A 57,671-nucleotide genomic window follows, 5' to 3' on the forward strand; every position below is an offset into this window, starting at 1 on the left:
CACCCGCGCCGCTCCGCGCCCTCCCACCCGCGCCGCTCCGCGCCCTCCCACCCGCGCCGCTCCGCGCCCTCCCACTCGGGCGGCTCCGCGCCGAGCATCCGGACGGTCGCCTGCATCGTGCGCAGCGCTTGCGAGGCCTCGTCGCGGAGGGCCAGGAGGCGGTCGCGGGTCGTGGCCTGTTCGACCAGCGCGGGGAGCGCTTCGACGACCGGGGCGATCCGCTGCTCGACCTCGCGCCACATGCGCAGCTGTTCGGCGGTCGCGGCTTCGCCGGGGTCGTCGGCGAGGGCCGCGCGGAGGCGGTCGCGTTCGCCGTGCAGCGCGGCGAGGCGGCGGTGACGGTGCCGCAGCAGCGCGCCCGCGAGCACCGCGGCGGCGAGCAGGGCGGAGGTGACGACGATCGTCGCGACGTCGCCGCTGGGGAGCGTCGCGCGCCAGGCGACGTGGGCGGCGAGCAGGGCGAGGATGGCGTCCGGGCGGGCCAGCGCGGCGGCGGCGAACGCGGCGAACGGCGTCATCAGCGCGAGCGACACGCTGACCATGCCGTTCAGGCGCAGCTCCTTCACGAGGAAGATCTCGAGCAGCAGCAGCGCGAGCACCGCGAGCGGGCGGCGCGGCAACAGCAGCAGCGTGCCGAGGACGACCACGTGCACGGCGACATGCGCCGCGATCGGCGAGGTGCGCGGCAACAGCACGAGCTCCGCCAGCGCCAGGCACGCCAGTGCCGCCGCGACGGCGCGAATCGGAAGAGCGAGCGGCACCGGGCGCGAGTCTCCCAACGCGCCCCGCCCGCGTCGTCCATCTTTCGATGTATCTAGGTGTTCAGGCGGGCGGCGAGCTCGGCGTCGTCGGCGACGAACCACAGCGAGCGGCCGCGGTTGCATTCGCGCACGAAGTCGCGCAGCGCGGTGCTCTCCGCGACCCACTCGGAGATGTCGCCGACGATCGCGAGCCGGCGGCCGTAGTTGACGAACTTCTGCGCGAGCTCGCCGGCGACGCCCGAGCGCAGGTCGAAGAACGCCGGATCCAGGCGGGCGACGGGGAGCGCGATCCAGTCGGCGCGCTCGTCGGCGTACATCAGCTCGATCGCGTCGCCGCCGGTCCGCAGCAGCGGGCCGTCGGCCGGGACGCGAGCTATCCGATGATCACCCAATTCGTGAAGAGCCCCATGGCCCGGGCCTCTTCCCACGTGGCCTTCTCATTGGCTCCGGTATAGCGGCCCGGGTCGTCCTTGGTGACGAACTCGTCGCTGAGGGCCTGCAGGCGCACGAAGTGGTTGTACTGGCCGACGACGACCTGCTTGCCCGCGTCCAGTTGCGGGCGGACCTGGGCGAGCGCCGCCTGCTTGTAGCGCTCGAGCGGGACGTCGCGCTCGATCTGGCGGTCGGAGAGCTTGCCCGCGTTGCGCGTGCGCGCGTCGGCGGTGCCGTCCTTGGTCTCGGCGATCGCCTGCGTGTCGGCGGCCTTCCAGTGGTCCTTGCCGTAGCTGGAGAGGTTGCCGGAGGTGGCATCGGCGCGGCCGGAGGCGTCCAGGGTGAGCGCGCCCTCGGTCGCATTGACCCCGAAGTCCTTCGCGAGCTTCTTGATCGCCCCCGTCGAAGGGACGGCGGCGAACGCCGCGTTGGAGGCATCGAGGATCGCCTGCTTGTCGCCGGCCTTGTAGCCCATCTGCCAGATGACGGCGGCCATCGCGACGTAGTCCGGGAGGCGCAGGCCGGTCAGCTCGGTGCCGACCTTGTCCCGCGCCCGGTTCTTGACGTCCTTGTCGTGGACGCCGGCGACCGCCGGGATCAGGTGGTTGTACTTGTAGTCGGCGGGCGACTTGCCGAGCGCCTCCAGCGTCATCGACAACGACGTGATGTTGCACGTGTTGTAGATGTGCTTGAGGAACTTGCCGGTCTCTTTGTCGTACTTGTCGAACTCGAGGATGATGTTGTCGCCCTGGTAGTAGTACGGCGAGATCGCGTTGATCGCGCGGTAGAAGGGCGCGTGCAGGGCGGCGTCGAGCGCCGCGACCTTCGTCCGCAACGAGGCGAAGCCCGCCACGAGGTCATCCCGCCCCTGGCCGGTCTCCTGGTTGTGGTCGTCGCGGTGGAGCGTCTTGAACGCGGCCTCGAGCCCGGCGAGCTGAGCGGCGGCGGCCTCGGCGGCGGGCGAGTGGGACGCGGCGACGAGCGCGTCGAGCTCGGTGTCGGCGAGGGCGGGACGCGGGCCGCGCGGGACCGGCGGCGCGGCGGTGGGCGGCGCCGCGGCGGTCGGCGGCGCGGCTGCGGGAACGGGCGCGGCCGTGTCGTGTGTTGCGGCGCCGTTGGCGGCGGCGGGCCCGGCGTGGGCGCCGGCACCGTTCGTGGCAGCCGGGCCGGCGTGGCTGGGCGTGTTATATGCGGCGTCGGCGTGCCCCGCCGGGCCCGCGTGGACGGGCGGCGCCGCGGGAGCGACCGGCGCGGGTAGCGTGGCGGGTGCTGACCCGACGCCGCCGTCGTGCGCACCCGCGCCGGCCGGGGCCTGCGCGCCCGAACGCAGCGCGCCGATCGTGCGGCCGCCCGGGTCGATGCGCCCGTCGGCGCGGCGCATCCCGACGACCTCCGTCTGGTAGCGGGCGATCGCGTCGCCGAGCGAGGAGAGGCTCGAGCCCGGCGCGAACCCGACCCCGAGCATCCGGACGGCCACGGCCGCGACGTCGGTCGCGAGGTTCTTGCCGCCACGTCCCACGGATCCGCCGATCCGCAGCTCCTTCAAGCCCGTTCCGGTCGCGGCGAGCGCGAGCATGGTCGTCGCGTCCTCGATCAGGTGGCCGATGCTCTCGGAGGCCGCCTCCATCAACCCGGGCCCGGAGGATGCCGCGGCGGGCCCGGCAGCGGACTCGGAGAACGCCCCCGCCGGCACGTCCGGCTCCACGTCCGTGCGCGCGAGCGCCTTCTCGATGTCGCCCTTGGTCTTCTCGTACCGGCTGACCCGCGCCTCCATCGCGTCGCGATGCTTCTTCCAGCGCTCGACCTTCCAGGTGGCGTCGCCGCCCGCCTCGATCGCCGCGTCCGCCTGATCCAGCGCCCGCTTGCGCCCACCTTCGCCCCAGAACGCGATCACGTGGTGCTTGGCGTTGTCGAACGCGACCACGGAGCTGTTCTTGAAGAGCTCGCCGATCGCCTCGGAGGCCTTCACCTTCTGCTCGGCCGAGACCTCGCCTTCCTTGCCGATCCCGGCCTGTTTGCACGCCTCGGCGAAGTTCGCCCGCGCCCCCGCCGGCAGGTTCTTGTCCATCGAGTAGAAGTACGCCTGCCCGCGTGTGTCGAGGATCGACTCCGGGGTGCGCCCGCCGATGTTCTTGTCGAGCGTCGCCTGCACCTCACCGCGCAGGTACTCGCGCTGCAGTCGCTGGATCTGCGGGTCCATCCCCGCCTGGCCGAAGCGGTTCGCCCACGCCGTGATCGTCTCCGCGTTGGGGCGGAAGAGCTTCATCATGTCGGCCTTGGCCGACGTCCAGCGCTTGCCGTCGTGGACGAAGTCCTTGCCGTCGACGTCGAGGTCGGCGCTGCCCCAGTACTTGTCGAAGAGGTCGCGCCGGCGCTCCTTGATGAACGCGAGCACCTTCTGCAACTCGCCCGCGGTGACGGTCCACTGGCCTTGTCCCCACGTGAGCACGCCGGCGTCCGTGCCCTCGACGGACGCGAAGCCCCCTTCGGCGGAGGCGATCGAGCCCATGATCTTGTCGGTCGCGCTGGAGCCTTCGTGCGCCTGCACGTTCTCGGCGCCGTGGACGTTCGCGCTGTTGGCGCCGGTCTGCTTGGCGGCCTCGGTGCTCTTGACCGTCAGCTCCTCGGCGGTCTGCGGCTGCATGCGGACCGTGATCCGCACCCCGTCGACCTCGCGCGCGGCGAATGCGGCCTTGACGTCCGCGGCGGCCGGGTCGTAGCGGACGTTGACGACGGCCTCGGCGCCGCTGACGACGTCCTCGAGGTAGACCGGCAGGCGGTTGATCGGGGTGTCGCCCTTGGGTGTGTAGGAGACGATCGGCACCGACTCCTCCCCGAACTGCAGGGCCGCGGAGTAGCCACCCGCGGCGGGCGTCACGACGAGCTTGGAGTCCAGCGCGGTGCGCAGCTTGGGCGAAGCGTCGGCCCGCGCGAGCTTGGCCGTGACGGCCTGGTTGCCGGCGCTGCGCTGGAGAGAAAGAACCGCCGCGGTCGGAAGCAGGGGCAGCGCTTCCGACCGCGACGGGGCCGTGACGGGTGTCGCGACGGGCGGGGACTCAGTGAGCTCATACGTCGCGGCCACGGCTGGGCAGGACCCTACGAGTGCGTCTGCCCCCTGAAAATCCGGGGACCACCCTGAACTTTTCTCGCGGCCCGGATGCGCCGCTCGCGAGCGGCGTCATCAAGGCGAACGCGCGTCTGGGTGGTGACGAAGACGGTGTGGTGTGTGGGAAACATGGGGCGCATGCTCCGCCCGCACCCGCCGCCCCGATAGAGCCCCTAGGGGGCGGGGATCACACCCAGCACGTGATCGACGACGGCGGCGACGTCGTCGCGCGTCGGATCGGGCGCCGCCGCGTCGACCCGGTGCGCGAGCGCCTTCGCCACCGGTGTCGCGTCGTCCAGCCGCGTGCTCGCCCACGACGCGGCCTCGCCCTTGGAGAGGAACCGGCCCTCGCTCATCCACGCCCACGCGCGGCAGGCCGCCAGGATCGCCTGCGCGGCGTCGTGCTCGCGCCACCACGCGAGCGACTCCCGGTGCGCGGCCAACAGCTCGCCGCGGGGCTGCTCGGGCAGGACCTCGCGCGGGTGCGGGCCGAACAACGGAACCGCGTTCGTGCGCGCGATCGCGCAGTCGAGCACGAACCAGAAGCGCTCCTCGGCGTTCGGGTCGTAGCCCTCGTGGTGCGTCATCCCTGGCCCGGTATTGAGGTTGAGCGCGAAGCGCGGCGGCTCGGCGTAGAGCACGAACTCGAGCCCGCGCACCGGGCACGGCACCTCGGTCAACAGCGCCGCGAGCGTCTCCAGCTCGCCGCGCCCGACCGGCTCCGCCGTCAGCGCCTGCACGTCGATGTCGCTGCGCAGCTGGTCGAAGTCCCCGAGCGCGCCGGAGCCGACCTGCCAGACCGCCACCAGGCGGTCGCCCATCAGCGCGCGCAGCCGCCGGGTCAGCTCGTCGAGGTACGAGCGGATCATCGCCCCATACAGTGAACCCCATGGACCGCAAGCCCATCGGCTACTGGCTCAAGGAACTCGACCGGCTGATCGAGGGCACGCTCGACCGCGCGCTCGCGGACGAGGACGTGACCCGGCGCGACTGGCAACTGCTCAACGCGCTCGAGCCCGCCCCGGCGCCGCGCGACGAGGTCGTCGAGAAGCTGCGCCCGTTCTGGGGCGTCGAGGCCGCCGAGCCGGACGCCGTCCTGGACGGCCTGATCACCCGCGGCTGGGCGCTCCGCGGCCCCGACGACCGCCTCTCGCTCTCCCCTGAGGGCGACGCCGCGCGCACCGCGCTGCTCGAGAAGGTCAAGGAGCTGCGCACCGCGATCGCCGACGGCGTGACCCCGGAGCAGTACACCACGACGATCGAGACCCTCGCCCGGATGGCGGAGAACCTCCGCGAACTTAAAGGGGCCTGACCCCTTTAGGTTCACGCGGCGTCAGGTGAGCGAGCAGAACAGCGCGAGCGCGTCGTCCAGGCGCGGGTTGCCGGCGCCGGCCAGCGGCCGCCCGGCGTAGCTCGACGCCTGGGCGCGAGCGGCGAACGCGCGCGTGGGCGCGGCCTTCGCGGTGCGCGCCTTGGTCATCGCGGCGCGCAAGGCCGTGCGGTGGAACGAGAACGCGCGCGACGTGACCGCGACCTCGCGCACGCGGCCGCCGCGCACCGCGTAGACCCACGCGTAGCCGCTGTGGCGCTTGACCTGCAGCCCGTCGCTCATCCGCGCGCCGACCTTCACGCCGCCCGCCGACCGGCCGCGCGCGTTGGTCGCGACCAGCTGCACGCGGCCCGCGGCCGACAACACGGCGGTGTCGGCGCCGCCGCCCGCCGCGCACCAGCTCCAGCTGTCACCGGCGCGCACGGCCGGTTGACCCGCCGAGCGCAGGACCGCGGTCCAATCCGCGCCCAGGCGAGCGCCGCTGAGGCCGCGAGCGACGAGAGACCGCCGCCCGCACCCCGGCGCCGGCACGCCGTCGGCCCGCTCCCACATCTCCAGGTACGCCTCCGCGCCCTCCCAGAGATCCTGAGCCAGCTGCGGGCCGCCGACGTCGCGCAGGTCGGCGAACCAGTCGGCGTACTGCCCATACGTGGCGACGCCCTCGGTGGTGTAGTCGAAGGTGCGGTTGCCGGTCTTCTGGCGGTTGAAGGTCACGCTGCCGTCGATGCTCTTGAACGGGTACGTCAACCCCGCCCGCGCAGCGGGCTGATCCGACAGTCCGCCGAGGTCGGCGCCGTAGCCCCAGCCGAAGTCGTACGGCGTGGACTTCGGCCGCAGCGCCTTCCACTCGGCGACGTACTCGTCGGCCTTCGAGTGCCCCGGCCACGCGAGCCCGCCGAGCTTGAAGATCCGCGGCCAGTTACCCGGGTCCATCCAGCCGTGCGGCGAGATCACGCCCGAGTACCGACGCGCCTCGAGCAGCTTCAAAGTGGCATCGACACCCGCCTGGCTCATGTGGTCGGGGTTGACGATCATGTGCTTGTCCATCATCCGGTTCACGACGTGGGCGCCGAGGTCGGTCAGGCCGCGCGTGTTGCAGTGCGGCGGCGGCGGATACAGCGGCAGCACCGGGTTGGTGATCCCGATCGTCGCCAGCAGCCCGACGAGCCCAGGGTCGAGCGCGCCCGTGATCGGGTTGTCGTGCAGCGGCCCGGTGCACGTCTTGGCGCTCCAGAACGAGCCCGCCGAGAGCAGGTTCGCGCCGTTGATCAGCACGCCGGTCGAGCCCGAGTCGAAGCGCACGCCGGTCAGCGGGTTGTCGAACTTGTTCAGCAGCAGCGCCGAGCGGACGCCGCGCTTGTAGAGGTCGTCGAGCTCACGGTCGACCTGCGCCTGGTCGCACGTCGGCGTCTTGATGTTGCGGCACCCGAACGGCTCGGAGACCTCGATCTCCAGCACCACCGCCATCTTCCCCGCGTTGATCACGCGCCGCGCCTCGTACGGGTCGGTGACGATCTGGAAGAAGCCCTTGCCCGGACCGCCCGCCTGCGCGTCGACGTAGTCCTGCAGCTGGCGGATGTCGTCGAGCCCGCGGCGCACGGTGTCCATCTCGTCGCACGAGGTCTTCTTGACCGGCTGCAGCGAGCACAGCACGCGGTTCTCGTTGACGCTCATGACCATCAGCCGCAACCCCGCGAGCCACGCCCGCTCGATCCAGCGCCAGTACGTCCCCTCGTACGTCAGGTTCGTCGCGCTCCACGACGTCAGGTCCGGGTAGCCGCGGGTGTCGTGCGGCTGCGCCGGGTTGCCGTAGTTGAGGAAGTTCTGGAAGACCGCGCCGACGCCGGCCGGGCCCTCGATCGAGGAGCAGTCGGGCAGCGCCGACGGGATGCCGTACGGCGACCACGGCCGCCCGCAGTGGAAGTTGCCGCCGAAGTACTCGAACGTCATCCAGTGCATGTGGCCGTCGACCAGTCCCCCGACGCGGCCGTACGGCAACGCGCCCTTCGCCGGCGTGCCGGTCGCGTTCAGGTCGGCCTCGGGGAACGTCGCGCAGCCGGCCGCCGGAGCGAACCGCACGCCGGTGATCGGCGCCCCGGCGCCCGGCGTCAACGTGAACGTGTCGCCGGTCTCCTCGACCTTCCAGTCCGCCGCCGGACTCGGCGACGAGACGACGCCGGCCGAGGACACGAACCTCCCGTCCGGCCGGTACAGCAGGTAGCGCCCGAGCGCGGTCGCCTGCATCCGCACCGCCTCCGCTCCCGGCACCCCGCTCGCGGTGAAGCACCCGCCCGCCAGCGAGTAGCGCGTCTCGGCCGCCGACGCGGGCGCGGCGAGGACCAACAGCGCGAACACGACGGACGCGACCCTCCGCATGAGAGCGGACGCTACCGCGCGGGGTGCCGGCACGCGCCGACACCCCGCGCAGCCACTTCGGCGTCGTCGTCGACCGCGTGAACGCCACCGGGATGTGATCGGCGCGTGTTCGTCAGGCGCCGTCTTCAGCCGCGCCGCCGGGACCCGTCAAGGCCCACAGCAGGTCGCGCGGCACCGACTTGCTGAACGGCTGGCGCTTGGACGCGAGCTCGTAGGCACGCGACAGCTGGATGCCCGCCTGCACCGCGTCGTCGTCGTCGGCGACCTTCGCCCGTCTGGCCTTCGCGGTCCGCGCGGCCGCCTCGTCGAATGACGCGTTGTCTTGGACCGGCGTGCGCGATGGTCTGGACTGAACGTGCCCGGGAAGCCCCGGACGACTTGAAACCGAGTTGATCATGGGGCCCCCGAAGTGGACGAATCTGCGACCCCATCGACCGCCCCACCGCACAGCTTGAGGCGGCGTGTTCGCATTCTGACATTCCGCTTTTTACGAACTCGTGAAGGGCATCGGCGGGCCGACCGGCGCCGTTGAGGGCGCGGGTCCGCCAGATGACCTCCGCCCATGCACGCGGCGTGCGGAGTAGCGTTCGTCGCATGGCCGTCGTCGAGGAGCGGACGCGCCGGGCCGTTCCGCGCAGCGCGCACGCGGAGTGGACGCCCGCGCCGGATCGAGGCGATCCGGTCGACGTGCTGCGCGCGCAGGCGCGCGACCGGCTCCCGGAGCTCGTACCGCTGCGCTACGGACGCATGCTCGCGTCCCCGTTCGCGTTCTTCCGCGGCGGCGCCGCGATCATGGCGGCCGACCTGGCGCCGACGCCCGTCAGCGGCGTCCACGTCCAGTTGTGCGGCGACGCGCACCTCTCGAACTTCGGCGGCTTCGCCGCGCCCGATCGCACCCTGGTGTTCGACGTCAACGACTTCGACGAGACCCTTCCCGGGCCGTGGGAGTGGGACCTCAAGCGGTTGGCGGCGAGCGTCGCGATCGCAGGACGCGACCTCGGCTTCGACCGCTCCGCGCGGCGCACCGCGCTGGACGCGACCACCGGCAGCTACCGGCGGGCGATGGCCGACTTCGCCACGATGCGCACGCTCGACCTCTGGTACGCCCGGCTCGAGATCGAGCCGACCCTCAAGAGCTGGGCCGCCGACGCCAAGGACGTCAACCGCAAGCGTCTGGACCGTACGCTCGACAAGGTCCGGCACAAGGACAGCCTGCGCGCACTGGCGAAGCTCACCCACGAGGTCGACGGCGCGCTGCGGATCAAGAGCGACCCGCCGTTGATCGTCCCCTATGACGAGATCGATCCGGCGCGCCGCCGCGGCCAGGGCCCGCAGCCGTTGTTCGAGGCCTACCGCGCCTCGCTGCCGGACGACCGCCGCCACCTGATCGACCGGTTCCGCCCGATCGACTACGCGCGCAAGGTCGTCGGCGTCGGCAGCGTCGGCACCGACGCCTGGATCGTGCTGCTCATCGGCAACGACACCACCGACCCGCTGTTCCTGCAGGTCAAGGAGGCGGGCCCGTCCGTGCTCGAGCCCTACCTGCGCCCCAGCGGCTACGCGACCAGCGGCCAGCGAGTCGTCGAGGGCCAGCGGCTGATGCAGGCGGCCTCCGACGTGCTGCTCGGCTGGCTGCCCCCGTCCGTGGGCATCGACGGCCGCCGCCGCGCGTATTACGTCCGCCAGCTCTGGGACGCCAAGGGCTCGGTCGAGCTCGCCCGCCTCTCGGCGACCACCTTCGCCGACTACGGCCGCGTGTGCGGCTGGACGCTCGCCCGCGCGCACGCCCGTTCCGGCGACCGCGCCGCGATCGCCGCCTACATCGGCACGAGCGACCGGCTCGACCGCGCCCTCGCCCGCTTCGCCGAGACCTATGCCGACCAGAACGAGCGCGACTACGAGCGCTTGGTCGCAGCGGTGGACCGGGGCGAGATCGAGGCCGCGCCGGACCCGCGCTAACCCGCGCGCTCGCGCAGCTCAGCGGCGAGCGGCGCCGGGTCGGCGACGATCCAGCGATCGCCGTGCCAGAGCGCGACCCCTTCGCCGCGGCCGGCGACAAAGTCCAGCAGCTCCGGCAGGTCGGCGACCGCGATCGGCGGGAACACCCTGCCGCGCTCGCGGTGACGCTCGGCGTCCGCGCGGGAGCTGAACAACACGTTCAGGTCACGATCCTCGTTCGGATCCTCGATGACCGTGTTCCGGTCGCCTTCGCCGATGATCCAGACCGCACCGCGAAAGACCACCTCGTCCACCCAGGACTGATAGCGCTCTTCGAGCTCCATCCCCCGGGTGCTACCCGCGGGTGAGATCCCAGATTCCTCCGGCCTCGGCCGGGACGGTCTCGAGCGCCAGTTGCAAGCGCGTGGGGTCGCCGTCGGCGAGGAACAGCAGGCAGCCGCGCCGGCTGCGGCCCACGTCGAGGTAGAAGTCGCCGTCGAACCCGTTCGAGCACGCTGCGCTCGCCTTCGCGACGCCGCTGGTCTTCCCGTCCGCACGGGTCAGGACGACGTTCTGCAGGACGCCCTGGTAGACGGTGATCCCGTCGTTCTTCAGCCGCACGTCGACCGCGGTGTAGGGCTTGCCGCCCGCGCGTACCGTGCGAACGCCGCTGACGGTGACCCGCAGGCGCACGCCGATGTTCGAGCCGGTCAGCGTGATCGCGTCGCCGGCGGTCGTCTCGGCCGGCATCGGCGGCTGGAAGTACTTCACCTCGGCGTCGGCGTTGGGGTCATCGGCAGCGTCGAGCTGTGCGCCGACGTAGTACTTGCGGACGCCCTCGGAGTACGCGGCCAGCGGGTCCGCCGTCGGCGTGGCGGTCGCCTTCGCGGCGGCCGAGGAGGAAGGGCGGGCGTCGTGCCCGCAGCCCGCCATGGCGAGCAGTGGGATGAGGAGAAGCAGCTTGCGCATCGTTGAGACTCACCGGGAGCGCCGGCTCAGAGCCGGCGCTCCCGAGGGTACGAACTACGGAGTGGTGGTGCTCAGCGTGAACGTGAGCGTCTTGCTGTAGCTACCGGCACGCAGGGTGTCGGTGGCGCCGATCGCCTGACGGAAGTTCAGGGTCACGGTGTCGGCGCCGGCCGTCGGGCCGGCGTAGGTGAGCAGCGACGTCGGGAGCGCCGTCGTGCCCGGCAGCGCCTTGTACGTCACGGTCGGGTTGGCCGCGTTGGTCGCGGCGATCTGCAGCGCCGCCGGCAGAGCGAAGGTGCCGTTGACCAGGTGGCCCGGAGCGGTGCTGTTGTTGTCGGCCACGCTCAGTGTGGCGTCGCCGGCGGTGCTGACGACGCTCGCCGAGGTGGCGGTGTCGTAGTTCTTGGCGAACGCCGGCGTGAACGAGCCGAAGCTCGCGGTGCCGCCGAGCGTCAGCGCCAGCGCCGACGGGACGTCGCCGCCGATGCCGCCGAGGGCGTCACCGGTGCTCTTGCCGACCAGCAGGATCTGCTCGGTCCCGTTGTCCGCGCTGGACGTGATCTGCAGGCGAGCGGTGGACGTGGTGTTGCTCGCCGTCGGCTTGAAGCCGACGTTGACGATGCAGGAGCTGCGGGTGCCGCCCGGGTTACCGGCCGACGGCGGGACGACGGCGGCCACCGGGGTGCCGACGCACGTGTTCGACAGGATCGAGAAGTCGGCGTTGCGCTCGCCCTCGCGGGCGGTGGCCAGGCCGACCGCGGTGATCGTCAGCGGCGCGTCACCCGTGTTCTGGATCTTGATGCCGACCGCGTTCGCCGACGCGGCGGTGCCGGCGGCGACGGTCGGGAACGTCGTCGGGTAGCCGAGGACGGTGCCCTTGACGTTGGTGTTGATGCCCTTCAGGTTCGTCAGCGAGACGTCGGCGTCGTTGAGCGAGCCGCCGTCCTGCTCCTGGTGGTAGTACTCGACGCGGTCCTTGGCGGCGGTGAAGATCGGCCGGTAGTCGATCTCGCCGGTGCCGAACGCGACGGGGGAGGCGTTGCTCGTGCCGTCGAGCGGATCGCCGGACGCGGGCGGCGTCGCCGGGGCGACGTTGCGGACGTCCTTGATGTGGAGCATCTTGACCTTGGTCGGGTTCGCGTTGATCAGCCCGGCCGTGATCGTGCCCGTCGGGTCGTCGTACGCGTCGGACGACCAGCCGGCGTCGATCTCGGCGAACGCGTACCGCGTGTCCATGCGGTCGACCACGATCTGCCACGCCGTCTTGCGGACGCCGTTGTCGACGTAGCGGCTACGGAACTCGCCCTGGTGGTTGTGGAAGTACGTCGGGCCGACGCCGCCCTCGATCGCCTGCTTGCCGAGACGGTTGAGCGCCTCGATCGTGCGCAGCGTGTTGTCGTAGGAGCCGATGCCCGGGTTCGGGAAGCCGCCCGAGCCCATCGAGTCGCAGCCGAGGATCTTGGCCGCGGCGATGCGGGCCTGCCAGGCCGACTCGGTCATGTCGCCGTGCCAGCCGGCGCAGTGGATGTTGCTCTTGTCCATCAGCGCGCGGAGGGTGTTCAGGCCCGCCGTGTCGCCGTTGGCCGGGAACCCGGACCAACCGAACAGCTCGATGTTGGTGATGCCCTTCGCCGCGAGGAACTGGAGCAGGCCGTCGAGGCGGCTATTACGGCACTCCTGCGAGGTCGCGGTGGCGCAGCTGGAACCATCGGCCGCGTTGGCGATGGTGATGCCGAGCTGGGCGGCCGTCTTGGTGCCGCCGGTGGAACCGCCGGTGACACCGGAGCCGGAGCCGATGAAGCCACCGTAGTTGAACATCTGGACGCTGCCCTGACCGGTCGGCGTGCCGTCGCCGGCCGACGCCGGACGCTGGGCGTTCGCGGCCGGAGCCGCCGCCAGCGCGGCGAGCCCCACCGCAGCGACCACGGCGCTCGCGCGCCGGGAGATTCCCTTCATTCGCTCTCCTTCGTTGATGAGAAACCGCGGGCCGCGGCGGCCGAGGCCGCCGCGGCCCGAAGCGACGCTTACGGAGTCGTGGTCGACAGCGTGAACGTCAGGGTCTTGCTGTAGGCGCCGGTGCGCAGCGCGTCGTTGGCTCCGATCGCCTGCTTGAACGTGACCGGGACGGACTCGTTCGACGTCGGGGCGGACCAGGTCTTGACGACGCCCAGACCCTGCAGCGGCTGCGGCAGGGAGAAGGTGCCGTTGACCAGATGGCCCGGAGCGTTCGTGCTCGGGTCGGCGACCGAGAGGGTCGCGTCACCGGCCGAGGAGATCACGGTCGCGGTGGTGGAGGCCGTGTACTCCTTGGCCACACCGGGCGTGAACGCCCCGAAGGACGCCGGCGCGCCGAGCGTCAGCGAGAGCGTCGCGGGGACACTGCCGCCGACCGTGCCGGGCACGTCGGTGTGCTGGACCGTGACGCCGTTGCCGCCGAACTCCGCCCAGTTGAGGTTGATCAGGCTGCCGCCGGTGGCGCCACCCGTGATCCCACGGAACGTGAGGAACAGCTCGTGCTTGCCGGTCGAGGCGATCGGCACGGTGGCCGTGGCCCAGGTGCCGACGCCGCCCGTCGAGGCCAGGTCCACGGTCGCGATGACCGGGCCGGTGATCGAGTCCTGGCGGACGTCGATCCCCGCCAGCGGCGTGCCCGCCGTGCGGCCGGCCGCGCCGTCCGCGTAGCGGAACGCGATCGTGTTGATCCCGAACAGGTTGTACGGGCCGTTGAGCTGCAGCCAGTCGGTCGCGGCGATGCTGTTGCGCCACACGATCGGCGTGGTGCCCTCGGTGCCGCTGGCCGTCGTCGTGCCGGACTGCGTGACGACGTTCTCGACCTCCTGGTGCTTCTGGCGGATCTGGACCTGCGACGTGGTGGTCAGCGACGGGACGCCACCCGGGCCGCCCTTGTCGGTGTACGTCGCGCTGATGACGCCGAACACGTTGCCGCCGTGCGAGACGTCCTCGGCGAGCGTCTGCAGGAAGCCCGTGCAGCCGGTCGCGCTCTGCTCGGCGTGGCCGTGCGTGTCATGGCCGAGCACGAACGTCGTCGTGATGTCGCCGCAGTTGATCGTCCCGTCCTCGGGATCGGTGACCGTGACCTTGTACTGGATCAGGTCGCCGAAGGAGAACAGGCCGCCGTCGATCGGCGCCGTGACCGTCACGGTCGGGCTGGTGTTGCCGACGGTGATGATCGTCGACAGCGACGAGCTCTGGCCCGAGGAGTCCGTCACCTTCAGGATGGCCGTGTAGCGGCCGGCCTTCGTGTAGACGTGCGTCGGGTCGGCCTCCTCGGAGATCGGCGAGCCGTCGCCGAAGTCCCAGGAGAACTTGATCGAGTCGCCCGGGTCCGGATCGGAGGAGCCGGAGCCCTTGAAGTTGACCGTCAGCGGCACCGCGCCGTCGGTCTTGTCCGTGACGAGGGAGGCCTTCGGGGCACGCTGGCCCTTGACGTACTCCCACTTGTACATGCCGGCGTCCGGGTTGATGTTGAAGAACCCGTCGCCGTAGGTCAGCAGGTAGAAGTCGCCGTCGGCGCCCCACTGCATGTCCATCGGGTTGTCGCACTCGAACTGGAACGGCGTGCTCACCAGCGCCTGGCCGCAGTCCAGGAAGCCGTTGATCTTGAACACGCGGTTCTGCGCGTCGAGCTTGACCTCGCGCATGGTGTCCTGGCCGAACTCGCCGAAGATCACCGAGTTGTCGTAGTACGGCGGGAACTTCTTGGTGTTCGGGTTCGCCGGGTCGTAGTGGTACTTCGCGGCGCCGTGCGGAGCCACGCCACCCGTGAACAGCTCGGGGAACAGACGTGCGCACTCGGTCGTCGAGCCCGGCGCGATCGGCCCCGGAGTGGGGTCGTAGTAGCCGGCGCACGGGGTGCCGAGGGCGCCCGTCGCGAGGTTGTCGCGGTAGGAGTACCAGATGTCCGGATCGCTGACCGGCGGGGTCAGGCCGAGACCGGCCTCGAAGCCCGGGCCGCCGTCCTTCACCCAGCGAGACTCGTTCGGGAGCGCATCGGTGCGACCGCAGTCGTTCGACGGCGGGTTCGTCGACGGGATGCCGACCGTGGTCGTGCCCGGAGCGAACTCGAGGAACTCCCACTTGTTGTACCCGAGCTTGCTCGAGTAGCAGAGCGGATAGCCGTAGTTGGACGGCTTGCGGACGATCTCCACACGGCCGACGCCCGACGGACCGCGACCGCGCTGCGGCGTGTTGGAGTCCGGCGAGTAGTCGGTGACGTACGCGACGTCGTTCTCGTCCACCTGGATGCGGAACGGGTTGCGGAAGCCCATGCCGTAGATCTCAGGACGGAACTTCGCGTTGAAGTCCGCTTGCGCGGCCACGGCCGGGTAGTGCGAGGCCGTGTACTCCTTGAGGTTGCCGGCCGGGATCGTGTAGGCGCCGCTGCCGGAGCCCGTGTCGGCCTTGTTGAAGTCGGCCGGCGTCACGGTGTCCTTGACCTTGATGCGCAAGACCTTGCCGCGGAGGTCGTTGGTGTTGGTCGTCGAGCGACGATCGTCACCGGTCGGGCGCTGGTACATGCCACCGTCGAGCGGCTGGGTGCCCAGCGCACCGTTGGCCGCGGTGGCCATCGCGGCGGTCGCCGCCGCCCCCGTGCCCGTCAGGCCGGAGCCGTTGGCGGTGATCAGCGGCTGGTCCTTGCCCTTCAGCGCGCGGCGGAAGAACACGTTGATGACGCCCGTGCTCGCATCGGCGGTCGCCGGCGTCGCGCTCGTCTGGATGTTGTTGGCGCCGATGTTCGACAGCGCCTCGAGGGCGGTGTCGACCTGCGCCGTCGTCGCGTTGTAGGGCAGCGGAGCCGTGGTCTGGCCGTTCCACGTCAGCGTGAACGTGCCACCGGTCGCGCCGGTGGTGCGAACGGTCTGCTGCTCATCGGTCAGCTGGTCCTCGAACGGGCCGAAGCCGTTGGCGTGGATGCCGCCGGCCGGGGTGTCGTCGCCCGTGACCATCCACAGGTTTCCGGCCTTGTCGAAGTCGATGTCGCCAGCGACGTGGCAGCACTCCTGGCGGTTGTTGTTGACCCGCAGGATCTGCTGCTCGGTGGTGAGGTCCAGGTGCGGACCGCTGGCGTCCTCGACGAACTTGAAGCGCGAGAGCTGGAAGTAGCCCACGTACGGATCCCACGCCGTCGGCGACGACGCGAAGTTCGGCACCGCCGTGTTCGGCGTCACCTGGTCGACGACCTGGCCCGTCGAGAGCTTGACGTTCGTGACCTTCGTCGGGGCGTAGTAGAGGTACACCCACTTGTCGGTCGCGAAGTTCGGATCGATGGCCGGGCCATAGAGGCCGTCCTCGGAGTTCGTGTACACGCGCAGCGTGTCCGGCAGCGAGGCAGCGCCGAGGTCGGCGATCGTCGTCGTCGTCCCCGTCTTGGGGTCGTGCAGGCGCACGCCGCCGCGACGGTCGGTCTGGATGATGCGTCCGTCCGGGAGCTGATCGAAGCCGATCGGCTCGTTGATGTTCGGCTGCTGCGTGACCTTGACCTGTTGGTAGTTCGCCAGCACGGTCGCGCCGCAGTCGGAGTAGTTCGGATCGCTCTGGCCCGCGGCCCACGCGATCGCGCCCTTCAGGTGCTTCTGCAGGTCGGCGTCGAACGCGGCCGCCGTGGTGCCGAGGCCGGTGTAGAACGAGCGCCCGCCCTGGTAGTCCTTGCAGAACGAGATCGGGTGATTGGCGCCCATCGTGCCGTTGTTGATGCCCTTGAGCGTGTTGCCCTGCGGCTGGGCCTCGAACGGCTGCTCGACGACCGACGCGAGGACGTGCGAGGCGCCACGCACGTTGGTCGAGAAGTTGTAGAACCGCTCCGTGCGGTCCCAATACTCCGGCAGGGTCTTCGTCGCGTCATGGACGCGGTCGAAGACCTTCACGGTCGCGGTCTGCTCGGTCGTCTGGCCCGACGAGCGGGTGCCGAGCGCGTTGGTCAGGAACGACCAGGCCGGATCGGTCTCGACCGCGGAGCCGATGCCGACGAAGCCGCCGCCCTTCTTGTAGTAGTTCTCGAAATTCGTGCGCTGGGCGTCGGTGAGCGGCGACGCCATGCCCGTGTTGAGAAAGACGACTGCGCGGTAGGAATCCAGATTGGCGGGCGTGAACTGCCCGCCGACGTCAGCGGGCGCGGGCGCGGTGACGACACCGGCGCTCCCGACGGCCTGCGTGATCGCGTTGATCCCTGCCGTGCTCAACGCGTCAGAGGTGCTGGTGACGACCAGCACCTTGTATGGGTCCGCAGCGGCGGCCTTCGGCCGTGCCGAAGCGGTCGCCGGCAATGCCAGAGCAAGGCTCAATGCAGCCAAGCCCAGGGTTCTCCCCCTCATGCCTCTCCTCTGTTGTTAGACCCAGCGATCGGCGATTGATCGCTTCCCGTCGCTCGAGGCTATAGCCACTTACGTGCGGATGTCAACAATCTTTGGCGTGTCAAAGGGTGAAAGCTGAAGAGTCAGGAACATTACTTTCGACAACTTAGGCACAGCCAGCGGCGCAAATGAGTTACAGGGCTCACGCGTTCTCGTCGCAAAACCGTGAGCGTTCGCATATCTCCACGTGAGTTCCGTGGACTTCTGCACAGATCAGGACGTTTCAATCATCAGCCGGTGTCATGCCTGCCAGCAGTAGCGCGTGTTCGACTTCTGAATGCTCCGCTGCGACCATCGTTCGATGGAGCTCCGACACCTGCGCACGATCGTCGCCGTCGCCCGGCACCGCTCCCTCACCAAGGCGGGGGACGAGCTCTTCCTCACGCAGTCCGCGGTCTCGCAGCAGATCCGGCGGCTCGAGGACGAGTTGGACGTCGAGATCTTCCGGCGCACCAGCCGCCGGGTGGAGCCGACGCACGCCGGCCGGGTCATCCTCGCCCACGCCGAGCGCGTGCTGGCCGAGGTCGACGCACTGCACGGTGAGCTCGAGGAGCTGACCGGCCTCTTGACCGGCCAGCTCCGTATCGGCGGTATGTACCCCACCGGGCGGTTCGACCTCTTCGACGTCCTCGCGGAGTTCCGCGGCGCGTACCCGGGCGTCGCGATCCACATGGTCGAGGGGACGCAGGACGACACCCTCGACGCCCTGCGCGCCGACGACCTCGACTGCGCGTTCATCGCCCTGGACCCCGATTCGCTCGACCGCGAGTTCGGCGCGACGATGATCTGGACCGACGAGCTCGTGGTCGCGCTGCCGGTCGGACACCCGCTGGCCGCCTCCGACAGCGTCAGCTTCGAGCAGCTCGCGTCGGAGGATCTGATCTCCTACCGCGAGAACTCGGCGATGCGCCGCCGGCTCGAACGCAAGATGGCCGAGGCGGGCGTCGAGCCGCGCAACGCCTTCGTCTGCACCGAGATGGCCGCCGTCCGGGCGCTGGCGAGCAAGGGCCTGGGCGTCGCGGTGATCCCGCGCTCGACCGCCGAGGAGGCCGGGCCTCCGATCGAGCTGCGCCCGATGGCGCCGGAGCCGCTCACGTGGCCGGTCGCGCTCGTCTGGCGCGCCGACCGCCGCCAGAGCGCGGCGGGCAAGGCGTTCCTCCAGGTCGCGCGCGAGTACGCGCAGCAGTCGAACCGCCCGCACCTGCGCGCGGCGGCCTGACATCCCGCGGGATCGCGCGCGCATGCGGGCGCGCGGATCTGGCATAGGATCGCCTCACCATGGAACTGAACCTCGATGTGTTCAGCCAGTTCACCCGGCTCGTCCGCGAGCTCATCGCGATCGTGCAGGAGCCGGCCGACCGCCGGCGCGAGCGGCGCAAGGAGTTCCTGAACAACGAGATCGCCCCGGCACATGCGGCGATGCAGGCGATCCACCGCGACTACACGGAGACGTTCACGGAGTTGTTGGGTCTCCTGCAGTCTGGCGACGATTGGCAGCGGACGATCGAGCTGCTTAAGACGCGGCGCCTCGTCTTCGTCACGCAGCGCGCGGACATCAGGGGGTTCGCGGCCGCGCTCGCTGACGTCAAGAAGCGCGGCGGCTACGTCAAGGAACGCGAACTGAACGCGTTCGAGAAGTACGTCAACGCGATTCTCGAGTACCTCCGCCAGGCCAGCCCGGCGGACGCACGGGTCAGCTGGTACAGCCACTTCATCGAGCATTTCGAGTTCCTCGTGGAGCACGAGAAGACCCCGTACGGCTTTTACGAGGGCATCTCGACCTCGAAGCCTCCGGCGGAGATCGTCAAGAGCGCGTACGCGGACGCGGTGCACAGGGACATCCCGGAGGCGTGGGCGGAGTATTCGACCGCGTACCACAACTTGGAGCTGGAACTCACGCGCTGACAATCCGTGCACGCGGGTTCGTGAGCAATTAGGGTCGGCTGACAGGGACGATCGACCCAGGCGGTGCGTGATGGCGAACTTCAACTTCAGCAACTTCTCCGTCGGACGAGATCAGTTCAACGTCGCCGGCGATCTGACCTTGCATTCCGGCAGCTCGCCCGCCGAGGTGGTGCAGGCGATCCACGCGGCCCAGGCGGAGCTCGACAAGGAGAGCGAGATCGGGGACGCCGAGAAGGCCGCGATCCGGCAGGACCTCGCCGAAGCCGAGCAGCTCGCGCACGACCCCCAGGCCAATCGCGACGAGTTGAAGGAGAAGCTCGGCCGAGCGCAAGGACGGCTCGATGCCCTCAAGGGCGTGGCGGGCAGTGCGCTCGCTGTCGGCAAGGCGGTCGCGGCGATCGCCGCGTGGGCTGGACTCGCGCTGTAGGCGCCGGGCATGGCCCTCGATTGGGAGCAGATCGCGGAGCGGCTCGCCGAGCTCGCCGGCACCGTCGACGACACGATGCGCCCAAACGTCGAGCTCTTGCAGCGCGCCATGAGCGCCCGCGCGTACGACGTCGACGCGATGAACGTCCTTCTCGTCCAGCTGGAGTCGCGGCTGGCGCCGCCCGGCCAGGCCCCGGTCACGTTCGACTTCGGGAACTTCTCGACCGAACAGCAGATCAACATCGGCAACGCGGTCTTCAACACCGTCCCGAAAGCGCCGGACGAGCCGCAGCCGGTCGTCGCACCCGTGGTCGTCGTGGCGATGGATCGCGGCGAGGCCGAGGCCCTCGTCGCCGGGAGCGCGTTCGACAGCCTCCCCGACCAGCTGCGCGAGCACTTCGACCAGTTCCAGCAACTGCTGGTCGACGAAGGCCTCGACGACTGGCTGGACCGCTACGGCGACGCCGCGACGGACTGGCGCCCGTTCGCCGCCGCCGGGCCGACCGTGGATGAGCTGGTCCGGGCCACGTTCGAGGTCGTCAACACGATTGAGCGCTACGCGCCCGCGATCGAGCCGGACATCCTCGACATCCGGTCGGTCGTCGATGACCGGCTGCGACTGCGGCGGCTGCGGCGACAGTGCCTCGTGATCATCGACAGCCTGTCGATGCGCCACCCCCAGGTGCAGGCGCGCTTCCACCGGTCTTTGCTGGACGCGTACCCGACGACCGCGGTCGTGGCGATCGCGCCGGTGCCGGCGGCGTTCGTCGCCGGCCGCGAGCTATCGGTCTACGTGCCGGCCATGCGCCTCGCCGACCTCGAGTACGCGCGCCGGCAAGCCGACCCGGACGAGGACTACGGGACGTGCTCGGAGACCGCTGACAGCAACCAGTTCGAGCAGTGGTTGCGGAGCCGGATCAGGACGATGTCCGTCGACCTCGACGTGCGGAGCGGAATCGTCCGCCACATGCGGGTCGGCCGGCAGTGATCTACACGTTCTACTCGTTCAAGGGCGGCGTCGGCCGCTCGATGGCGCTCGCCAACGTCGCAGAGCTCCTGGTCAGGCGTGGGCTGCACGTGCTGATGGTCGACATGGACCTCGAGGCGCCCGGGCTCGAGCGGTTCTTCGACGGGAAGGACTACCTCGTCACGCCGGAGGAGGTGCAGGAGCGTCGCGGGATCGTCGACCTGCTCCACTCATACAAGGAACTGCGCTCACTGCCGCGGATCGGAGAACCGCCGCCCGCCGAACCCGGCCAACCGCCGTTCCCGGTGGAGCCGCTGAAGGAGTTCATCGTCCCGCTCACGCTTCCCCGCAGCGGCAGCCTGCAGCTGCTGCCGTCCGGCCGCCGGGCGAGCGGCGCGTACGCCACGTACGCGGAGCGGGTCCAGCGCTTCGACTGGAACGAGTTCTACCTGCGCTGGGACGGCGAGGTCTTCTTCGACTGGTTCAGGAACGAGGCGCTCAGCAGCGTCGACGTCGTGCTGATCGACAGCCGAACAGGAGTCACCGAGCTTAGCGGCGTCTGCACGTTCCACCTCGCCGACGCCGTGGTCATGTGCGTCGCGCCGAACCGCCAGAACCTCGACGGATGCGTGCTGATCGCCGAGAGTCTTCGGGCCCCCGGACTGGTCAGCGAAGGGCGGCGCGGGCGGCCGCTCGACGTGGTCGCGGTGCCGTGCCGGATCGACAACAGCGAGAGCGAGCTGCTGGACGAGTTCGCCCGCCAGTTCGCGACTCGCCTCGAGCCTCACGTCACCCGCGGGTTGACCTTCGAGAACTCGCTGTTCATCGACCTGAAGATCCCGTACGTCCCGGCGTATGCGTTCCGGGAGTCACTGTCGGTCCTCGAGCCCGACCGCGCGGTCGCCGCGGACATGTCCGCCGCCTATGGCCGCCTCGCCGCGACGCTCGTCGCGCTCGCGCCCAGCACGAGCCGGATCTCCCGGCAGTTCCACCAGGCAGATAGCGGACTTTCGCGGGAGGGCGCCGCCACGGTCGAGGGGTTCGTCCCGCGCGACTGGGCGCTCGATCAGGTCGCCGGCTGGTTGGCGACGACGGCGGACCCCGTGCTCCTGGTGACGGGCGAGCCGGGGTCCGGCAAGACGACGCTTGCGCGCTGGATCGCCGATGAGGCGCGCACCGGCGAGCGCCTCGACGCCCGCCTCGCCTACTTCCACAGCTGCGGACCCGACGACCTCGGCAGCCTCGACGCGCGCCAGTTCGTGCAGCGACTCGCCGGCGCGCTGGGCGCGGCCGACCCCACCTACGCACAAGCGATCCGCTACCAGCAGGGTCCCGACATCCGCGTGGTCGCCAGCGAGCAGATCAGCGCCACGAGCACGGGAGACGTGCGGGTCGTCGACATCGCGATCGGCGACATCCCGGCCGAGGTCGCGTTCCACGAGCTCATCTGGAAGCCGCTGCAGCTGGTCCACCTCCAGCAGCCGCTGCTGATCGTCGTCGACGGTCTGGAGTCCGCGACCGGCTTGACCGGCGACAAGTCGCTGCTCGATCTCCTCGCGCGTGTCGAGGTCAGGCCGATCGGTCCCGGAATCCGCTGGCTCATCACGTCGCGGCCGGACCTGCGCGTGTTGCGTGCGCTGCCCGGCCGGCGCATCGACCTCAGCGCCGAGCCGTTCGCCAGCGCCGACCTGCACCACTATGTGGAGCGCCGCGCCGGCGCCCTCAGCGCCGGCGACCTCATCGACGACATCGTGCACCGCTCCGGGGGCAACTTCCTCTACGCGCGCCTCTTGCTCGACGGCGTGGCGGAGGGTCACCTCATCACGGACACGCCGAGCGACCTGATCGCGTTCTACCGGCGTGAGCTGACCGGGTTGTTCGGGTCAACGCACGACGACACCGCGTTGATCGGGGTGCTGACCGTCGCGCGGGCGCCGCTGCGCCCGAAGGAGCTGGCGGCCATCGTCCGCAAGCCGATCTCGCGGATCGACGCCACGCTCGAGCGATGGGCGCAGTTCCTGGTCGTCGACTCCAAGCGCGGCGTGCAGTTCTTCCACGACTCGTTCCGCGAGTTCCTGCTCGACGACCCGTCCTTCGGGATCTACGCGGACGAGTCCCACGAGGCGATCATCGACTACCTGCTCGAGGACGCCGAGACGGCGTGGAGCTCGAGCCGGACGCCGTACGCCGTCGCGCATCTGCTCCAGCATCTGTTCGCGGTCATCGCCATCACGCCGGACCGGGAGGTACGGGAAACACGGGCGAGGAACGTGACAGAGGTCCTCTCGGACCCGGACTTCCTGCTGGCCAAGGTCACGCACGTAGGGCCGGCGTCAATTGTCGACGACGTCGTGGCCGGCGTCGCCGCCTGCGCGGAGCTGAGTCGTGTCGACGGAGTGGCCGACCGGCTACGCGGCGACCTCTCGGACCTCGAAGCCGATCTTCTCGATAGCGTCGCGGAAGGCTCGTTCGAAGCCATCACGGCCCGCCTCAGCCGGCACGGAGCCCGCATCTACGGGGACGCGTACGAGGAGCTGCGTGCGACCGAGCCCCCCAGCGGCCCGCGCACCGCGCGGATGAACGCGCTCGTGGGCGAACTCCGCCAGCTGGCTCGGCACGGCCTCGGTGAAGGCCTCGACATCGCGCAGATGCTGCGCGGCGGGCAAGGCGAGGCGATCGTGGCCTTGGCCGTGCTCCGCGTCCGCGCCGACCCTGGGCAGATCGAGGGCGTCTCCTGGATCATCGCCAGGTCTCGCACGGCGTTCGAGCAGTATCAGGCGCTCGACGTCGCCAGCCAGCTGTTGCCGCTCTTGTCGGCGACCGAGCGCGCGGTCTTGCGCGACGCCCTGGAGGGAGAGCTCCGCGACGTCCGCCAACTGGGCGCTATGAAGGACCGCTCCCGCGGCCCGCGGATCCTCGACCTGATCTCCCGCCTCCTGGAACGGGAGGAGGACGTCAGATCAGGAGATAGGTCACCCCGCACACGGTGATCAGGCACACCGCGAGCACGGGCGCCCCGAAGCGGGCGAAGACCGCGCCGGTGTAACCGCCCGGCTGCATGACCATCAGGTTGGACTGGTGGCTGAACGGGTTCAGCAGCGTGAACGAGACGCAGGTGCCGACCAGGGCGAGGATCGTCACCGGGTCGACGTGCATGTCCCGCGCGACGGCGATCGCGACCGGGGTCACGATCGAGGCCGTGGCCGCGTTGGTGACGAGGTTGGTCATCACGGTGGTCGTGACCGCCAGGACGACGACCAGCGCGAAAGGCCCGCCGGAGAGTGAGGAGATCGCGTCCGCGATCTCGCCCGCGAGGCCTGATTCGACCACGATCGCGCCGAGCCCGATCGACCCGGCGAGCACACCCAGGACCTTCGGCTCCAGCGCCCGCGCCGCCGCGCCCGGCGTCAGGACCCCCGTGATCACCATCAGCACGGCGCCGCCGGTGGCGGCGACCTCCGCCGGGGTCAGGCCGAACGACGCGGCGACGATCACCGCGAGCAGCACCGCGAGCGCGACGCCGGTCTTCCGCGGCTGCGGCGCGCGGCTCCCGCCGCCGTGCAGGAGCGCGATGGCGGGGTTGCGCTCGACGGCGTCGGCGCTGTCGGCGGCGATGAAGCACGTGGCGCCCGGGATCAGCTCGGACTCGTGCAGGGGCTTGGGGCTGCGCGCGGCGATGATCCGCAGCGAGCCGTCGCGCTCGAGGTCGTGGAGCGAGCCGTACTCCCCCGTGCCGACGCTGACGGCGAACAGCCGGTGCGCCGCCATCCCGAACAGCGGCGTCCGCCAGATCGCGTCGATGCCCTCCTCGGTCGCGGCGAACACGAGCACGTCGCCGGCCTCGATCAGCGCGTCCGGGGCGAGGTGCTCGCCCCAGCGCTGGATGCCCACGAGGTCGAACTCCTGCGTCTGGAGGATCCCGAGGTCGGCCGCGCGGCGGTTCTCCGCGCGCGCGGGTGAAGTGATCTCGATCTCGACCCGCCACTCCTTGGTCGGGGTCGAGGTGTCGCGCTCGCCGCGCAGGCTGCTCGGTCCGGCGAGGTAGATGACGAGCCAGCCAACGAGCGCGACCGGCAGCGCGACCGCCGCGAACGACAGCATGCTCATCTCGACGTCGCGCTGTCCGGCGATGCCCGCGATCACGAGGTTCGAGCTCGTGCCGATCAACGTCACCGACCCCGCGAGCGTGGTGACGTGCGCGAGTGGGAGGAGCACCGATCGCGCCGGGATCTCCCGCGTCTGCTCGAGCTGCCGGGTCGCCGGGATCAACATCGCCACCAGCGGGGTCGTGTTGATCAGCGCCGAGGCGACCCCGATCGGCAGCGACAGCCGCCGAACGACCTGCCGCGCGGTCCGGGTCGAGGCCAGCAGCGCCCAGGTCGCGCGCGAGACGACGCCGGTCTGCACCACCCCCTTCGCGATCACCAGCATCGCCGCCACCGTGATCACGCCGGCGTTGCTGAGCCCCGCCGCCAGCTCGCTGGGCTCGGCCAGGCCGAGAATCCCCGCCAGGACGAGCGCGGCGAGCAGCGCCACGATCGGATCGACCCAACCGGCCGCCATGACGACCAGCGTCACGGTGACCAGCACGGCGGCCACGTAGATCATCGTGCGCACACGATAAGTGGGCTCAAGGCGGGTCGTCGCGAGCCGATCCACGGGGGTATGCGTCGCGTGCACCGTGTCTGGTGGCTGAACCTGGCGATCGCCCTTCCGGCGATCGCGATGGCGGTGCACGTCGCCGGCTTCGAGGCGATCGCCACGCCGCACATTCCCTGGTGGGCGCTCGCGGCGGCGATCGCGGTCAGCGAGCGCTGGCCGGTCAACCTCAAGTTCCAGTCGACCCGGTTCTCGTTCTCGCTGACCGAGATCCCGATCGTCTTCGCGCTGCTGTTCGCGCCCGGCCACGAGGCGATCGCCGCGCTCCTGCTCGGCACGGCCGCGGCGATGATCGGCCGCCGCCAACCGCTGATCAAGCTCACCTTCAACACCGCGCAGTTCCTGTTCACGGTGATCCTCGCCGCGATCGTCATCCACGTCGTGGGCGGCGCGGACCCGGAGTTCGGCCCGCGCGTCTGGGTCGCGACGATGCTCGCGATGCTCGCCGGCGAGGTCATGACGATCCTGCTGCTGGCGTCGGTGCTGACGCTCGCCGACGGCCGCCCGTCGTTGCAGGACTTCCGGGAGATGTTCGGCACGGACCTGTTCGTGACCGGCGCGAACGTCAGCTTCGCGCTGATCGCCGGGATGGTGGCCAACACGAGCCCGGAGGGCCTGCCGGTCCTGCTCGTCCCGGTGCTGATCGCGTTCGGCGGCTACCGCGCCTACGTGCGCGAGCACGAGCGTCATCGACAGGTCGAATTCCTCTACCAGGCCAATCGCGGGCTGACGGAGTCGCCCGAGGTCGCCGTCGCCGTCGAAGGCCTGCTCGAGCGCGCCCGCGAGGCGTTCCGCTCCGAGCGCGCCGAGGTCATCTTCTTCGGACAGGACGACACCCCGCCGCTGCGGACGCGGCTCGACTCGGGCTCCGACCGCGCGCGCCAGGAGCCGGTGGACGCGGACGCGGCGCGCGCGTTGCGCGACCTGGTCGCCGACGGGCCCGTGGCGTTCGGGGAGGCGTTGCCGGAGCCGCTTCGCGTGCTGGTGGGCGAGCGGCCCGTCCGCAACGCGATGGCCGCCGTCCTGCGCGGCAAGGAGCACGTGATCGGCACGATCCTGCTGGCCAACCGCGTCGGCCTCTCGCGCGGTTTCGACGCCGACGACCTGGCGCTCTTCGAGACGCTCGCCACCAACGCCAGCGCGGCGCTCCAGTTCGACCGCCTCGAGCAGTCCGTGATCGAGCTCCGCGACCTCCAGCACCAGCTCCACCACCAGGCCTTCCACGACCCGCTCACCGGGCTCGCCAACCGCGCGCTCTTCCTGCAGGAGGCGCTCGCCGGCGACGGCGCCGTGCTCTCCATCGACCTCGACGACTTCAAGGGCGTCAACGACACGCTCGGCCACGCGACCGGCGATCAGCTGCTGACCGCCGCCGCCACCCGCATCGCGCGCGCCGCGCGCGCGGAGGACCTGGTCGCCCGGCTCGGCGGTGACGGGTTCGCGGTGCTCGTCCGCGGTGGGGAGGACACCGCGGTCGAGGCGGCGGAGCGCATCCTGGCCGCGTTCGAGACGCCGGTCGCGGTCGGTGGGCGACTGCTGCCGACGAGCGTCAGCGTCGGTGTGGCGAGCGGGCCGGCGAACGCCGCCGAGCTCCTGCGCGACGCCGAGGTCGCCATGTACGAGGCCAAGGCGGCGGGCAAGGGGCGGCTGGCGGTCTTCACCCCGGGCATGCGCGAGGCGGTCCTGCGCCGCCACTCCCTGCGCGACCAGCTCAAGCAGGCGATCGAGGACGGGCAGCTGATCGTCCAATACCAGCCGATCATCGACCTGCCCAGCGGCGAGATCGCCGCCGTCGAAGCCCTCGTGCGCTGGCAGCACCCCGAGCATGGGCGGATCCCGCCGGTCGAGTTCATCCCGCTCGCCGAGGAGACGTCGCTGATCGTGCCGCTCGGTCGCTACGTCCTCCGTCGCGCGTGCGAGCAGGGCGTGGCCTGGACCGCCGCCGGCGGCGCCCCGGTCGTCGTCCAGGTCAACCTCTCCGCCCGCGAGCTCGAGGACCCCGACCTGATCGACAACGTCCGCACGACGCTGCTCGAGACCGGCCTGCCCGCCGAGCGCCTGACCCTCGAGATCACCGAGACCCTGCTGGTCCGCGACGCCGTCGCCGGCAGCGCGACCCTCGACGGCCTGCGCGCCCTCGGCCTCCGGCTCGCCCTCGACGACTTCGGCACGGGCTACTCGTCGCTGAGCTACATGCGGTCCCTGCCCCTCTACAGCCTGAAGATCGCCAAGGAGTTCATCGACGGCATGGCGTCGAGCGACGATGACGAGGCCTTCGTGCGCCTGATCGTCGAGATCGCCCGCCTGCGCGGGCTGTCGGTCGTCGCCGAGGGCATCGAGACGATCGAGCAGCTCGACCGCCTGCGTGCTCTTGAGTGCGACCGCGGCCAGGGCTACTACTTCGCCCGCCCGCTCGACGCCGACGACCCGCGGCTCCTCGACGCCCTCGGCGTCATCGCGGCGGCCGCTGTCTGAGGCTCGAGCGCCGACCGGCGCTGCCGATTCAGCAGGAGCGATGACGGCGTTCATCGAGCACCGGCGCGACCGGGGCTTCGCGGAGAACCCGCCGAACGCGGCCCTCGTCGTGCATGGGGCGTCACGCGGCCGTGACGTCGTCGTGCTGACGATCAGCCATCCGCACCATCGCCCACGCACGCACACGTTCACGTACACGGCCAAGCCGGTGAAGGGCACGCCGAGCGAGGTGACCTCGACGTCCTCTGGCTCTGACGCGCTTCCTCGTTCGAGGTATCTCCATTGATGCGCCCGTGACCGCATAGTTCCCTGCTTCTGAGAGCGAACCTGCGGGTGCGTATAGCGCTTGACTTGGTCTGAGCGGTCACGGTCTACTCGGCTCAAGGCTTGGGTCTCCGGCTCGTAGGAGGGTTGACCATGCGCCACGTCGTTCTCCGGTCGCTCGGAGCGCTCTTCGTGTTGGCCTGCGCCGCCCCGGCGCCGGCATCGGCCGCGGGGCTGACCGGCCCGCTGTATCCCATGCCCGGAGGGGCGAACAGCGGCCACGGAGGGAACGTGTGCGTGATGACGCCGCCCGCCGCGGGCACGCTCGGAACGCTGGGGGAGGCGGCCGGTGTCACGTGGACCTTCGGGGGTGGGACGCCGACGAGCGCGACCATCTGCCCGACCGGGACGGCGACGCCCGCTCCATTCGACACCGAGCGGTTCGTCCGCCTCTACTGGGGCCTGGACAACCGCGCCGGCAAGCGTCCGGGCGCGGCCATGGACGGCGCGATCAGCTCGCAGGACGAGCTCCTGACCTTCGACGCCACGAAGTCCGATCTGACGCAGGGGCTGCTCGTGTGGATCGGGACGACGACGATGCCGGGAGCGTGCCTGATCCCGTGCGGCGGCACGTTCACGACCGTGAGCGTGGCCACGCAGCTCGAGCTGCAGTTCACGAACCTCGCCAACGCGAAGGTGCCGCTGGTGACCCAGGCCGCGGCGGGGATCGCGGGGACGGCGCTCGGCGGCGTCGTGCAGATCACGCCCGCGCTGCGCAACTTCCGGGTCAACATGAAGGCCAAGGCGCGCATCCAGAACACGAACAACGCGCTGGTCCCGGCCGACACGTTCTATGACTCGTACACGCATCTGGCGTCAGGCGGGCTGATCACCTCCCTCGACGGAGCGTTCTGGTACGAGAACCGGCCGCCGATCGTGGACTTCACGTCCGGCCCGGCGGTCGCCGGCCTGCCGATCGACTTCAACGCCACGGCGACCGATCCGGACGGCAAGGTCGCCTCGATCGCGTGGGACTTCAACGGCGACGGCAACTTCATCGAGTCCGACGTCGCCACGACGCAGTGGAGCTACACCACGACGTCCAACGCCAGCTTCCACGCGATCGACGACGAGGGGGCGGTGGGGACGGTGACCAAGGAGATCGCGGTTTCCCCGGCACCCATACCCACACCCGAGCCGACGGTCCGCCCGGTGGAGGTCAAGGACGCCGACCACGACGGCTACTCGCCGCCGCTGGACTGCAACGACGCCGCCGCCAACGTCCACCCCGGCGCCGCGGAGATCCCCGACGACAAGATCGACGAGAACTGCGACGGGATCGACCCGAAGCAGCCGCTCCCGCCCGTCACGCTCAGCTGGTCGGCGAACGCCGGCGCCAAGCGCACGACGTTCGCGTCGCTGACGGTCAAGCAGGTGCCGGCGGGATCGACCGTCGTCGCCACGTGCAAGGGCCGGGGGTGCCCGGCGAAGGTCACGTTGCGCAACCGCGTCGGCAGCGTCCCGCTGCCGACGTACAAGAAGCGCAAGCTGCCGGTCGGCGCCACGATCGAGGTGCGGGTGACCAACCCGGACTTCAAGGGGATCGTCAAGACGCTCAAGGTGCGCAAGCTCAAGGCGCCGCTGGTCACCACCAAGTGCCTGCCCGCCGGCGCGACCACGCCGGTCGCATGCTGAGGCAGATCGCGGCGGCCGCGGCCGTGGTCGCGTGCCTCGCACCGGCCGCACCCGCGTGGGGGCGGTGGTTGGAGCCGGTCGACCTCGCCGCGCCGATCAACGTCGGCGACCACAACGGCGCCGCGCCGTCGCTCGCCGAGGTCGGCGGGCGGGCCACGATCGCCTGGTCCGAGGACGCGACTGCCGCGGGGGCCGGCAACGCCAGCATGATCCACGTCGCCGCGCTCGACTCCGAGGGCACGAAGTGGGAGCACCTCGACGAGCTCGGCGAGCACGCGATCAGCCGGCTGGCGACGGCGAACTCCGACAACCCCGACCTCACCGACGGTGGCGGCGGCGAGCCATGGGTCGCGTGGGCGGAGAACTTCAACGGGCCGACGGACAAGCAGATCCGCGTCGCCCGGCCGACGGGCGTCGGGGCCCAGTGGACGCGCGTCGGCGACGCCAATCGCCCGATCAACCACGAGCGGCTCGGGCCGTCGATCGCCGACAACCCGTCGATCGCCGCGAGCGGTGGGGAGCGCTATGTCGCCTTCGACGAGTTCGATCGCGGGACCGGCTCGCTGTTCGTGCCTGACTCCGAGCCGGGGCGCGTGTGGGTGATGCGGTGGAGCGGGGACGAGTGGAAGACCGTCGGCGGCGGCTCAGCCTCCGCGCTGCCGACCGACTCGGCCCGGCCGGACCTCGCCCTCGTCGACGGCGTCCCCTGGGTGGCGTACATCCAATCCGTGGTGACCGGTGACGGGCTCGCGCTGCAGATCCGCGTGGCCCGCGTCGACGGCTCGGCGTGGACTCAGGTCGGCGGCGTCGTGGCGGAGCGGGCGCTATCGGCGGGCGGCCTTTCCGTGCCGAACTTCGCGGTCGTCGGCGGGCGGCCGGTGGTCGCGTTCGGTTCGCCCAGCGGCACGTCGGTCTACGGCCTCGACGCCGCCGGCACCGGCTGGCAGCTGCTCGGCGGCGGCTCGCCCCCGGGTGCCGGTGGCTCGGACCCGAGCATCGCCGACGTCGGCGGGGTGCTCTGGGTCGCGTGGCGCGGGCAGAACGAGGGCCGCGCCGCCCGCCTGGTCGACGGCGCCTGGGTCGCCTCAGGAGGGCCGATCATCGGCGTGCACGGCTCGGCGTTCGGCCAAGGCCCGGTGCTCGCGGAGGTCGGCGGCCTGCCCTGGGCGGCCTTCAGCAATGACGACGGCAAGACTCCCGCTCCGCCCGGCGGGCGCGGGTGCTGCGAGCGGATTCGCGTCACCCGCCTCACGCCCGACTGGAGCGACGATGCCACCTCCTACCCCGCCGCCACCGCGGCCGCGCTGTTGCTGTCCGTCGACACGTTCGGCCTGCATTACGACCTCGGTGTCCGCACCGCCGCGGTCGGGGGTCCGCCGCTGTGGACCTCGTTCGCGCCCACGAACCCGCTGCTCGCGGTGGTGGAGTTGCACGGGCTCGCGCCGGCGACGATCTACGAGTACCTCCCGTTCGCTTACGCCGGCACGCCGTCGCCGGTGTTCGGGCCCGGCGGGCGCTTCGTGACTCCGCCCGCCGATGTGCAGCAGCCGCCGGTTCAGCCCGCGGCGGCTCGACCGGTCGCAGCGGCAGCCGCCGCGCCGGCGAAGCTCGTCCTCGCCGTGCTCTCGCACCCCAGCTCGGTCCGTCGCGGCCACACCGTCCGTGTCGTGTCGCTGGGCACCGACGCGGGCACGGCGGAGCTGACCGTCCAGCGCAAGGGCGGCAAGGTCGTCAAGCGTGTCTCCCGGTCGGTGGCCGCGGGCCGCTGGGGCATCCGCTGGGCGACCGGCAACACGCCGCGGGGGAGCTATCGGCTCACCATCAGCCTGCGGACCGCCGACGGGCGCGTCAGTACGGATCGGGCCACGGTGCGTGTGACCTGAGTCGTCGTCTATGAATGGTGCATGGCCGCCCGTGCACTCCTCGTCGCCGTACTGGTTCTGATCTGCTGCGCTCCGGCGCAGGCGGCGACGGTCGCGCGCCTCGGGACGCTGACGCTCGAGGCGGCCAAGTCGCATGGTGAGCTGTGCCTGACATTGCGGCGCTCGCGGCATTACCAGGGTTCGCAGTGTGGGTCGGTCCCGCGGTCCCCGTTCCGCCCGCTGCGGGTGTCCGCCGAGCTCGGCGGGGACGTGTTCGCCGTCGCCGTTCCGGGATCGGTCGTCGTGGCGGAGACCGACGACGGCGCCGGGCACCGCAGACGCTTGACGACCTCCGCGCACCGCGCCTTCGCGGCCCGCTTCATCCTGCTCGACGACCGCAAGACGGCGTGGGTGCGCTTCTACGGCGCGGACGGTGCGCTGCTCGGGATCGTCGACGGGCTGCGGAGCCCCGACGACTCCGACATCCCTCCCGTGCAGGTCTTCGGCGACCGCGAGGAGGGCGTCGAGGCCTACGTCGAGCCCAGGATCGACCCGACACCCGAGCAGCTCGACCGCGTCCGGATGGTCGCGTGCGTCGATCTCGCCAACTCCTCGGGAGGCGGCTCGGTCTGCGACAACGCGCTGTCCATCCTCGACGCCTGCGCAGGACAGAGCCTCGTCGGCGGCGTCGTCCCGTCGGGCGTCGCGGGGGTGCGACTCACGCTCGGGAGCGGCGCGGAGGTGACAGTGGCGACGATCGAGCTCCCGGCGGCGTTCGGCGGATCGCGCGCGATCGGCGCGCTCGCGCCGCGTGGCGAGGCGGTGCGCGCGGCCGCCGCCCTCGACGCGACCGGCCAGGTGGTCGCCGCTGTGGACGTCGGCACGGCGCCGGGCGGTCAACCGTGTCCGGGCCCTGACGCCGGCGACGATCGCTTCGACGGGCCTTTCGTGCCCGTGACGGCGCCCACCGGTGTCGCCGTCGGGCCGCTGCTCGTGGGCGAGCAGGGCGACACGCTGTGCGCGACGCTCGAGGCCGCGTTGGTGCCGAGCGACTGCCCATCGCCGCCCGTGGACTCCGACTCGCCGTCGCTGCTCCGGCGCGGGAGCGTGGTCGCCGGCGTGCTGAGCCGCGACGCCGCACGGGTCACCCTGGTGCGCGACCGTGGCGCATCGATCACGGTGCGGACGACTCGCTACACGGGCCGCTGGGACGTGCGCCTGTTCAGCGCGGACGTCGGCGTTCGCCGAGACGTCGTCCGGGTGGTCGTCCGCAACGCCGCCGGCGCGGTCATCGGCACCGGAGCCGACCGCGTCCCGCACCCCGTCGGCCGGCGCGTGCTCGCTCAGCGCGCAGGCGTCCGTCTGCAGGTCGCCGGCTCCCCCGCGTGCGTCAGCGCCGCCTTCGGCCCCGGCTTCTGCACGATCCGCAACCCGGGAACGCCCATCGACGGCCCGTTCCTGCCCTACCACGGCGCGGTCGTGGTTCCGTGCGACACCCGCGTCGCGCTGATCTACGGCCGCTTCCCGGACGAGCTGGCGACCCCGACCGTGCTGCTCGACGGTGGCCGCAAGCTGCGGACCCGCCGTGTGTCGCTGCCGGGGGAGGACGCGTGGTTCGCGTTCCTCCCGGACGTGGGCGTGCGCGGGTTCCGGGCGGGCAAGCGCAGCGTGCCGCTCCGCCTACCGCCGGCGAGTGCGCAGTGCGGCTACCGACTCGCGCGCTCCTTCTAGGCCGTCCGCGCAGCGCGCCACACGCCGCACTCGAGCGGGATCTCGAAGCGTCCCTCCGGAGCGATCTGACCGACCCGCTCGAGCACGCGCTCGCGCTCCTCCGGCGTCTGCAGGATCACGAGGCTGCGCGAGGCGACGTTGTCGACCAGGCGCTCGGCATCCGTGTGTTGCGTGTGGACGAACACCCGCCACTCGGGGTCGTTCAGGTCTTCGCGCCCACTCCACGGAGCGTCCAGGTCAGTGACATGGCTGGCCTCGTGCATCAGCGCCGCGATCTCCGCGACCCACCCCTCTTGCGCGCGAATCCGGTTCCACAGCAACCCGACCCCGCCGCCGGGCCGCAGCACTCGCGCGATCTCATCGAGCGCCGCGTCGCGCTCGAACCAGTGAAACGCCTGCCCGACCAGCACGGCGTCGACGCTCCCGTCGCGTAGCGGGATCGCCTCCGCGGCCCCCGCGACCGCCTGCGCCGCACGTGGCACCAGCGCCCGCATTTCAGCCGAAGGCTCGACGGCAACGACCTCCACCCCGAGTTCGAGCAGCCCTTCCGTGAGCTTCCCGGTGCCGGCCCCGAGGTCCAGCACACGCCGCGCCCCCGCTGGCAGGCACCACCGAAGCGCCTCCGCGGGATACCCGGGTCGCCCACGCGCATACGCGCGGGCCTGCACCCCGAACGCCGCCGCCCGCCGTGCGTGCTCATCTCCGGTCATCGACCACTCCTGGACAAGCGTTTAGTTGACATTCGTTGATCAGCTGTACCATTCTCGACCTTCCAAAGAAGGTAAACAGGGAGCGCGAGGGGCATGGAGACGGCGAGTTTCTGCGGACAGTGTGGGACCGGGATCCCCGCTGGCAACAAGTTCTGTACCGGCTGCGGGACGCCGAGCGGCGTCCATCAGGCGATCACGCCGGCGATGGCCGCCGCGGCGCTCGCCGGCGGGACAGAACCCGAAGCTCCTGTGTCCGAGCTCAACGGGCGCGGCACGCTGTCCGAGCCCGACGCCGAGGCTCCGACCGAGGTGCTGGAAGACCCGGTCGAGACGCCGCGATTCAGCCGCCCGCCGGAGCCGCCGCCGACGCCGCCGCGACAGCACGCGAACCGCCGGTGGCTGCCGATCGCGATCGCCGCGTTCGCGCTGGTCGCGGTCGCCGTGATCGCGGTCGTGCTGATCTTCTCCGCCGGCTCTGACGACAACCCCAAGTCCCAACAGGCGATCAGGCAGGGCGCGTCGACCGCCACGGTGTACAAGCAGCAGGTCGCGAAGGCCTTCGGGCCGGTGCTCGGCGCCAACGAGCAGGTGTCATCGCGCCTGGTGGCGTTGAAGGGCACAAAGCCCGACTCGGCGCGGCTCGCGGTCCGGCAGGCGCAGCAGGCGACCACGGCCGCGAGCGGAGCGCTCAACGCCCTGACCGTCCCCGACGGTCAGCAGGCGATCGCGGGCGCCGCGCAGCAGGTGATCGATCGCGAGGTCGCGTACATGGCCGCGGTCGCGTCGGTGCTCAATCACCCGACCGTCGCGGGCGCCAGCCAGCTGCAGACGCTCTCGTCGAACCTCGTCAGCGCGCTGCACGCGGCCGGGCCGACGATCGCCGGCGAGCAGGAGACGGTCAGCGGCGCGGACCGGCTGACCTCCTGGGCGCGCACGACGTCGCGGACGTTGAACCGACGTGCGGCGGCCAAGCGCGCAAAGGCCAAGCGTGAAGGCGAGAGCCGCGGCTCCGGGTCGTCCTCGGGCGCGAGCTCGGGCACACCGAGCGGGACCTCGTGCGGCGGCGGTGTGTTCGCCGGCCCGAACACGTCGTGCGCGTTCGCGCTCAATGTCCGCGACGCGTACTACGACGCACCCGGCTCCACCGCGTCGGTGCGCGTGTACAGCCCGGTGACCGACACGACCTACACGATGAACTGCCGACCGTCCGGCAGCGGCGTCACATGCTCCGGCGGCAACAACGCCTCGGTGACGTTCTGATCTCGCGGCGCGCCGCGGTCGGCCTGCTGGCCGCCGCGGCGCTCGCCGGGTGTGGTGGCGCCGACGCGGCGGAACAACCGCAGGACGAAGCCGTCGTCGCGCACGCCGTCGCCCCGCCGCAGCTCGAGGACGAGAAGGCCCCCGACACGAGCCTCCCAGAGGCAGGCCAGGACGAGGACCGGAACGCGCTCCCGACGGCCACGCCCGAGCAGGAGGACGAGCCCGCTCGGCGCAAGTCGCGCTCGAACGCGATCCTGTCGGACGCGGACCGCGCGAGCTTCAACCGGCTCGCGCAGCAGCTCGGCGGCGAGCAAGGTCTCGCCGTCTCCGGGGTCGGCACCGGTCGTCGCGTCGAGCGCGTCGGCTCGCTCAACTCGGTGATCGCGTGGTCGACGTCGAAGGTGCCGGTCGCGATGGCGGTCGTCGACGCCGGCGGCCAAGGCGCGCAGCAGCAGAACCTGGCCGCGGCCATCACCGCCTCCGACAACGGTGCCGCCACGAGGCTCTGGGACTCGCTGGGCTCCGCCGATCAGGCGGCGGCCGCAGCGGACGACGAGCTCCGCCGCGGCGGCGACCAGAGCACACAGGTCCAGGCGCGGACCCTGCGCTCCGGCTTAACCCCGTTCGGCCAGACCGTCTGGACGCTGGCCGACCAGGCACGCTTCACCGCGGCGATGCCGTGCTCGGCGTCCGGCCAGGCGGTGCTCAACCTCATGGGCCAGGTCATCCCCGCGCAGAAGTGGGGACTCGGCTCCGCGGGTGTCCCCGCGCAACTCAAAGGCGGCTGGGGTCCGGGCTCACAGCCCGGGCAGGGCGGCGGCTACCTGAACCGGCAGATGGGGATCATCGACGTGGCCGGAAAGCCGCTTGCGGTGGCGATCGCGAGCCGCCCGTCCGACGGGTCCCACGAGAGCGGCACCCGCGCGCTGACGTCGATCGCGCATTGGCTGGTCGAGCACGCGAACATGCAAGCCGTGCCCGCGCAAGCGGCCTGCTGAATCCCATGCGAAACGGAGGATGAGCGTGAAACGAGTCCTGGCGGCCGTGCTGATCACGGCGTTGGCGAGCATCGCGACGACGACAGCGACGGCCCAGCCTGACGTGCCGGCGAAGGTGACGCTGAAGACGTTCACCGGCCAGTGGACCGGTCACACGCGGCAGCTGAAGATCTTCAGCAACGGCACCGCGAGGGAAAGCGTCGACGACGGCTGCTGCACGCACGTGTACACCGTCCGCTACAAGCTCTCCAACCCGCGCGGCACCAAGAAGCGGCCCGTGATCACCGCGACCATCACCTCCGCGGAGGTCCCTGACCCGAGCCTGTTCTCCAAGACGTTCCCGGAACCGAAGGTCGGTCAGAAGACGCAGTTCACGATCAAGTACACCGACGCGGCCGACATCCTCACCACGAAGGCTCGCAAGGCGACCTACTGCCGCAACGGCAACGGGACAGCCAGTCCCTGCGGCGCCTGAGCGGGCGCCGCGGCGATCACCCTGATCGCCGCGACGCCCACCGGGCTTACGGAGTCGTCGTCGACAGCGTGAACGTCAGCGTCTTGCCGTACGTGCCCGTGCGGAGCGCGTCGGTGGCGCCGATCGCCTGCGAGAAGACGACCGAGACCTGGTCGTTGGCGACCGGGTTGGCGTAGGTCAACAGCGTGGTCGGGGCGGCCGCGCCGCCCACGTCGGCCAACGCCGCGGCGCCGGTGCCGAGCGGGCTGCTCGCCTTCGCCTGAACGGCGGCCGGGAGCGAGAACGTCCCGTTGACGAGGTGGCCCGTCGCCACCGGGCTCGGGTCGGCGACGGACAGCGTCGCGTCACCCGCGGTGGAGATCACGTTGGCGGTCGTCGCCGCGGTGTACGTCTTGGCGACGCCCGGCGTGAACGCGCCGAACGTGGCCGGCGTGCCGAGCGACAACGACAGCGTCGCGGGAACCGAAGCGCCCGTGTCGCCGTTCGCCGACGTCGACTGGACCGTCACGCCGTTGCCGCCGAACTCCGCCCAGTTCAGGTTGAGCAGGTTGGCTCCGGTGGCGCCGCCGGTGACGGTGCGGAACGTCAGGAACAGCTCGTGCGCGCCGCTCGCGACACCGGTGAGCGGAACCGTGGTGGTCGCCCACACACCGGTGCCGCCGGTCGAGGTCAACGCCGCCGTGGCGATGACCGGGCCGGTGATCGAGTCCTGCCGCAGGTCGATCGCGGCGAGCGGGGAGCCGGCGGTGCGACCCGTGCCGCCGTCGGCGTAGCGGAACGCGATCGTGTCCGTCTGGAACAGGTTGATCGGCCCGTTGAGCTGGAGCCAGTCGCCCTGGCCGATGCCGCTGCGGTGAACGGCGCCGTTCTGGCCGGTGGTGTCGGTGTTGGTGGCCGTGCTCGTGCCCGACTGGTTGACGACGAACTCCACCTCCTGATGCTTCTGGCGGACGATCGTCTGGCCCGAGCCGGTCAGCGACGGCGCCTGGCCGCCCGAGCCGCCCTTGTCGGTGTACTGCGCGGCGATCACGCCGAACACGTTGCCGCCGTGCGTGACGTCTGAGGCGATCGTGTTCAGGAAGCCCGTGCAGCCGTTGCCGGTCTGCTCGGCGTGGCCGTGCGAGTCGTGGCCGAGCACGAACGTCACCTGGACGTCCTTGCAGTCGATCGACGGCTCTTCCGGATCGGTGACCACGACCTTGTACTGGATCGTGTCGCCGAAGCTCCACAGGCCGCCGGCGATCGGGGCGATCACCTGGACGGTCGGCGTGGTGTTGCCGGCCGTGATGGTGGTCGAGATCGCGGTCTTCTGACCAGAGGAGTCATAGACCGTGAGGATCGCGTTGTAGCGGCCGGCCTTGGTGTAGGTGTGGCTCGGGTTGGCCTCGGTGGAGATCGCCGAGCCGTCACCGAAGTCCCACTCGAACCGGATCGAGTCGCCCGGGTCGGCGTCGCTGGAGTTCGAGCCCGTGAACTGCACGGCCAGCGGCAGCGCGCCGTCGGTCTTGTCGGTGGACAGCACGGCCTTCGGCGCCCGCTTGCCCTTGACGTAGTCGAACCGGTACAGGCCCGCGTCCGGGTTGGCCGAGTAGAAGGAGTCCCCGTAGGTCAGCAGGTACAGCGCGCCGTCCTTGCCGAACTGGATGTCCATCGGGTTGTCGCACTCCATGTCGAACACCGGGTTGGCGATGTTCGCCTGACCGCAGTCCAGGAGCGAGTTGATCTTGAAGATGCGGTTCTGGGAGTCGAGCTTGATCTCACGGAGCGTGTCCTGCGTGTACTCGCCCAGGAAGATCGAGTTGTCGTAGTAGGCCGGGAACTTGCGCGTCGACGTGTTGCTCGCGTCGAAGTGGTACTTGACGGCACCGTGCGGGCCGACGCCGCCCGTGTACAGCTCCGGGAACAGGCGCGGGCACTCGGTGGTCGAGCCCGGGGCGATCGCGCCCGGGGTGGTCGCGTAGTAGCCGAAGCAGGGCGTGCCCAGCGGCTGGGACGTGTTGTTGTCGCGGTACGAGTACCAGATGTCCGGGTTCTGCTCGGGCGGGGTCAGCGACAGGCCGGGCTCGAAGGCCGGGCCGCCGTCGCGCACCCAGCGCGAGTCGTTGAGCAGCGCGTCCGGGTTACCGCAGTCGATCGGCTGCGGCGGGTTGTCCAGCGGCGTGCCGAGCGTGGTCGTGCCCGGCGCGAACTCGCGGAAGTTCCAGCGGTAGTAGCCGAGGTCCTTGCGGTAGCAGATCGGGTAGCCGAAGTTGCTCGGGTGGCGGACGATCTCCATGCGCCCGACGCCTGACGGCCCGCGGCTGCGCGCCGGGGTCTGTGCGTCCGGCGAGTAGTCGGTCACGTAGGCCACGCCGTTCTCGTCGACCTGCAGGCGGAACGGGTTGCGGAAGCCCATCGCGTAGATCTCGGGACGGAACTTCGTGTCGAATCCGGGCTGGTTGGCGACGACCGGGTAGTTGGCCTTCGAGTAGTCCTTCAGGTTGCCCGCCGGGACGGTGTAGGCGCCGGATCCATCGCCCGTGTCGGCCTTGTTGAAGTCGGCCGACGTCATGGTGTCCTTGACGTGGATGCGCAGCAGCTTGCCGCGCAGGTCGTTCGTGTTCAGCGTCGAGCGGCGGTCGTCACCCGTCGGCCGCTGGAACCAGCCGCCCTCCTGGGTGGTCGCCGTGGTCAGGGTCGGCGTGGTGCCCGTCAGGCCCGAGCCGTTCCCGCTGATCTGGTTCTGGTTGGACTGCTGGAGCGTGCGGCGGAAGAACACGTTGACGTTGGCCGTGTTGACCGGGCCGCCGCTGGTCTGGATGTTGTTGGCGCCGACGTTCGGGAGCGCCTCGAGCGCCGCGTCGATGACGGCCGCGGTGGCGTTGTAGGCGATCGGCGCGGTCGTCTGGCCGTTGAAGGTCAGCGTGAACGTGCCGCCCGTCGCGTTGGTCGCGCGCACGGTCTGCTGCTCGTCGAGCAACTGGTCCTCGAACGGGCCGTAGCCGTTGGCGTCGATGCCCGCCGCCGGCGTGTCGTCACCCGTGGTGATCCACAGGTTGTTGTCCTTGTCGAAGTCCATGTCGCCGGCGACGTGGCAGCACTCCTGGCGGTTGTTCGAGACGCGCAGGATCTGCTGCTCGGAGCTCAGGTCCAGGTGCGCCGGCGCGCCCGGGGCGTCGTCGATGAACTTGAAGCGGCTGAGCTGGAAGTAGCCGACGTACGGATCCCACGCCGTGAGCGAGGCGGCCGAGTTCGGCGCGTTCGTGTTCGGCGTGGTCTGCGTGACGACCTGTCCTGTCGAGAGCTTGACGTTCTGGACGGTCTGCGGCGAGTAGTAGAGGTAGACCCAGTGGTCGGAGTCGAAGTTGTTGTCGACGGCGCCGCCGTAGAGGCCGTCCTCCTGGTTGGTGTAGATCCGCATCGTCGTCGGCAGGCTCGGATCGGCGAAGTTCGCGATGATCTGCTCCTGCCCGGTCGCCGGGTTGTGCAGGTGCACCTGGCCCTGGCGCGCCGTCTGGAGCAGGCGGCCGTCGGGGAACTGGTCGAAGCCGATCGGCTCGTCGAGGTTCGGCGGCGCGGAGACCTTGGTCTCCTGGTAGTTCGCGCGCACCGTCGCGCCGCAGTCGCTGTAGACCGGATCGCTCTGGCCGGCGGCCCAATTGATCGCGCCGCGCAGGTGCTTGACCAGGTCGGCGTCGAAGCTCTCGGCCGTGTTGCCCAGCGTCGTGTAGAAGGAGCGGCCGCCCAGGTAGTCCTTGCAGAAGGAGACCGGGTGGTTGGCGCCCATCGTGCCGCCGGTGATGCCCTTCAGCGTGTTGCCGTTGGGCTGCGGCTCGAACGGGTCCTCGACGACCGTCGAGAGGATGTGCGACGCCCCGCGGACGTTGACCGTGTAGTTGTAGAAAGCGTCGGTGCGGTCCCAGTACTCGGGCAGGCCCTTGGTCGCGTCATGGACGCGGTCGAAGACCTTGACGGTGCCGGTCTGCACCGTCGTGCGCCCCGAGGCGCGGGTGCCGAGCGCGTTGCTCAGGAACGTCCAGTTCGGGTCGGTCTCGATCGCCGACCCGATGCCGACGAAGCCGCCGCCCTTCTTGAAGTACGTCTCGTAGACCGCGCGCTGTGCATCGGTCAGCGGGCTGGCGAGACCCGTGTCGAGGAACACGACGGCGCGGTAGGCGTCCAGGCCGCCCGGCGTGAACTTCGCCCCGACGTCGGCCGGCGCCGGCGCGTCGACCGTGAAGTCGCCACTGCTCGCCGCCTGATTGATGGCGGCGATGCCCGCCGTCGTGACCGCGTCCTGTGCGCTGGTCACCACGAGGACCTTCGCCGGCGCCGCGGCTTTCGGCCGCAGATTCGCTGACGCCGTTCCCGGCGCAGCGAGAGCCAGGCTCAATAGAGCCAGGCCCAACCCTCTCGTCTTCATTGACTCCCCCTCAGACCCGAACCGCGGCGTGCGGCTCCCCGGCAGTTAATTGCGCGGCAATACAAACACCGTCGCGACCCGCTGTCAACGCTTGCGATCGGACCCGATGAGAGTCACATGTGAAATTGTTGTCTAACTCGACAAACCGTCAGTGATCGAAGATCTGGTCGCGCGGGACCGGCACGAGCTGCGCGAGCCCAGAGGTCGCCATCTGCTTGAGCTCGCGGTCGATGCCGGCCATCTCGCCGCGGGACTGGACGGCGGTGCTCAGCTCGACGTTCCGGCGGGCGGTCTTGTCGTGGAAGGTCTGGTCGAACCGGATCGTCTTGCTCTCGAGGTCGAAGACGGCGCTCTGGGCCGGGACCGCGGCGAAGGGCGAGCCGGCCAGGTCGCTCCGCGTCTGCTCGAACAGCGCCCGCCGCAGGTCGCCGAAGTCGGTGGCCTTGGAGTTGGTCGCGGTCTGGAGGGCGTTGCGGACGAGCCCGACCGCGTTGTCGCGCAGGTCTGGGTCGTCGGGCTCGAGCAGATCCGCGACCATCGAGGCCAGCATGGTCTCGTCGGTGTGGGGCGTGGGCGTGGCGTTCTCGACTCCGCGCAGCTCCTCCACGCACTCCAGCTTGCGCGCGGCGTTCTTGGCCCGCAGGTAGCCCCCGACCATGTCCGCGATCTTCGACAGGTAGCGGAGCTTGGACACGATCGGCGTGAGCCCGGGCTCGCGCTGCAGGAGGTCGACGAGCTGTTCCGGGCGCATCGAGCGCATCGAGCTCGCCATCGTGTTCGCCGCCTCGAGCGCGGACTTCCCCGCCACCTCCCGGCCGCTGCGCTCGACGATCGGCGTGACGTCCTCGCCGCGGTCCTCGGCGTCGAAGATCTCCTGCCAGACCTCCGGCGTGAGGATGCGGCCGTTGATCGAGTACATGCTCCCGATGATCCGGCCCTTCGCGTCCAGCAGCGGCGCGAAGATGTCGAACATCGACGCCGTCAGGCACGCGTCGAGCACGATCAGCTTCGCCTTGACACCGCAGGCGATGAGGGGGTCGACCACCTCGTCCTTCCAGTACTTCGCGCTGAAGCTGCCGATCTGCTCCTGGTCGAACAGCGCCTTCACGCCCCCGTGACCGCCGCCGACCGCCAGCACCTCGAGCACCGGCGGCTTGGTCCCGTTCATGTTGATGCCCTTGAACGGCGCCTGCTGGTTCGCCTTCGGCGGCAGCGAGAGGACCATCTCGCGATCCTGCGCGACGTTCTCCGGGTACTGCTGCCCGCCGCCCTCGGCCTCCGACGTGCCCGGCCGCGGCGTGATCAGCAAGTGCTTCATCGTCCCGCCCGTCAGCGCGCCCACCGTTGTCGGTTCGGTGACATTCTGGTAGCGCTGCCCCTGCGTGTTCGGCGCCACCCCGAGCGCCGCGATCGCCCGGACCGCGTCCCGCTTGAGTCCCTCCGCGAACCGTCGTACGACCGCGAGTGGGCTCGTCCCCGACTTGTCCGCACGGTCCTCGCGCATGTCCAGCGCGATCCCCTCGACGCGCTCGGCGTCGGCGCTGATCCGCGTCAGGAGGTCGCGCTCGGCGGCCGCGTCCGTTCCCTGCGTGGCCAGATAGGTCGCCACCAGGCCGTACAGCCCCTGGATCTGCGTCCCGATCTCGGGCAGTTCGTCCGGTCCCAGCAGCGTCTGGAAGTCGTCGAGCGTGTCGCAGGTGGTCGCGTCGATCACCCGCTGCAGCGTCCGCCGGCGCGCGGCCAGCATCCGCCCGGCCGCCTGGTTGCCGAGCCCGGCGAGAACGTGCGGCGGCGGCACCTCCTCACGCCGACGAGCGGCGTCTCGGCGCGGCACGGCATCGACTCGGACGAGGCTCGCCATGAGGACCCGCGGGAAGGCTCCCACGGGTCCTCAGACGGCGTCAACGGCTAAAAACCGGTCCTCAGGCCGTACCCGAACGGATACAGCGGGTCGTAGTGGCGGTCGCCGATGTTGATCGGCTCCTGAGCGAGCGTCTTCGGCCAGGTCACCGGCAGCTTCCCGGTGTACGGTCGCGCGCCGAACAGCGTGTCGGCCACGCCTTCGCCTTCGCTGCCGGGCAGCCACGCCGCGACGATCGCGTCCGCCGCATTGCGCTGCGCCGGGTCGAGGATCAGCGGACGACCGGAGACGACGACGATCACGCAGCGCTTCGCGGCCGCGCAGACCTTGTCGACCGCGGCCTTGTCGGCCGCCGAGAGCTGCATGTCCTTCACCGGCCGCGGCTGGCCGTTGTCACCCGGGTCGTACGCCCACTGCGGGCCGAAGACGTCGCCGAAGCCCTCGGCGTACGGCGTCTCGCCGACGACGACCACGCCGAACGCCTTGCGCGAGATCGGGGCGGAGCCGTCCACGCTGAACGTGACGTTCCCGCGGGCCTCTTGACGAATGCCGTCGAGGATCGTCGTGCCGGGGATGACGTTGGTCGAACCGCCCTGCCAGGTCAGCGTCCAGCCACCGGCCTGGTTGCCGATGACGTTCGCGTTGGAGCCGGCGACGTAGACGTCGTGGTTGCCGCGGAGCGGAAGCACGTGCTTGTCGTTCTTGAGCAGCACCTGGGACTCCGCCACCGCGCGGCGCGCCAGCGCACGGTGCGCGGGCGAGCCGACCTGCCCGATGTTGCGGCGGTCCGTGAACGGGTGCTCGAAGAGTCCGAGCTCGAACTTCTTGGTCAGGATCCGGCGCACCGCGTCGTCGATGCGGGCCATCGGGACCTGACCCGACGTGACCAGACCGTTCAGCGTCGTCTCGAACTGCTCGAAGTTCGAGGGCTGCATGAACATGTCGATGCCCGCGTTGACGCCCGTCTGGACCTTCTGGGCGAACGTCGACGTCGTCGGGTCGATGTGGTCGATGCCGTTGTAGTCGGAGATCACGAAGCCGTCGAAGCCGACCTTCTGCTTGAGCCAGCCCGTGATCAGGTCGCGATTGCCGTGCATGTTGATCGGGTTGCCGAGGCCGTCCTCGGTCCAGTCGACGTCCGAGTACGACGGCATCACCGAGCCGACGTCATAGCGCTGCACCGCGGGGACGTACTGCTGCAGCGCCAGCCGGTCGAACGTCGCGTGGTCGACCTGGTCGACGCCTTGATCGATCGGGTAGTTGCCGGTCGTCTGCGAGTTGGAGCCGGTGCCGTACGTGGTCAGGCCGTCGCCGGCGAAGTGCTTCGCCGTGGCCAGCACCCGGTCGGGGTCGGACAGGTGGCCGGGCGGGCCTTGGAAGCCTTCGATCGCGGTCTCCATCTGGATGACGAGGCTCGGGTCCTCGCCGAAGGACTCATAGGTCCGGCCCCAGCGGTCGTCGCGCGCCACGCAGATGCAGGGCGCGAACGCCCACTGCGGCCCGCTCGCCCGTGTCTCCTCGGCGGCCACGTGCTCGACGTCGCGCACGAGCGCCGGATCGCGCGTCGCTCCGAGACCGATGTTGTGCGGGAACACCGTCGCGCCGTTCAGGTTCCCGTGGCCGTGGACGGTGTCGACGCCGTAGATCAGCGGGATGTGCAGCCGCGTCGCGAGCGCGGCCCGTTGGTAGCGATCGACCATGTCGGCCCACGCCGTCGGCGTGTTCGGCGTCGGCACCGAGCCGCCGCCGGAGAGCACGCTCCCGAGCGCGTCCGTCGTGATCTTCGACGTGTCCGCGTCGACGCTCGACCGCTCGGCCTGCGTCATCTGGCCGATCTTCTCCGCCGGCGTCATCCGCGACAGCAGGTCGTCGACCCTGCGCTGCACGGGCAAGCCGGCGTTCTCGTAGGGCAGTGCCGCCGCCTGTTGCGACGCCTGATGCGCGCCGGCCGCGGGCACCGCCATTGCTGCCACCGCGGCACCCGCGGCGAGCAGGACCGATCCGGATCGGTGCATGTAACTCCTCCCTTCACCTCACTGGTGCCACGACCCTGCCCCGACCCCCCGATCGGGTAATCCTCATTCAGGGCATCGCGGTGATGGCGGAGCGGGCGCGCGCGATCAACGTCTCGCCGGTGTCGTCCGGTCGTTGCACGGCCACGCCGATGGTGACCCGCGGCCCGATGGCGAACTCGGTGTGCAGCTCGGCCGCGATGTCGCCGTTCGCGCCGGGGATGAGGATGCTGAGGCGACGGCCGCTGTCGCGATAGACCGTCCCGCCGACGCGGGCGGCAGCGAGCTGCGTCGCGCGGGCCGCGATCAGCAGTGCGTGGTCGCCTTCGGCGTACCCCTCGTCGCAGTTGATGGAGTCGAGGTCGTCGAGTTGCACGATCGCGACGGTCGCCTCACCGCCGGTGACCGCCCGGGCCGCGGCCTCGTGGAACAGGCGATGACCGGGAAGGAGCGTGAGCGGGTCGGTGCCGGTGAGCTCGCGCAGCGGCGGCAGGCCGGCGGTGTCGATCGCCGACGCGACGGCGCCGGCGATGTCGGGAGAGGGCGCCTTCGACGATCCGACGACGTCGGCCAGCGCGCGGACCACGCGGGCGTCGAAGCGCGTTCCCGCGCCGTTCACCAACTCGGCGACCGCGTCCACCGGCCAGCGCGCGGGCCGGTGCGGGCGCTCATGGGTCATGGCGCTATAGGCGTCGACAACCGCGACCACGCGGGCGGCAAGCGGGATCGCGTCCCCGCCGAGACCGGTCGGATAGCCGGTTCCGTCGAGACGCTCGTGGTGGTAGCGGACGGCCGTGGCGACGTCGTGCAGCGCGGGGAGCTCGTCGAGGAGGCCGGCGCCGACGCGGGGGTGCATCTCCACCAGCGTGCGCTCGTCCGCCGACAACGGTCCGGGGGTGTTCAGGATCCGGTCGGGGACGACGACGTTGCCGATGTCGCGCAGCACCGTCGCGGTTGCGATCAGCTCGAGATCATGCGCGTCGAGGTCCAGACGCCGCGCGACCGCGCGGGCGATGAGCGTCGCCTCGCCCGCCTCGCGTCGAAGAACTGGGTCCAGGGCATCCAGGACGCCGATCAGCATCCGCACCGCGCCGCGGTGGACGCCGTGCAGATCCCGCTCGAGGCGCTCCGTCTGCAGCGCGGTGCCCGCATGGTCGCCGAGGGCCAGGAGGAGGTCGTCGTCGACGTCCTCGAATCCCCCGGGTCGGTTGGCGCACACGATCACGCCGTGGAAGCGCCCGCGCAGGTACAGCGGGATCGCGACGAGGTTGTCGATCTCGTCTCCCGCGGCGCCGGGCGTGTCCTCGCGCACGATCTGATCGCGGTCGAGCACCTCGCGCGCGAAGCGCTGCACGACGGCGCTGCGCTCCGCGTCACGCTCGAACCCGTGCGCGCACACGAGGTCGAGGTTCCCGTCGGCGTCCTCGTCGGCGCGCGAGAGCAGCAGGCCCTTCTGGGCTTCGACCAGCTCGATCGCGGCGCGCAGGATCAGATCGCGCGCGTCCGCGGACTCGTCGACCACGACGTGGGACTCGTGTGCGCGCTGCAGCTGCGTGCGGAGCTCGGCGTTCCACGAACGCTCGGCCCGCCGGCCCCGCTGCAGGCGCTCGATCAGCTCGCGCCGGTGGACGAGCTCCGCTTCGCGTTTGCGCAGCGCCTCCTTCAGGCGGTCCGCTTCGGCCCGGAGCTCCTCCACGAGGCGCGCCGACTCGCCGAGCTCCTTGCGCGCTCGCCGAACCAGCGTCGCGCCCGCGACCAGGCCGGAGGCGGCGGCCAGCGCGGATGCGGCTTGACGCCTGGCTTCAGACATATCGAGGAGGGTCATACCCACCCGACATGCGCTCCACCCGGCGGCGGTGACATCAGGCGGTCAAGGTCACCGCGACGGTGCTGGTGGTGGCGGCGACGGCGGCCAGCGTCGCCGTCAGCCGGTGACCGCGGCGAACGCGCCTGGCGGCGGACTTCGAGAGGGTCAGGGTGAGCGTGCGGATGCTCGCGCCAGGCACCCGGAAGGAGGCGGCTGCGAGCGCCCCGCCGGCGCGGAGCGTGACGCGGCCGGCGCACGCCGCGGAGCATCCGAGCGTGACCTTGACGCGGCGGTGCTTGTCCACCTTGAGCGTTCCACCCGCGAGCAGGACCGCGGGCGGAGCGGCTTGAGCCTTCAGGTCGACGGGGGCGGCGGCCATCGCGACCGCCGGCCGGTCGACGTGCTCGCAGTCGCCGGCGACCGCGTCGGTCGCGTCGGCGTGCACGGTGTCGTCGCCGTCGCCGCAGAGGACCGCGTCCGCGTTGCCGTCGGCCGCGTCGATCGTGTCGTCGCCGCCACCGCCGTCGAGGGTGTCCGAACCGCCCGCACCCGCGAGGTGGTCGTTGCCGGGACCGCCGGTGAGGACGTTGGCCGTGGCCGAGCCGATCAGCGTGTCGTCCTTCGTGCCGCCGATCACGTTCTCGACGTCGGAGCGCACGTTGTCCTTCTCGCCGGCGGTACCGTCGTCGGGGCGGTCGTCGAGCGTGACGGTCACCGGGTTCTCCTGGGTGGCGTACGTGGCGGTGTCGACGCCGTCGCCGCCGCGCAGCATGTCGCTGCCCGCGCCGCCGTCGAGGGTGTCGTTGGCGCTGCCCGCGCTGCCCGCCTCGTCGTCGCCGAGGAGCGTGTCGTTGCCGACCCCGCCGCGCAGCGCGTCATCGCCCGCGCCGCCGACCAGGACGCCGCCGCCGGCGATCGTGTCCGCCCCAGTGCCGCCGAGCACGCGCTCGACGTTCGTGACCGTGTCGTCCTCCCCGGGCGCGCCGTCGTCGTGCATGCCGGCGTCCACGGTGACCGTCAGCGGCGCCTTCGAGGAGGTGTAGTCGACGGTGTCGCTCCCCGGGCCGCCGTCGATCGTGTCCGCGCCCGGGCCGGCGACGATCGTGTCGTTGCCCTGCCCGCCGATCTGCGTGTCGTCTCCGCTGCCCGGCTCGGTGCCGAGCAGCCCGGTGTACGCGTCGTCGAGGACGTCGTTGCCGAGGCCGCCGTCGGCGATGTCGTTGCCGGCACCGCCCGACAGCTGGTCATCCGCGAACCCGCCGGTCAGGTGGTCGTTGCCGGTGCCGCCGTCCACGTGCGCGCCGACCCGCCCGTCGAGGTAGGACGTGAAGTTGTCGTCGCGGTCGTCGAGGAAGATCAGCGCCTCTCCGGGATCGGCCTGCGAGCAGTCCGCACCCGTCCCGGCGAACGCCCCCGTGCACCCCAACCCGGGGGTCACACCGGCGCTGAAGTCATGGAACAGGTAGTGGCCGGTGTTCAGGTTGGCCACGGTCAGCCAGTTCGCCTCGTGCGGATCGGCCCGGTACACGGGCCCGGTGAGTCCCTGTCCCGCCTGCGCCGCAAGCGCCGTGGAGGGGAACACGAGAACCGCCGACAGGAGCACCACGAGCCGCTTCGAGAACATCGAGCGAGCATCCCGGCGGCGCCGGCCTGCCGCCAGGCGACAGGCCGACCTGTTCGTGGCGGCTCTCCGCCAACCGCGGCCTGGAGCGGTTGCGCGAGCGCGAACGTCCCGTTGACCAGCCTGCCCGGCGCGGTCGTCGACGGTCCGCGACGCTGAGGGTCGCGTCGCCGGCGGAGCCCGTGATCGTGGCGGCGACGCTGCCCTCGGAGTCCTTGGCGACGCCGGGGATGAACGGGCCCAGGGCCGAAGCCGAGCGAGAGCGTCGCGGGGAGGGTGCCGCCGACGCTTCCCTGTGCCGTGTTGGCCAGCGGGTCACCGGCCGCGCCGACCACCTTGGCGATCCAGGCCATCGCCTCGGGCACGTCGTAGTTGCCGGCGTGCGGCCGGTTCCAGGCGAGGCGTGCCGTGGCGGACGTACCAGTTCGGGGCGGTGCCGGCGCCCGTGCCGATGAAGTCCATCGAGTTGATCAGGTGCGTCTGCTCCTCGACGGTCGTGCTCCGCGCGGCGATGTCCTGCGCCCAGGTGCGGCCGGTGTCGTCGAGGCCGCTGTGCGTTCGCGTAGCCTTCCCGCGATGCGCCGCAAGCCAGACCGGACGCTGCTTGCGCTGCTGCCGCCGCTGGTCGCATTCATCGCCTTCGGCGCGTTGCGCGTGGACGCGCCGATCTCACTGATCGGGCTGCTCTTCGACAGCGCCTGGACGTTCGCGGCGGCGGCGGTCGTCGTCACGTTCGGCGGCGCGGCGCTGCTGTACGTCCGGCCGATCGAACGGCGCGTCGCCGGGGTGTTCGCGCCGTCGCGCGCGCCCACCGCCGAGGAGGAGGACCGGCTCCGCGGGCTGCTCGACGCCGTCGGGCGACGCGCGGCATTGAACACGGCGAACCTGGTCCCGCTCATCCATCGCACGACCGAGCTGAACGCGGCCGCCGGCGCCGTTCGGCTCCTGTTCGTCACCGAGGGTGCCCTGCGCCGCGAGGACGCCGAGCTCGAGGCGCTGCTCGCACACGAGCTCGGGCACCACCGCGGCCTGCACCCACTCGCCACGACCGTCGTCTGGTGGCTCGCGATCCCGGGAGAGGTCCTCGCACGCGTCTACCTCGCGCTGCGCCGGATCGGCGCCCGGCTCCGGGTGCGCCCGGTCGTCTGGCTGGTAACCGTCGCCCTCGTCGTCTGGCAGCTGGCTGTGATGTGGGTCTACTACGTCGGCAAGCTGCTCACGCAGCGCGCGGCCCGCATCTCGGAGTTCATCACGGACGCCGCGGCCGTCGAGTGGGGCTACGGGCCCGCGCTCCTGGACCTCTACCGGACGACACCGGACCGGGAGCCGGCCGGCCGCCTCGCCCGCCTGCTCGCCGACCACCCGCCGATCACGCAGCGCATCGCGCGCATCGAGGCCCGGGCGGCGATTGACGGCCCGGCGCTCGTTCAATAGCGTCGCCGCGGATGCGGCGAGCGCAGCGGTTGTTGGGGCGGCGCCGGGAATGCGCTGCGCTTGACCAGGTCCTGGCCGATGTGCGGGCGGGACGCAGCCGCGCGCTCGTGATCCGCGGCGACGCGGGCGTCGGCAAGTCGGTCCTGCTCGATCACGTCGCAGAGCACGCCACCGGCTGTCGTGTGATCCGCGCGGCCGGCGCCGAGTCCGAGATGGAGCTGGCGTTCGCCGGCCTGCACCAGTTCTGCGCGCCCGTGCTCGAGCACGCGGCCGCGCTGCCGGCACCGCAGCGCGACGCGCTCGAGCGCGCGTTCGGCCTCAGCGCCGGCGGCTCGCCCGACCGCTTCTTCGTCGGCCTCGCGGTCCTCGGGCTCTTCTCGGAGGCGGCCGACACCCCGATCGTCTGCCTGATCGACGACGCGCAGTGGCTGGACCGCGTGTCCGCGCAGACGCTCGCGTTCGTCGCCCGTCGCCTGGGCGCCGAGTCGGTGGCGATGGTCTTCGCCGTCCGCAACGACAGCGAGGACGAGCTCGGTGGCGTTCCCGACCTCGCTGTGGGCGGTCTGGACGAGCCCAACGCGCGGGCGCTGCTGGACTCCCAGCTGCACGGCCCGCTCGACGAGCGCGTCCGCGACCGCGTCGTCGCCGAGGCGCGCGGCAACCCGCTCGCGCTGCTCGAGCTGCCGCACCACCTGGGCGTCGACGATCTCGCGGGCGGCTACACCGTCCCGTTGGCCGGGCGGATCGAGGAGAGCTTCGTCCGCCAACTCGAGCCGCTGCCGGAGGAGACCCAGCAGTTCGTGCTGATCGCCGCCGCCGAGCCGGTCGGCGACCCGCTGCTGATCCTGCGCGCGGCCGCCAGCCTCGGCCTCGGACGCGCTGACGCGTCCCCAGCCGACGCGGCCGGGCTGCTGACGTTCGGCCCGCACGTGCGCTTCCGCCACCCGCTCGTGCGCTCCGCGGCGTACCGGAGCGCTTCGTTGCCGGACCGCCGCCGTGTGCATCGCGCCCTCGGCGAGGCGACCGACCCCGAGGCCGATCCCGACCGCCGCGCGTGGCATCGCGCCCAGGCCGCGGCAGGCCCGGATGAGGAGGTCGCGGGTGAGCTCGAGCGGTCCGCCGGGCGGGCGCGAGCACGCGGAGGCTACGCCGCCGCCGCGGCGTTCCTGGAGCGGGCCGCGGACCTGTCGGAGGAGCCGTCGCGTCGCACGCGGCGTGCCCTGGCCGCGGCGCGGCTCAAGCACCTGGCCGGCGCGCCGGAAGCGGCGCTGACGCTCTTGGTCGTGGCGCAGACCGGGCCGCTCGACGAACTCCAGCGTGCGCAGGTCGACCTGGTGCGCGGGCAGATCGCGTTCACGATCAGCCGCGGGACGGACGCTCCGCCACTGCTGTTGAGCGCCGCGCGCCGGTTGTGGGCGCTGGACGAGCCGCTCGCGCGCGAGACCTACCGGGACGCGCTCAGCGCCGCGTGGTACGCGGGACGGTTCGGCGACGGCACCGGCCCGCTCGCCGTCGCCCGCGCCGTCCCGGAGCCCGGCGACCGTCCCACCGACGCCCTTCTCCATGGCGCGGCGCTGCTGGTCACCGATGGCCCCACGGTCGCGGCGCCGCTCCTGCGCCGGGGGCTGGAGGCGTTCCGCGCCGCGAGGATGCCTGCCGACGAGCGGCTGCGCTGGATGTTCATCGCGACCCGCAGCGCCCACGACCTGTGGGACGCCGGGCACTGGGACGCGGTCTCGGCCGAGTTCCTCGCGCTGGCGCGGGAAGCCGGAGCGTCGAGCGTCCTCCCGCAGGCCCTGGCATTGCGCGCCGGAGCGAAGACGCTCGCGGGCGACCTGAACGCGGCCGCCTCGCTCCTGGCCGAGGAGGAGGCGCTGTATGAGGCGACGGGGACCGACCGGCCGTCATACCCGGGCGTGTTCGTCGCGGCGTGGCAAGGGCGCGAGGCGGAGGTCCGGGCGCGGGTCGAGGCGAACGCCGCCCGGGCCGAGCAGGTCGGCGAAGGTCAGTGGCTGACCCTCGTGCACTGGGCGAGCGCGCTGCTCTACAACGGCCTTGGCCGCTACGAGGACGCGATGCGCGAGGCGCAGCTCGCGATCGTCTCGCCGGTCGAGTACTCGATCGCCGGCTGGGCGCTCCCCGAGCTGATCGAGGCGGCGGTGCGGTGCGGGCGGCCCGACGTCGCCGAGCCGGCGCTCACGCGCCTGACGTCGATCACGAGCGCCAGCGGCGCGGACTGGGGCCTCGGCGTCGAGGCGCTCGCCCGCGCGCAGCTGAGCGCGAGCGAGGTGCTCTACCAGGAGGCGATCGAACGGCTCTCGCCTGCCCGGACGGCGGCGGTCCAGGCGCGCGCCCGCCTGCTCTACGGCGAGTGGCTGCGCCGCGAAGGGCGCCCCGTTGACGCGCGCGAACAGCTCAGCCGCGCCGCCGACCAGTTGACGGCGATGGGCGTGAGCGGCTTCGCGGACCGCGCCGTGCGCGAGCTGCAGGCCACGGGAGCGAGCGCGCGCCGCCGCACCAGTGACGCGCGCGACGCGCTCACGCCGCAGGAGGTGCAGATCGCGCGGCTGGCCGGCGACGGCCTCTCCAACCCCGAGATCGGCGCGCGGCTGTTCATCAGCCCGCGCACCGTCGAGTGGCACCTGCGCAAGGTCTTCACCAAGCTCGACATCACGTCCCGCAAGGAGCTGCGCTAGGCCTCCGTGCCCTCGACCGCGACGCGCGGGAGCACGCGATCCAGCCCGCGCGGCAGCCACCAGTTGCGGTCGCCGATCAGGTGCATGACCGCGGGTACGAGCACGGTGCGCAGGACGAACGCGTCGAGCAGGACCGCGCTCGCGAGGCCGATGCCGAACTCCGCGATCACCCGCTGCCCGGCGAGCAGGAACGAGCTGAAGACGAGGATCATGATCGTCGCCGCCGCGGTGATCACCCGCCCGGTCGCGGCCTGGCCGATCCGGACCGAATGCCCGTTGTCGTGGGTGATCGCCCACTCCTCATGCATGCGGCTGACCAGGAAGACCTGGTAGTCCATCGAGAGCCCGAAGAGGATCGCCAGCATCATCACCGGTAGGAACGCCTCGATCGGCCCGGTGCCGACCCCCAGGGGCCCGGCGAGGAAGCCGTCCTGGAAGACCAGCGTGACGACGCCGAACGCCGCCCCGGCCGCGAGCAGGTTCATCGCGGCCGCGGTCAACGGGATCAGGATGCTCCGGAACGCGATCATCAGCAGCAGGCAGCCGAGCAGCACGATCACGAAGATGAACAGCGGCAGCTTGTCGGTCAGCACGCCGGCGAAGTCGTCGAAGATCGCCGTGATGCCGCCGACATAGACCGGCAGCCCGCCGGAGGACTTCGGCACGACGTCGTTGCGCAGCGTGTCGATCAGCTTGCTGGTCGCCTCGTCCTGCGGCGCCGTGGAGGGGCGCGCCTCGATCAGGGCGATCTTGCCGTTGGGCGACTGCACCGGTGGGCTCACCGCCGCGAGGCCGTCCGTTGAGCTCAGGGCGTCGGCGAGCTTCTGCACCTTCGGCAGGTCGGCCTTGCCGTTCGGCGTCTGGGCGACGATCTGGAACGTGCCGTTGAAGCCTGCGCCGAAGCCCTTTGCGAGCAGGTCGTACGCCTTGCGGGTGGTCGAGGACGCCGGGTCCTGGCCGGCGTCGGAGGAGCCCAGCCGCAGCGCGAGCGCCGGCACGGCGAGCGCGAGCATCACGACGAGGGCGGCGATCGCGAGCGGCCACCGATGGTCCTGCACGATCTTCGCCCAGCGCGGCCAGAACCCGTCGAGCTTGGGGTCGCGCGGCCCTTCGGCCTCGATCCGCCTGCGTTCCTTGCGCGACAGCACGCGCATGCCGAACATCCCCAGCAGGGCGGGGATCAACGTCACCGCGGCCGTCATCGTGACCAGCACGACGATCGCCGCCGCGACCGCCACGCCGTTGAGGAAGCTCACGCCGAGCACGAACAGCCCGAGCAGCGCGACGATCACCGTCGCACCCGCGAACAGCACCGCCCGCCCGGAGGTGTTGAGCGCGCGGATGCACGCCGCCTCGGGGTCGCGGCCGGCGATGATCGCGTTGCGGTGGCGCGTGACGACGAACAACGCGTAGTCGATCCCCACGCCGAGCCCGATCAGCGTGGCCAGCGTCGGCGCGAACGTCGCGATGTCGATCGCGTGCGCGAGCAGTCCGGTCAGCGTGAGTCCGCACCCCAGGGCGAGCACCGCCGTGAACAGCGGCAGCACCGTCGCCCAGAACGAGCCGAACGCGATCGCCAGGACGATGGCGGCGGCGATGAAGCCGATGAACTCGCTCGGGCCGCCGCCCGGCTGCTGCGTGGCCTGCTGGATCCCTGAGCCGCCGAGCTCGACCTGGAGGCCGTCGCCGCGCGCCGCCTCGGCGGTGGCGATCAGCTTGTCGTACGCCTCCTTCGGCACGTCCGCGATCGGCTGCTCGCCGTCCATGTGCACGTTGGCGAACGCGACCGTCTTGTCCTTGGCGATCTGCCGCGCGGCGGCACCCTCGGCGAACGGGCTGTCGACGCGCTCGACGTGCGGGCCCTTGGCGATCGTGTCGAGCGTCTTCTCGATCCGCGCCTTGACGGCCGGGTCGGTGACATCGCTCGCGGCGAACACCACCTGGTTCGTATCGGTCGACTCGGTGTTGAAGTTGTCGGTGAGGAGGTTCAGCGCCGTCGTGGACTCGGTGCCCGGCAGCGAGAAGGAATCGGTATATCCGGAGCCCGCGCTGGCGCTGAGGCCGCCGAGCGTGAACAGCGCCACGACCCAGATGGCGAGCACGACGAACTTGTGACGGAAGCACCACCGCGCAAGTGCCTTCATGCCCTCAGCGTTGCACGTTGGGCGCCAGGAAGGCGACAGGCCCGCGTCGAACCTTCCAGATAGGCGTATGCGCGCCGTGAAAGGATCAGTTCGTTGTCTGACACACCGGACATCAGGCTCGTGCACCTCGAGAAGCGCTTCGGGTCGTTCACGGCGGTCGACCGGATCTCGCTCGACGTGCAGGCCGGAGAGTTCTTCACGATGCTCGGCCCGTCGGGGTCGGGCAAGACGACGACGCTGCGGCTGATCGCCGGGTTCGAGCGGCCGGACGCCGGGCGGGTGGAGCTGAGCGGGTCAGACGTCGCGATGCGGCCGCCGTACGAGCGCGACGTCAACACGGTCTTCCAGGACTACGCGCTGTTCCCGCACATGACGGTGCTGGACAACGTCGCCTACGGGCTCAAGGTGCGCAAGCTCGCGAAGGCCGAGCGCCGCGCGCGGGCGCAGGAGGCGCTCGAGCTGGTGCGCCTCCCCGACGTGGGATCACGCAAGCCCGCGAACCTGTCCGGAGGGCAGCGGCAGCGGGTCGCGCTCGCCCGCGCGATCGTCAACCGCCCGCGCGTGCTGCTGCTGGACGAGCCCCTCGGCGCGCTCGACCTCAAGCTGCGCGTGGACATGCAGCGCGAGCTCAAGCGCATCCAGCGCGAGGTGGGCATCACCTTCGTCTACGTCACCCACGATCAGGACGAGGCCCTCTCGATGAGCGACCGGCTCGCGGTCTTCGACCAGGGCCGGATCGAGCAGGTCGGGACCCCGGCGGAGGTCTACGAGCGGCCGGCGAACGTGTTCGTCGCCGGCTTCGTCGGCGTGTCGAACGTGCTCGAGCGCGGAGGGCGCCGGTTCACGGTGCGCCCGGAGAAGATCCGCCTGCTGAGCGCCGACGAGGCGGACGACGGGCTCGTCGTCGAGGCCGGAACCGTGCAGGACACCAGCTACACGGGCGCGGCGACCCGCTACGAGATCGCGCTCGAGCTCGGCGGCAGCCTGATCGTCACGCAACAGAACCTCGAGACCTCCCACGACGAAGCCCGTCAGCTTCGCGGGCGGCGGGTCCGGGTCGGATGGCGCGAGCAGCAGACCGTCGCCATCGCTGATGCAACGCCACACGAGGAGGACGCATGAATCGCGCAGCGGTCTGGACGATGCTCGGGTGTCTGGCGTCCTGCTGTGTTGTCGCCTGCGGCGGCGGCGACGATGGCAGCGGCAGCTCCGGCGGTGGGTCGAGCAAACCGAGCGCCGCCGGCTTCAAGGTGCCCGACATCCCGACCAAGTCGGACGTCGGGGCGGGCGAGGGCTCGTTGAGCCTCGTGGCGTGGGCGGGCTACGCAGAGGACGGCTCGACCGACCCGAAGGTCGACTGGGTCACCCCGTTCGAGCAGAAGACCGGCTGCAAGACGTCCGTCAAGACGGCGGGGACGTCGGACGAGATGGTCACCTTGATGCGCACCGGCCGCTACGACGGCGTGTCGGCCTCGGGCAACGCGTCGGTCAAGCTGATCGCGGGCGGTGACGTCGTCCCGATCGACACCAAGATCCTCACCAACTGGGACTCGCTGTCGGACCAGGTCAAGAACCAGTCCTACAACTCGGTCGACGGGAAGATGTACGGCGCTCCCCACGGGTACGGCGCCAACCTGCTGATGTGGCGGACCGACACCGTCAAGCCCGCGCCGACGACCTGGGGCGCGGTCTTCGATCCCACCAGCGCGTACAAGGGCAAGCTGACCGCCTACGACGACCCGATCTACATCGCCGACGCCGCGTTGTACCTGTCGACCGCGAAGCCCGAGCTGAAGATCACCAACCCGTACGAGCTCGACCAGAAGCAGTTCGACGCGTCGGTCGCGCTGCTCAAGCAGCAGCGCGCGCTGATCGGCCAGTACTGGTCGGACTACACGAAGGAGCAGGCCGCGTTCACGCAGGGCGACTCGGTCCTGGGCACGACGTGGCAGGTGATCGCGAACCTGCTCGAGGCCGACAAGGTGCCGATCAAGGCGATCCTGCCCGACGAGGGCGCGACCGGTTGGTCGGACACGTGGATGCTCTCCTCGAAGGCCAAGCACCCGAACTGCATGGTCGAGTGGATGAACTGGATCGAGTCGCCCGAGGTGCAGGCGCAGGTCGCGGAGTGGTTCGGCGAGGCGCCGGCCAACCCGAAGGCGTGCGACCTCACGTCGGACAAGTCGTTCTGCGAGACCTACCACGTGAACGACCCGGGCTACTACGACAAGGTCAAGTTCTGGGCGACGCCGACCCGCAACTGCCGCGACGACCGGGGCAACACCTGCGTCGACTACAGCCAGTGGGTCCAAGCCTGGACGGAGATCAAGGGCTAGTGTCCGGCCTGCTGTGGCGTCGGCGCTGGTTGCGCGTCGGCGCCCTGCTGGCGGCACCGCTGGGGTGGCTGGTCATCGTCTACCTCGGCTCGCTCGCGGTGCTGCTCGTCGCCGCGTTCTGGACGCTCGACGACTTCAGCGGCCTCGTCGTACGCGGGTTCTCACTCGACAACTTCCGCACGATCATCGAGGAGCCCGTCTATCGCCGGATCGTCCTGCGGACGGTGTCGATCGCGGCGCTGGTGACGATCACCGACATCGTCCTGGCGTTCCCGATCGCGTTCTACATGGCGCGCGTCGCCTCGCCCGCGCGGCGGGCGGCGCTCGCGGTCGCGGTGCTGATGCCGCTGTGGGCGAGCTACCTGGTGAAGGTCTACGCCTGGCGCACGATGTTCGCCAACGACGGCATCTTGAATTGGGCGCTGGATCCGATCGGCCTGTCGGTCCCGCAGTCGGGCTACATCCGCGTCTGGATCGTGCTCTCGTACCTGTGGCTGCCGTACATGATCCTGCCGATCTACGCGGGGCTCGAGCGGATCCCGAACTCGCTGCTCGACGCCTCCGGTGACCTCGGCGCGCGGCCCTGGCGCACCTTCCGCGCGGTCGTGCTGCCCGTGACCGTGCCGGCGATCGCAGCCGGGTCGATCT

Annotated in this window: 37 protein-coding genes and 1 pseudogene (1 of these 38 running past the window's edge); 20 read left to right on the top strand and 18 right to left on the bottom strand. The window is 71.0% G+C overall.

Annotated elements, in window-relative coordinates; all coding sequences use genetic code 11:
• The 4 genes and pseudogenes from G569_RS66660 to G569_RS57075 form a co-directional block, all read right to left on the bottom strand.
• A pseudogene (locus tag G569_RS66660) lies at nucleotides 1–761 on the bottom strand (hypothetical protein); the annotation flags it as partial.
• Between the two features lie 53 nt (nucleotides 762–814).
• A complete protein-coding gene (locus G569_RS0102390) occupies nucleotides 815–1,153 on the bottom strand; it encodes a DUF4180 domain-containing protein (protein WP_028062223.1) in 339 nt (112 codons plus the stop codon).
• Complete coding sequence (locus G569_RS0102395; RefSeq protein ID WP_028062224.1) at nucleotides 1,135–4,275, bottom strand: hypothetical protein; 3,141 nt, start codon at nucleotides 4,273–4,275, stop codon at nucleotides 1,135–1,137. Before G569_RS0102395 ends, G569_RS0102390 begins: the two co-directional genes overlap by 19 nt.
• A gap of 197 nt (nucleotides 4,276–4,472) precedes the next feature.
• Nucleotides 4,473–5,168 carry an aminoglycoside adenylyltransferase domain-containing protein gene (locus tag G569_RS57075; RefSeq protein WP_053225728.1) on the bottom strand — a complete coding sequence of 232 codons (696 nt, stop codon included), beginning with the start codon at nucleotides 5,166–5,168 and terminating at the stop codon, nucleotides 4,473–4,475.
• Between the two features lie 20 nt (nucleotides 5,169–5,188).
• Between G569_RS57075 and G569_RS0102405 the strand changes: the two genes are divergently transcribed.
• Nucleotides 5,189–5,611, top strand: coding sequence for a MarR family winged helix-turn-helix transcriptional regulator (locus G569_RS0102405; protein ID WP_028062225.1), 423 nt, complete (start codon nucleotides 5,189–5,191; stop codon nucleotides 5,609–5,611).
• A gap of 21 nt (nucleotides 5,612–5,632) precedes the next feature.
• On the opposite strand, the gene G569_RS44975 is transcribed toward G569_RS0102405, so the two are convergent.
• Nucleotides 5,633–8,005, bottom strand: a complete 2,373-nt coding sequence (locus G569_RS44975; RefSeq protein ID WP_157591767.1) for an amidohydrolase family protein — start codon at nucleotides 8,003–8,005, stop codon at nucleotides 5,633–5,635.
• Between the two features lie 112 nt (nucleotides 8,006–8,117).
• Nucleotides 8,118–8,402 (bottom strand): hypothetical protein, encoded by a 285-nt coding sequence (locus G569_RS0102415; protein WP_028062226.1) that lies wholly within the window; start codon nucleotides 8,400–8,402, stop codon nucleotides 8,118–8,120.
• A gap of 197 nt (nucleotides 8,403–8,599) precedes the next feature.
• On the opposite strand from G569_RS0102415, the gene G569_RS0102420 reads away from it, so the two are divergent.
• Nucleotides 8,600–9,964, top strand: a complete 1,365-nt coding sequence (locus G569_RS0102420) for a DUF2252 domain-containing protein (protein WP_169542053.1) — start codon at nucleotides 8,600–8,602, stop codon at nucleotides 9,962–9,964.
• Here the strand turns inward: G569_RS0102420 and G569_RS0102425 are convergent.
• From G569_RS0102425 to G569_RS0102440, 4 genes are all read right to left on the bottom strand, one after another.
• Nucleotides 9,961–10,287 carry a hypothetical protein gene (locus tag G569_RS0102425; protein WP_028062228.1) on the bottom strand — a complete coding sequence of 109 codons (327 nt, stop codon included), beginning with the start codon at nucleotides 10,285–10,287 and terminating at the stop codon, nucleotides 9,961–9,963. The genes G569_RS0102420 and G569_RS0102425 overlap by 4 nt on opposite strands.
• A 10-nt stretch (nucleotides 10,288–10,297) precedes the next feature.
• Nucleotides 10,298–10,912, bottom strand: a complete 615-nt coding sequence (locus tag G569_RS0102430; protein WP_028062229.1) for a hypothetical protein — start codon at nucleotides 10,910–10,912, stop codon at nucleotides 10,298–10,300.
• A gap of 54 nt (nucleotides 10,913–10,966) precedes the next feature.
• The gene (locus G569_RS0102435) at nucleotides 10,967–12,868 is read right to left on the bottom strand and encodes a TIM barrel protein (protein ID WP_028062230.1); all 1,902 of its coding nucleotides are present in this window, start codon (nucleotides 12,866–12,868) and stop codon (nucleotides 10,967–10,969) included.
• Nucleotides 12,869–12,936: 68 nt separating this feature from the next.
• Nucleotides 12,937–17,244, bottom strand: coding sequence for a ThuA domain-containing protein (locus G569_RS0102440; protein ID WP_084284059.1), 4,308 nt, complete (start codon nucleotides 17,242–17,244; stop codon nucleotides 12,937–12,939).
• Nucleotides 17,245–17,584: 340 nt separating this feature from the next.
• On the opposite strand from G569_RS0102440, the gene G569_RS0102445 reads away from it, so the two are divergent.
• The 5 genes from G569_RS0102445 to G569_RS0102465 all read left to right on the top strand — a co-directional run bounded on the left by G569_RS0102445 (nucleotide 17,585) and on the right by G569_RS0102465 (nucleotide 23,571).
• Entirely contained in the window at nucleotides 17,585–18,502 is a 918-nt protein-coding gene (locus tag G569_RS0102445) for a LysR family transcriptional regulator (protein ID WP_028062232.1), read from the top strand.
• Nucleotides 18,503–18,561: 59 nt separating this feature from the next.
• Nucleotides 18,562–19,188, top strand: a complete 627-nt coding sequence (locus G569_RS0102450; RefSeq protein WP_028062233.1) for a hypothetical protein — start codon at nucleotides 18,562–18,564, stop codon at nucleotides 19,186–19,188.
• Between the two features lie 70 nt (nucleotides 19,189–19,258).
• Nucleotides 19,259–19,615 carry a hypothetical protein gene (locus tag G569_RS0102455; protein ID WP_028062234.1) on the top strand — a complete coding sequence of 119 codons (357 nt, stop codon included), beginning with the start codon at nucleotides 19,259–19,261 and terminating at the stop codon, nucleotides 19,613–19,615.
• 9 nt (nucleotides 19,616–19,624) lie between these two features.
• Nucleotides 19,625–20,602: a hypothetical protein gene (locus tag G569_RS0102460; protein ID WP_028062235.1), complete on the top strand. Its 978-nt coding sequence runs from the start codon at nucleotides 19,625–19,627 to the stop codon at nucleotides 20,600–20,602.
• Nucleotides 20,599–23,571: a KGGVGR-motif variant AAA ATPase gene (locus G569_RS0102465; RefSeq protein ID WP_028062236.1), complete on the top strand. Its 2,973-nt coding sequence runs from the start codon at nucleotides 20,599–20,601 to the stop codon at nucleotides 23,569–23,571. The genes G569_RS0102460 and G569_RS0102465 overlap by 4 nt, the downstream gene beginning before the upstream one ends.
• Here the strand turns inward: G569_RS0102465 and G569_RS0102470 are convergent.
• Nucleotides 23,537–25,189 (bottom strand): SLC13 family permease, encoded by a 1,653-nt coding sequence (locus G569_RS0102470; RefSeq protein WP_028062237.1) that lies wholly within the window; start codon nucleotides 25,187–25,189, stop codon nucleotides 23,537–23,539. The genes G569_RS0102465 and G569_RS0102470 overlap by 35 nt on opposite strands.
• Before the next feature lie 57 nt (nucleotides 25,190–25,246).
• Between G569_RS0102470 and G569_RS57080 the strand changes: the two genes are divergently transcribed.
• From G569_RS57080 to G569_RS0102495, 5 genes are all read left to right on the top strand, one after another.
• The gene (locus G569_RS57080; RefSeq protein WP_053225730.1) at nucleotides 25,247–27,715 is read left to right on the top strand and encodes a putative bifunctional diguanylate cyclase/phosphodiesterase; all 2,469 of its coding nucleotides are present in this window, start codon (nucleotides 25,247–25,249) and stop codon (nucleotides 27,713–27,715) included.
• Between the two features lie 40 nt (nucleotides 27,716–27,755).
• Nucleotides 27,756–28,001 (top strand): hypothetical protein, encoded by a 246-nt coding sequence (locus G569_RS0102480; protein WP_028062238.1) that lies wholly within the window; start codon nucleotides 27,756–27,758, stop codon nucleotides 27,999–28,001.
• 131 nt (nucleotides 28,002–28,132) lie between these two features.
• On the top strand, nucleotides 28,133–29,674 hold the full coding sequence (locus tag G569_RS0102485) for a MopE-related protein (RefSeq protein ID WP_037494213.1): 1,542 nt from the start codon (nucleotides 28,133–28,135) through the stop codon (nucleotides 29,672–29,674).
• Nucleotides 29,668–31,557, top strand: a complete 1,890-nt coding sequence (locus G569_RS0102490; RefSeq protein ID WP_157591768.1) for a hypothetical protein — start codon at nucleotides 29,668–29,670, stop codon at nucleotides 31,555–31,557. The genes G569_RS0102485 and G569_RS0102490 overlap by 7 nt, the downstream gene beginning before the upstream one ends.
• 21 nt (nucleotides 31,558–31,578) lie before the next feature.
• Nucleotides 31,579–33,267, top strand: a complete 1,689-nt coding sequence (locus G569_RS0102495) for a hypothetical protein (RefSeq protein WP_028062241.1) — start codon at nucleotides 31,579–31,581, stop codon at nucleotides 33,265–33,267.
• On the opposite strand, the gene G569_RS0102500 is transcribed toward G569_RS0102495, so the two are convergent.
• Complete coding sequence (locus G569_RS0102500; protein ID WP_037494215.1) at nucleotides 33,264–33,977, bottom strand: class I SAM-dependent methyltransferase; 714 nt, start codon at nucleotides 33,975–33,977, stop codon at nucleotides 33,264–33,266. The genes G569_RS0102495 and G569_RS0102500 overlap by 4 nt on opposite strands.
• Before the next feature lie 93 nt (nucleotides 33,978–34,070).
• On the opposite strand from G569_RS0102500, the gene G569_RS57085 reads away from it, so the two are divergent.
• The 3 genes from G569_RS57085 to G569_RS0102515 are packed head-to-tail and all read left to right on the top strand — an operon-like array spanning nucleotide 34,071 to nucleotide 36,710.
• Nucleotides 34,071–35,237: a zinc ribbon domain-containing protein gene (locus tag G569_RS57085; protein WP_157591769.1), complete on the top strand. Its 1,167-nt coding sequence runs from the start codon at nucleotides 34,071–34,073 to the stop codon at nucleotides 35,235–35,237.
• Entirely contained in the window at nucleotides 35,201–36,235 is a 1,035-nt protein-coding gene (locus tag G569_RS44990) for a serine hydrolase (protein ID WP_053225732.1), read from the top strand. Before G569_RS57085 ends, G569_RS44990 begins: the two co-directional genes overlap by 37 nt.
• 25 nt (nucleotides 36,236–36,260) lie before the next feature.
• Entirely contained in the window at nucleotides 36,261–36,710 is a 450-nt protein-coding gene (locus tag G569_RS0102515) for a hypothetical protein (protein ID WP_157591770.1), read from the top strand.
• A gap of 46 nt (nucleotides 36,711–36,756) precedes the next feature.
• On the opposite strand, the gene G569_RS0102520 is transcribed toward G569_RS0102515, so the two are convergent.
• The 5 genes from G569_RS0102520 to G569_RS57095 form a co-directional block, all read right to left on the bottom strand.
• Nucleotides 36,757–41,001, bottom strand: a complete 4,245-nt coding sequence (locus tag G569_RS0102520) for a ThuA domain-containing protein (protein ID WP_037494217.1) — start codon at nucleotides 40,999–41,001, stop codon at nucleotides 36,757–36,759.
• 259 nt (nucleotides 41,002–41,260) lie between these two features.
• Complete coding sequence (locus tag G569_RS0102525; RefSeq protein ID WP_157591771.1) at nucleotides 41,261–42,946, bottom strand: hypothetical protein; 1,686 nt, start codon at nucleotides 42,944–42,946, stop codon at nucleotides 41,261–41,263.
• A gap of 74 nt (nucleotides 42,947–43,020) precedes the next feature.
• On the bottom strand, nucleotides 43,021–44,988 hold the full coding sequence (locus tag G569_RS0102535; RefSeq protein ID WP_028062246.1) for a glycoside hydrolase family 3 protein: 1,968 nt from the start codon (nucleotides 44,986–44,988) through the stop codon (nucleotides 43,021–43,023).
• Nucleotides 44,989–45,055: 67 nt separating this feature from the next.
• Nucleotides 45,056–46,795 carry an HD domain-containing phosphohydrolase gene (locus tag G569_RS57090; RefSeq protein ID WP_028062247.1) on the bottom strand — a complete coding sequence of 580 codons (1,740 nt, stop codon included), beginning with the start codon at nucleotides 46,793–46,795 and terminating at the stop codon, nucleotides 45,056–45,058.
• 52 nt (nucleotides 46,796–46,847) lie between these two features.
• Nucleotides 46,848–48,416: a calcium-binding protein gene (locus G569_RS57095; protein WP_028062248.1), complete on the bottom strand. Its 1,569-nt coding sequence runs from the start codon at nucleotides 48,414–48,416 to the stop codon at nucleotides 46,848–46,850.
• A 573-nt stretch (nucleotides 48,417–48,989) separates the two neighbouring features.
• Between G569_RS57095 and G569_RS0102550 the strand changes: the two genes are divergently transcribed.
• Together G569_RS0102550 and G569_RS64425 are read left to right on the top strand one after the other, a co-directional pair.
• A complete protein-coding gene (locus G569_RS0102550; RefSeq protein WP_028062249.1) occupies nucleotides 48,990–49,847 on the top strand; it encodes a M48 family metalloprotease in 858 nt (285 codons plus the stop codon).
• Between the two features lie 11 nt (nucleotides 49,848–49,858).
• Nucleotides 49,859–52,543, top strand: coding sequence for a helix-turn-helix transcriptional regulator (locus G569_RS64425; protein WP_028062250.1), 2,685 nt, complete (start codon nucleotides 49,859–49,861; stop codon nucleotides 52,541–52,543).
• Here G569_RS64425 and G569_RS45010 read toward each other — a convergent pair.
• A complete protein-coding gene (locus tag G569_RS45010) occupies nucleotides 52,540–54,687 on the bottom strand; it encodes an MMPL family transporter (protein WP_053225733.1) in 2,148 nt (715 codons plus the stop codon). The two genes, G569_RS64425 and G569_RS45010, sit on opposite strands and share 4 nt — an antisense overlap.
• A gap of 93 nt (nucleotides 54,688–54,780) precedes the next feature.
• Between G569_RS45010 and G569_RS45015 the strand changes: the two genes are divergently transcribed.
• The 3 genes in view from G569_RS45015 to G569_RS0102575 are tightly spaced (each overlapping or abutting the next) and all read left to right on the top strand, a layout consistent with a single transcriptional unit that may run on beyond the window.
• Nucleotides 54,781–55,809: an ABC transporter ATP-binding protein gene (locus G569_RS45015; protein WP_245602342.1), complete on the top strand. Its 1,029-nt coding sequence runs from the start codon at nucleotides 54,781–54,783 to the stop codon at nucleotides 55,807–55,809.
• Nucleotides 55,806–57,023 (top strand): ABC transporter substrate-binding protein, encoded by a 1,218-nt coding sequence (locus G569_RS0102570; protein ID WP_028062251.1) that lies wholly within the window; start codon nucleotides 55,806–55,808, stop codon nucleotides 57,021–57,023. The genes G569_RS45015 and G569_RS0102570 overlap by 4 nt, the downstream gene beginning before the upstream one ends.
• Nucleotides 56,990–57,671 carry the 5' portion of an ABC transporter permease gene (locus G569_RS0102575; RefSeq protein ID WP_371683443.1) on the top strand. 200 nt of this gene lie beyond the right edge of the window, so the window shows 682 of its 882 coding nt (coding positions 1–682); it begins with the start codon at nucleotides 56,990–56,992; the stop codon falls past the right edge of the window. The genes G569_RS0102570 and G569_RS0102575 overlap by 34 nt, the downstream gene beginning before the upstream one ends.

This window comes from Solirubrobacter soli DSM 22325 (assembly GCF_000423665.1).
Taxonomy (GTDB): Bacteria; Actinomycetota; Thermoleophilia; order Solirubrobacterales; family Solirubrobacteraceae; genus Solirubrobacter; species Solirubrobacter soli.

Bases quoted from the DNA above. Each gene is read 5' to 3' on its own strand.
- G569_RS57075 (WP_053225728.1), bottom strand. From the start codon at position 5,168: ATGATCCGCTCGTACCTCGACGAGCTGACCCGGCGGCTGCGCGCGCTG.
- G569_RS0102405 (WP_028062225.1), top strand. From the start codon at position 5,189: ATGGACCGCAAGCCCATCGGCTACTGGCTCAAGGAACTCGACCGGCTG.
- G569_RS44975 (WP_157591767.1), bottom strand. From the start codon at position 8,005: ATGCGGAGGGTCGCGTCCGTCGTGTTCGCGCTGTTGGTCCTCGCCGCG.
- G569_RS0102415 (WP_028062226.1), bottom strand. From the start codon at position 8,402: ATGATCAACTCGGTTTCAAGTCGTCCGGGGCTTCCCGGGCACGTTCAG.
- G569_RS0102420 (WP_169542053.1), top strand. From the start codon at position 8,600: ATGGCCGTCGTCGAGGAGCGGACGCGCCGGGCCGTTCCGCGCAGCGCG.
- G569_RS0102425 (WP_028062228.1), bottom strand. From the start codon at position 10,287: ATGGAGCTCGAAGAGCGCTATCAGTCCTGGGTGGACGAGGTGGTCTTT.
- G569_RS0102430 (WP_028062229.1), bottom strand. From the start codon at position 10,912: ATGCGCAAGCTGCTTCTCCTCATCCCACTGCTCGCCATGGCGGGCTGC.
- G569_RS0102435 (WP_028062230.1), bottom strand. From the start codon at position 12,868: ATGAAGGGAATCTCCCGGCGCGCGAGCGCCGTGGTCGCTGCGGTGGGG.
- G569_RS0102440 (WP_084284059.1), bottom strand. From the start codon at position 17,244: ATGAGGGGGAGAACCCTGGGCTTGGCTGCATTGAGCCTTGCTCTGGCA.
- G569_RS0102445 (WP_028062232.1), top strand. From the start codon at position 17,585: ATGGAGCTCCGACACCTGCGCACGATCGTCGCCGTCGCCCGGCACCGC.
- G569_RS0102450 (WP_028062233.1), top strand. From the start codon at position 18,562: ATGGAACTGAACCTCGATGTGTTCAGCCAGTTCACCCGGCTCGTCCGC.
- G569_RS0102455 (WP_028062234.1), top strand. From the start codon at position 19,259: ATGGCGAACTTCAACTTCAGCAACTTCTCCGTCGGACGAGATCAGTTC.
- G569_RS0102460 (WP_028062235.1), top strand. From the start codon at position 19,625: ATGGCCCTCGATTGGGAGCAGATCGCGGAGCGGCTCGCCGAGCTCGCC.
- G569_RS0102470 (WP_028062237.1), bottom strand. From the start codon at position 25,189: ATGATCTACGTGGCCGCCGTGCTGGTCACCGTGACGCTGGTCGTCATG.
- G569_RS57080 (WP_053225730.1), top strand. From the start codon at position 25,247: ATGCGTCGCGTGCACCGTGTCTGGTGGCTGAACCTGGCGATCGCCCTT.
- G569_RS0102480 (WP_028062238.1), top strand. From the start codon at position 27,756: ATGACGGCGTTCATCGAGCACCGGCGCGACCGGGGCTTCGCGGAGAAC.
- G569_RS0102485 (WP_037494213.1), top strand. From the start codon at position 28,133: ATGCGCCACGTCGTTCTCCGGTCGCTCGGAGCGCTCTTCGTGTTGGCC.
- G569_RS0102490 (WP_157591768.1), top strand. From the start codon at position 29,668: ATGCTGAGGCAGATCGCGGCGGCCGCGGCCGTGGTCGCGTGCCTCGCA.
- G569_RS0102495 (WP_028062241.1), top strand. From the start codon at position 31,579: ATGGCCGCCCGTGCACTCCTCGTCGCCGTACTGGTTCTGATCTGCTGC.
- G569_RS0102500 (WP_037494215.1), bottom strand. From the start codon at position 33,977: ATGACCGGAGATGAGCACGCACGGCGGGCGGCGGCGTTCGGGGTGCAG.
- G569_RS57085 (WP_157591769.1), top strand. From the start codon at position 34,071: ATGGAGACGGCGAGTTTCTGCGGACAGTGTGGGACCGGGATCCCCGCT.
- G569_RS44990 (WP_053225732.1), top strand. From the start codon at position 35,201: ATGCTCCGGCGGCAACAACGCCTCGGTGACGTTCTGATCTCGCGGCGC.
- G569_RS0102535 (WP_028062246.1), bottom strand. From the start codon at position 44,988: ATGCACCGATCCGGATCGGTCCTGCTCGCCGCGGGTGCCGCGGTGGCA.
- G569_RS57090 (WP_028062247.1), bottom strand. From the start codon at position 46,795: ATGTCTGAAGCCAGGCGTCAAGCCGCATCCGCGCTGGCCGCCGCCTCC.
- G569_RS57095 (WP_028062248.1), bottom strand. From the start codon at position 48,416: ATGTTCTCGAAGCGGCTCGTGGTGCTCCTGTCGGCGGTTCTCGTGTTC.
- G569_RS0102550 (WP_028062249.1), top strand. From the start codon at position 48,990: ATGCGCCGCAAGCCAGACCGGACGCTGCTTGCGCTGCTGCCGCCGCTG.
- G569_RS64425 (WP_028062250.1), top strand. From the start codon at position 49,859: ATGCGGCGAGCGCAGCGGTTGTTGGGGCGGCGCCGGGAATGCGCTGCG.
- G569_RS45010 (WP_053225733.1), bottom strand. From the start codon at position 54,687: ATGAAGGCACTTGCGCGGTGGTGCTTCCGTCACAAGTTCGTCGTGCTC.
- G569_RS0102570 (WP_028062251.1), top strand. From the start codon at position 55,806: ATGAATCGCGCAGCGGTCTGGACGATGCTCGGGTGTCTGGCGTCCTGC.